The following is a 56,832-nucleotide window of genomic DNA, read 5'->3' on the forward strand; positions in this document are numbered from 1 at the left end:
CATCACCGGGGGTGTCCTGCCGGACGCTGTCGGCCGCCACGCGGATCACGTCGATCTCGGGACACGCCGCAGCCAGCGCATCGGCAAAACTGGTGCGCCCGAACAGCCACGCGCGCGCCCCCAGCCACGGCGCCAGCGCGCGCGCCAGCAGCGCCTGCACGCGGTCGGGCAACGAAGTCCCGCCATCGGCCCAGCGCGCCGGCGTGCGGCCGATCAAGACCTTGGTCAGGTTGTGCCGCCGCACATAGCCGGCCACCGCCGCCACCATGTCGCTGCCGGCCAGCGTTTCGGTACGCGCGCCCAGCGCCTCGGCCAGCCGCATGGCTTCGTCGAGCTGCTCGCGCTGGGCGTCGGGCACGGGTGCCAGGCGCGGTACTGACACCGTCACCACATGGCAGTCGCAATCGAGCTGCCCGGCCAGCCGGCGCGCGCTGCGCACCACCTGCGCAGCATCGCTGCCGTGGCCGATGCAGGCCAGCACCGTTTCACGCGTGCGCCAGACCGGCTCGATCGAGGCTTCCTGCCGGTAGGCACGCACGTCGTCGTCGACGCGGTCGGCAGTGCGGCGCAGCGCCAGCTCGCGCAGCGCAATCAGGTTGCCCTTGCGGAAGAAGTTCTGCACCGCATGGCGGGCCTGCTCGGGCACGTACACGCGCCCTTCGCGCAGGCGGCGCAGCAGTTCGTCGGCGGGCAGGTCGACCAGCACCACCTCGCCGGCATCGTCGAAGACCGCGTCGGGCACGGTCTCGCGCACGTGGATGCCGGTGATGCCGGCCACCGCCTCGTTCAGGCTGTCCAGGTGCTGGACGTTGACCGTGGTCCAGACATCGATGCCGGCCGACAGCAGTTCGGCGATGTCCTGCCAGCGCTTGGGGTGGCGGCTGCCGGGCGCGTTGCTGTGCGCCAGCTCATCCACCACGATCAGTGCAGGCCGGCGTGCCAGGGCGGCATCGAGATCGAATTCCTGCAGCGTGCGGCCGCGGTAGTCCACGCGGCGCAGCGGCACGCGCTCGATGCCTTCGGCCAGTGCCTCGGTCTCGGCACGGCCATGGGTTTCGACCACGCCCACCGCCACGTCGCTGCCATGCTCGCGCTGCGCGCGCGCCGCGGCCAGCATGGCGAAGGTCTTGCCGACACCGGCCGAAGCGCCGAAATAGATGCGCAGGCGCCCGCGCGCGGCGCGTTCGCCGGCGGCCTGCATGCGCTGCAGCAGGTGGTCGGGGTCGGGGCGAAGGTCGTCGGGTTGGCGCGGCTCAGGCATGGTGGGCACTCTTGCCTCGCAGCGGCGGGAGCGCAGCCAGATTGTGCCACGCAGGCGGCGGCATAAAGTGCGCCAAAGTCGACTAACGGCGAATTCCGACGCTGCGCCCCGCGCGAGCATTGCACTACATTCTTGACAGTGCCGTCGTATACATGCCATAGTTACGGGCGTATAGCATTCATGGAAACCGGTACTGTCAGGCTCCAGTTGTATAGGACCTGGCGCTATCACCCCTGACACTGGTTGCACGGACTGAAACGTCCACATCTTTCAGGTTCGCGGGGGCGCACCAGGGCATTAGCCCGGCGTGCAATACCAGTCGCTCCGGCGACCGCAGTTTCCCCCCGTGTGAACCAGCCGCTCCTTGCGGCAATCCCCTAAAGGACTGAATTGACTAAGATCGTCTTGAAACCCGGTGAGCCCGTTGAAGTTGCGATGCGGCGTTTCCGTCGCGCCATTCTGCAGACTGGCCTGATCGTTGAACTCAAGAGCCGCACCGCTTACGAGAAGCCGACGACCGAGCGCAAGCGCAAGAAGAAGGCCGCCGAAGCACGTCTGCGCAAGCGCCTGCGCATGCAGATGCTGCCGAAGAAGATGTACTGATCCAGTACGCTTCGCCGCCTGGCACCGCCGGGCAAGAAAAACCGCCAGTTCGCTGGCGGTTTTTTTTATGCCCGCGCGCCAGGCCAGCCCCGCTGCTCCTTGCGGCCGCGGCTTTTGCTGCACTGCGCCACCTGAGCGTTGCGCCGATGACCGGCATAATGGCGGATATTGCGCCCGTGCGGCGCCACACCGGACCCTGCCTTGACTGCCATCCTAGAGTTGCGCAAGGTGCGCAAGCAATACGGCGACACGGTCGTGGTCGATGACCTCGATCTCCAGGTATTTCGCGGCCAGTGCTTCGGCCTGCTGGGCCCCAACGGCGCCGGCAAGACCACCACGCTGCGCCTGCTGCTGGGCCTGACCACGCCCATGGCCGGCACGCTCACGCTGTGCGGCGAGCCCATCCCCGAGCGTGCCCCGCAGGCGCGCATGCGCGTGGGCGTGGTGCCGCAGTTCGACAACCTCGACCCGGATTTCTCGGTGATCGAGAACCTGCGCATCTTCGGGCGCTACTTCGGGCTGTCGTCGGCCGAGATCGAGCGGCGCGTGCCGATGCTGCTGGAATTCGCCCGGCTGGAGAACCGCGCCGATGCCCAGGTGCGCGACCTCTCCGGCGGCATGCGCCGGCGCTTGACGGTGGCACGCGCGCTGATCAACGACCCTGACCTGCTGGTGATGGACGAGCCCACCACCGGCCTGGATCCGCAGGCGCGCCACCTGATCTGGGAGCGCCTGAAGTCGCTGATGGCCAGCGGCAAGACCATCCTGCTGACCACGCACTTCATGGAAGAGGCCGAACGGCTGTGCAACTACCTGTGCGTGATCGACGGCGGCCGCAAGATTGCCGAAGGCAAGCCCCACGAACTGATCGACAGCCAGATCGGCTGCGACGTGGTCGAGGTCTATGGCGATGAACTGGACACGCTGCGCGGCAGCCTGACGCCGCTGGCGCAACGTACTGAAATGAGCGGCGAGACGCTGTTCTGCTATGTGCGCGAGCCGGCCCCGCTGCTGGCGGCGCTGCACGGCAGGAGCGGCGTGCGCTACCTGCACCGCCCGGCCAACCTGGAGGACGTGTTCCTCAAGCTGACCGGCCGCGAGATGCGGGACTGAACCGAGGGACTGACATGAGCGAACAGGATCCCCGCGCGGATACCACCACTGCCCCCGCGGCCGCCGGCGGCCACGCCGCCGCCGCACCGCGCCAGCGCTATCCGCAGCCGCTGCTGCCGCGCAACCTGCGCAACTGGATGATGGTCTGGTACCGCAACTACATGGTGTGGAAGAAGCTGGCCATCCCGTCAATGATCGGCAACCTCGCCGACCCCATGATCTACCTGTTCGGCCTCGGCCTCGGCCTGGGGCTGATGGTGGGCCAGGTCAACGGCGTGTCGTATATCGCCTTCCTGGCCGCCGGCACCACCGCGTCCAGCGTGATGATGTCGGCCAGCTTCGAGTCGATGTATTCCGCGTTCTCGCGCATGCACGTGCAGCGCACCTGGGAGGCGATCATGCATGCCCCGCTGACGCTGGGCGACGTGGTGCTGGGCGAGATCGCCTGGGCCGCCAGCAAGGCGGTGCTGTCCGGGCTGGCCATCATGCTGGTGGCGGGCGCGCTCGGCTATGCGAAGATGCCCGGCGCGCTGCTGGCGCTGCCGGTGATCGTGCTGGCCGGCATTGCCTTTGCCGCGCTGGCGATGATCGTCACCGCGCTGGCACCCAGCTACGACTTCTTCATGTTCTACCAGACCCTGGTGATGACGCCGATGCTACTGCTGTCCGGCGTGTTCTTCCCGCTGGAACAGTTGCCCGAAGGCGTGCAGGCAGCCACCAAGGTACTGCCGCTGGCGCATGCAGTGGCGCTGATCCGGCCGCTGATGCTGGGCCGTCCGTCGGAGGATGTCGGCCTGCACCTGGCGGTGCTGGGCGCCTATGCAGTGGTGGCGCTGGTGGTGTGCCTCGTGCTGCTGCGCCGCCGGCTGCTGCGCTAAGACTGCCGCGTGTGGGGGCTTCAGGCGCTGCCCACCAGCTTGAGCCCGGCAATCCCGCACACGATCAGGCCGATGCAGGCCAGCCGCGCCGCGGTGGCGGGCTCATTGAAGAGTATGATGCGGAGGATCGCGGTGCCGACTGCGCCAATGCCGGTCCAGACCGCATAGCCGGTCCCGACCGGGATATGCCGCAGCGCCAGCGCCAGCCGCGTAAAACCTTCGGTGTTACTTCAGCCCGATCGCCCACACCACCTCGAACAGCCCTGCCAGGGCCAGCAGTGTCCATGCCATTTCGATTTCTCGGATTGCGTCGTAACGTGCGCAACGATAGCGGAGATTCCGCCACCTTGCGGCGCACCGTCCTGGCGCTGGCGGCCGCATGCGCCACGGCGTCACTGGCCGGTTGCATGGTGATGGCCGTGGGCAGTGCCGCGGTGTCGACGGTGGCTACCGTCGGATCAGCCGCCGTCAGCGTGGCGACGACCGCGGTCAGCACCACCTACGACGTCACGGCCGCAGGCGTGAAGGCCGTGGCCGGCAGCGACGAACCCGCGCCGCCCCCGTCGCCACAAGCAGCACAGCCGGCGCAGTAAGCCCTCAGTCGCCCAGGCCGCGCAGCAGGTCAGCCTTCAGGTCCTCGACCGACTCCAGCCCCACCGCCAGGCGGATCAGCCCTTCGCCCACGCCCGCGGCCGCCTTGGCCTCCGGGCTCACGCGCGCGTGCGTGGTGGTGTACGGGTGCGTGATGGTGGTGCGGGTGTCGCCAAGGTTGCCGGTGATCGAGCACAGCCGGGTGTTGTCGATCACGCGCCAGGCATTGGCGCGCTGCTGCTCGGGCGTGGCGCCCTTCAACTCGAACGACACGATCGCGCCGCCGCCGCTTTGCTGGCGCATGGCGATCTCGTGCTGCGGGTGCGACTTCAGCGCGGGGTGGAACACGCGCGCCACCGCCGGATGCGATTCCAGGAACTGCGCCAGGGCCAGCGCGCTGGCCGAATGGCGCTCCATGCGGATCGCCAGCGTCTCCATGCCCTTGAGCAGCACCCAGGCGTTGAAGGCCGACAGCGTCGGGCCGGCGGTGCGAACGAACGGGAACACCTTGCCCATGATGAAGTCGTGCGTGCCCAGCACCGCGCCGCCCAGCACCCGGCCCTGGCCGTCGATATGCTTGGTGGCCGAATGCACCACGATATCTGCGCCGAACTTCATCGGCTGCTGCAGCGCCGGCGAACAGAAGCAGTTGTCGACCACCAGCAGCGCGCCGGCGTCGTGGGCGATGTCGGCCACGGCGGCAATGTCGGCCACTTCGGTCAGCGGGTTCGACGGCGTTTCCAGGAAGAACAGCTTCGTGTTCGGGCGCACCGCGGCGCGCCATGCGTTCAGGTCGCTCGGGTCGACGAAGGTGGTTTCGACGCCGAACTTCGAGAAGATATTGCCGAACAGCGTCATGGTCGAGCCGAAGATCGCGCGCGAGCTGACCAGGTGGTCGCCCGCCTGCATCGACGACAGCACCACCGACAGGATCGCGCTCATGCCCGAGGCTGTCGCCATGCAGGCTTGCGCGCCTTCCAGCGCAGCCAGGCGCGACTGGAACATCGACACGGTCGGGTTGGTGAAGCGCGAGTAGGTGAAGCCCTCTTCCGAGTTGGCGAAGCGTTCCGCGGCCTCGGCGGCGCTGTTGAAGCAGAAGCTCGAGGTCAGATACATGGCCTCGGAGTGCTCCATGAATTCGCTGCGCAGCGTGCCGGCGCGCACGCCAAGGGTGTCGATGCCGAGCGATTCGGGGTTGAGCGGTTCGTTCATGCTGGTGGCGCGGTCGTACCCGCGCGAATGCAATGGTTTCGACAAGCGGCCGCCTGTGCGGTGGACAAGCGGCGCGCCATGAAAAAAGCCCGTGCGATCGGGTAGTCGGATCGACGGGCTTGCTGTTCTGCGGAGGCCTTCGGCAGGCTGTGGTGGTTGGCCGGCCCAGTGCGCAGGCACTGCGCAAACCGGCAAACATTGCTGACCACCATCTCTTTAGCTGTTTCGGGCTGGACCCGCGTCCGCAAGCTGACTATCAAATCGACGCCCGGCCATGTTACGGCCGGGCTCCGCATTCGTCAACGCGCGGACAGCGGCGGCGCGGCTTACTCGTTGCCGCCGGAGCGCTGCAGGTGCAGTTGCGAGCGCTCGGTGTCGCCACCATTGGTGCCGTCGCGGTCGGCCTGGCTGCGCGCCGTTTCCAGGCGGTTCAGGTAGGCCTCGTCGATATCGCCGGTGATGTAGCGGCCATCGAAGCACGAAGCATCGAAGTCCTTCAGCGCCGGGTTGATGTCGCGCACGGCCTGCTTCATCGCTTCCACGTCCTGGTACACCAGCTTGTCCGCGCCGATGATCTTCGCGATCTCTTCGTGGGTGCGGTTATGGGCCACCAGCTCGCTGCGGGTCGGCATGTCGATGCCGTACACGTTGGGGTACTTCACCGGCGGCGCGGCCGAGGCGAAGATCACCTTGTTGGCGCCGGCGTCGCGCGCCATCTGCACGATCTCGAACGAGGTGGTACCGCGCACGATCGAGTCATCCACGATCAGCACGTTCTTGCCCTTGAACTCTACGCCCATGGCGTTGAGCTTCTGGCGCACCGACTTCTTGCGCACCGCCTGGCCAGGCATGATGAAGGTGCGGCCGACGTAGCGGTTCTTGAAGAAGCCTTCGCGGTAGTTCACGCCCAGGCGGTTGGCCACCTGCATCGCGGCCGGACGGCTGGAATCGGGAATCGGCATGACCACGTCGATGTCGCCGGCGGACACTTCCTGGCGGATCTTCTCGGCCAGGTAGTCGCCCATGCGCAGGCGCGCGTCATAGACCGGCACGCCGTCGATGCACGAATCCGGGCGGGCCAGGTAGACGTACTCGAAAATGCACGGCGTCAGCACCGCGTTCTCGGCGCACAGCTTGGTGTAGAGCTTGCCGTCCAGATCGATGAAGATGGCCTCGCCCGGCGCCACGTCGCGCTCGAGCTTGTAGCCGATGCCTTCCAGCGCCACGGACTCGGATGCCACCATCCATTCCTTGCCGGTCGGGGTCTCGACACTGCCCAGGCACAGCGGGCGGATGCCGAATGGGTCGCGCACGGCCAGCATGCCGTAGCCGGCGATCTGCGCGGCGATGGCATAAGAGCCGCGCACGCGGCGGTGCAGGCCGCTGACCGCCGTGAAGATGGTGTCCGGGTCCAGCGCCATGCCGTTGCTGGCGCGCTGCAGCTCGTCGGCCAGCACGTTCAGCAGCACTTCGGTGTCCGAATGCGTGTTGATGTGGCGGCGGTCGCGGCGGAACATCTCCTCGCGCAGCTGCTCCCAGTTGGTCAGGTTGCCGTTATGCGCCAGGATCACGCCATAGGGCGCGTTCACGTAGAACGGCTGCGCTTCTTCCTCGCTGGATGCCGAGCCGGCGGTCGGATAGCGCACCTGGCCGATACCAGCGGCGCCAGGCAGGCTGCGCATGTTGCGGGTGCGGAAGACATCGCGCACCAGGCCGTTGGCCTTGTGCATGTGGAAAGTACTGCCGTTGGCGGTGGCGATGCCGGCAGCATCCTGTCCGCGATGTTGCAACAACAGCAGGCTGTCGTAAATCAATTGGTTGACAGGCGTGGCTGAAACCACACCGACGATACCGCACATTGCCAAGCTCCCAGGAAAGGCTTTGAATCAGGGGGCGCAGCCTGGTCCGGAAATCCCCCGGACCCAAAGGCCTGCGTACTACCGACCGGGCACCATGCCCGGCTTCATGTCTTGACGTACTTCGCCAGCTCCGGCGGCAGCCATGGCTTCACCGATTCCATGGCCTGCATCACATAAGGGCGGCTCACCGCGTCACGCCAGAATGGCTCTTCCGGCAATTTCGTCAGGCTGGCCAGCGTGACCATCACCATCACCAGCAGCACGCCGCGCAGCAAGCCGAACACCAGTCCCAGCCCGCGGTCGGCGGGCTTGAGCCCGGTGCTCTCCAGCAGCTGCCCGACCACCATGCCGGCCAGCGAGGCGCCCAGCACGGTGCCGATCAGCAGCACCACGAAGCCCAGCGCATGGCGCGCCAGCTCGCCGCCAGGCATCGATTCAGGCATCCAGCCCGCGGCCACCGCGCCATAGCGGAACGCCACCCAGAACGCCACCACCCAGCCGATCAGCGAGAGCACCTCGCGCACCAGGCCGCGCAGCACGCCGAGCACGCCCGAGGCCAGCAGGATGAAGACCACAGCATAGTCGAAGAAAGTCGGCTGCATCGTTGCTTGCGGCCGGGCACAGGCGCCGGCCGTGCTTGCCCCTTACTGTTCCACGACCTTCGAGGTCAACCCCACCGCGCGCACACGCTTGTCGGCGGCGTCGGCGGCATCACGGTCGCTGAAGGGGCCGGCACGCAGCAGGATGCGCTCGCCATCGGCCAGCATTTTCTTTTCGACATAGGCCGGGACCTTGCTCGCCTTGAGCTTGGCCAGCCAGCCCTTCGCGCGCTCTTCAGAAGAGAAGGCGCCGATCAGGATCAGGTACTTGCCACTGCCCGGCTTGGCTTCGGGCTTGGCTTCAGCCCGTTGCGCGGGCTTGTCCGCGGCGGCTGCGGCGGTGGCCGCAGGCTTGGGCGCGCTGACGATTTCCTCGCCGGCGTCCAGGGCCTCGGCATCATTGCGCGCCGCCGGCGTGGGCGGCAGCGGGTCGGCCTTGCGCGGTTCGACGCGGGGCTTCTGCGCCCCCTGCGCGCCCGTGACCCCGTTTGCGACCTTTACCGAGACGTCCTCGGACACCGGCCGCGGCTTGGTCTCGAACACGATCGGCAGCACGATCACGGCGGCCACCATCAGCACCACGGCGCCGATCAGGCGGCGGCGCGCGCGCTGCTTCTGCGGGAATTCGGGGTCGAGCGTATCGTCGGCATAGTCATCGGCCAGGCGGCGCGACGAGGCGATGCCTGCACCCGTGTCGGTGCGCTGGCGCCGCGCACGCTCGGGTGCCGGGTCGTTGCCCTTGCGGGAAGAAAACAGCGAAAGCAGGCCCATAGATTGGTTCGGTGATACGGCCACGTGGGCCGCTCGTTGCGTTTGCCGCTCATTGATCGGCCAAGGCCGCCGGGGTTACCAGGTCAGCGGGCGCCGGGGCGCCTGCTTCAGTTAGCCTGCGTGGCACGATAGGCCATCACGCCGGCGACGGTATAGAACGATCCGAAGACCAGAATTCTATCATTCTCGGTGGCTCGCTCGATGGCATCGCGGAATGCCGCCTCGGGGCTGGAAAAGCAGGCCGCGGTGGCATCCGGCCCGGGGCGGAATCCGCCCGCCTCCAGCTTGGCCAACAGGTCCGCGGCACTGGCGGCGCGTTCGGTCGGCAGGTCGCACAGGCACCAGTGGTCGACCTTGTCGGCCAAGTGCTGCAGCACCCCGGCGATGTCCTTGTCCTGCATCGCGCCGAACACCGCATAGGTGTAGCGGAAGAACCCCATGTTCTCCAGGTTCTGCCCCAGCGTGGCCGCCGCATGCGGATTGTGCGCCACGTCCAGGATCACGGCCGGGCGGCCCGGCAGCACCTGGAAGCGGCCCGGCAGCTCGACAAAGGCCAGCCCGTTGCGGACTTCCTGTGCGCTGACTGGCAGGCGCGGGCGCATGGCCTGCAGCGCGGCCAGCGCCGCCGCCGCGTTGAGCAGCTGGTTGGCCCCGCGCAGCGCCGGGTAGCCCAGGCCGTTAAGCTTGCGCCCGCCGCCGCTCCAGTCCCATTGCTGGCGCTCCTGACCCTTGGCGGCGTGGAAATGGTAATCGCGCCCCACCAGCCACAACTCGGCGCCGACCGCCTCGGCGTGCGCCACCAGCGACTTGGGCGGCATCGGGTCGCCACAGATCGCGGGCACGCCCGGGCGGAAGATGCCGGCCTTCTCGAAGCCGATTTCCTCGCGCGTATGGCCCAGGTACTGGGTATGGTCGATATCGACACTGGTGACGATGGCGCAGTCGGTATCGATCACGTTGACCGCGTCCAGCCGCCCACCCAGGCCTACTTCCAGGATGATCGCGTCCAGCCCGGCCGCGGCGAAGGCATGGATGATCGCCAGCGTGGTGAATTCGAAGTACGTCAGGCTGACCGGGTCGGCAAAGCTGTTGCGCGCGCGCTCGACCGCCTCGAAATGCGGCAGCAGCTGCGCATCGGTGACTATCGCGCCATTGATGCGGGCGCGCTCGTTGAACGAGATCAGGTGCGGCGAGGTATGGCAGCCCACCTTGTAGCCGGCTTCAAGCAGGATGCGCTCCAGCATCGCGCAGGTAGAGCCCTTGCCGTTGGTGCCGCCCACCGTGAACACCACGGCGTCGATGCGCAGCCCGAGGGCCTCCTTCACGCGCGTGATGCGCGCCAGGCCCATGTCGATGCCCACGGGATGGGCGGTTTCGAGATGGGCAAGCCATTCGGGGAGCGTATGGAAGACAGGCATGTGGGGTGCGAGGAAAAGCTGTTGCTACCAGATTTGGCCAGCCAGCGGCAAAGTCAAGGCCAGGCTTGCGCCCGGCCCCGAGATAGCGGCCGGGGCGGCCAAGAAAAGCGAAAGGCGCGTCAACCACCCGCGCCCTTGATCTGCCATGCAGACGTTGTTATGCCACCGCGTCGGCCGGCTGCTTCTGCAGCAGCGCCAGCAGCTGCGCCAGTTCCGCGCGCATCTTGCGGCGGTCGACGATCATGTCGATGGCGCCCTTGGTCAGCAGGAACTCCGAACGCTGGAAGCCTTCCGGCAGCTTCTCGCGCACGGTCTGCTCGATCACGCGCGGGCCGGCAAAGCCGATCAGCGCCTTGGGCTCGGCGATCACCACGTCGCCCAGGAAGGCGAAACTGGCCGACACGCCGCCCATGGTCGGGTCGGTCAGCACGCTGATGAACGGCAGCTTGGCCGCAGTCAGCTGGTTCAGCATCGCGGTGGTCTTGGCCATCTGCAGCAGCGACAGCAGGCTTTCCTGCATGCGCGCGCCGCCGGTGGCGGTAAAGCAGATGAACGGCACCTTCTGCTCCAGCGCGGCCTGCGCGCCGCGCACGAAGCGCTCACCCACCACCGAGCCCATCGAACCGCCCATGAACTCGAACTCGAAGCAGCTCACCACCACCGGGATGGTGTGGATGGCACCGCCCATCACCACCATGGCATCGGTCTCGCCGGTGTCGTCCATGGCGGCCTTGATGCGGTCCGGGTACTTCTTGGAATCCTTGAACTTGAGGGCGTCGACCGGCACGATCTCCTGGCCGATCTCATAGCGGCCTTCGGCGTCCAGCAGCCCGTCCAGGCGCGCCCGCGCGCCGATGCGCATATGGTGGTCGCACTTGGGGCAGACGTGCAGGTTGGCCTCGACGTCGGTCCGGTACAGGGTGGACTCGCACGACGGGCACTTGACCCACAACCCCTCAGGGATGCCCTTGCGGGTGCTGGGGTCGGTCTGTTGAATCTTGGGGGGCAGGAGTTTATCCAACCAGCTCATGAAAGCTCCTTTCGGATGACTGCGGTCCGCCGGCAAGCCCGGTGTCGGGACGCCTGTTGGCGGATGGCAGGGAATCAACCCGCGAATTTACCATGCCGGCCCGCTGACCTCGAAGCGCAACGCGCGATTTGCGCACAACACATCACCCCTCAAGGTCTGCCGGGCCGGCATTACATCACTTCAGCTGTCCAGCGCCTGGCGGATCTCGGCAATAAACGCCTGCAGCGTCGCCACCGCCTGTTCGCGCGGCGTGTCCTCCAGCAACTGCACCAGGCGGCTGCCGATCACCACGGCATCGGCCACGCTGCCGATCGCGCGCGCGGTCTGCGCGTCGCGGATGCCGAAGCCCACGCCCACCGGCAGGTTGGCATGCTGCTTGATCAGCGGCAGGCGCGCCGCGACGCTGTCCAGATCGATCGCGGCCGAGCCGGTCACGCCCTTGAGCGACACGTAGTACAGGTAGCCGCTGGCCACGCGCGCCACGGCCTCGATGCGGGCATCGGTCGAAGTCGGCGCCAGCAGGAAGATCGGGTCCATGCCGTTGTCGCGCATCAGCGTTGCGAACGACTCGCACTCCTCTGGCGGATAGTCGACCACCAGCACGCCGTCGACGCCGGCTTCGCGCGCGGCGGTGGCAAAGACCTGCTCGCCCATGCACTCGATCGGATTGGCGTAGCCCATCAGCACCACCGGGGTGTCGGCATTGGTCTGGCGAAACTCGCGCACCCACTGCAGCACCTGGGTCAGCGACACGCCCTGCGCCAGCGCGCGCTCGGAGGCGCGCTGGATCACCGGGCCGTCGGCCATCGGGTCCGAGAACGGCACGCCCAGTTCGATCACGTCGGCGCCGCCCGCCACCAGCGCGTGCATCAGCGCCACGGTCAGGCCGGGCTCGGGATCGCCGGCGGTGATGAACGGAATCAGGCCCTTCTTCTGCTGCGCGGCCAGCGCCGCGAACGTCTTCTGGATACGGGACATATCAGGGAATCAGGTGAGGCCGCGGCGCCGGCGAGACATCGTCGTTGGCGGCGGCCAAGGTTGGGGTGGCGGCAGGCTCGGCAGCCGCGTTCGTGACGGCAAGGGCAGCGGCGGCGGCAGACACGCGATCGCATGCGACCTGCACATACTCCGGATTGATCTCGAAGCCGGCAAAGCGCCGTCCGTGGCGCAGGCAGGCCACCGCGGTGGTGCCGCTGCCGGCGAACGGATCCAGCACCAGGCCGCCCGGCGGACAGCTTGACAGCACCATGCGCTCGACGATCTCCAGCGGCTTCTGCGTCGGGTGGTTGGCGCGCTCCGGGTCCTGGCGATGGATGCGCGAGACGCTCCACAGGTCCTTCGGGTTGTAGCCCACCTCCAGCCACTTCTTGCCTTCGAAACGCGGGCGGCTGCGTGCCTTCTTGGTTTCGGGGTCGTAGGGAATGCGGACCGGGTCGAGATCGAAGTAATAGTCGCGCGCGCGCGCAAAGAAGCCGATGTTGTCGTGCACCGACGAGAACTTGCGCGTGGTGCCGCCCATGCTGGGCACGCGGCGGTCCCAGATGATCTCGTTGATCATGGTCAGGCGCCGCTTGAGCATCACGAACAGCTCGGGCGAATACTGCCAGGTGCAGAACAGGTAGAGCGTGCCCCTGGGCGCGAGCTTGGGCACGACCGCGTCCATCCAGCGCTCGGACCAGTCGAGATACTCCTGGCCCGACAGCAGGTCGGAATCGTTGCCGTAGTCCTTGCCCAGCCCGTAGGGCGGATCGGCGACGATCAGGTCGACCGAGCCGTCCGGCAGGCGGGCAATGCCCTCGAACATGTCTTCCTGGAACAGGCGCAACTGGGCCGAATCGGGTGCACCGGACGCATCCGGCGCGCCCGCGCCGCCCACGGCAAGTCCGGTCGGAGCCAGCGCGCGCATCAGAGCTTGAGCCCCGCGCGCTCGGCCACGGTGTGCATGTCCTTGTCGCCGCGGCCGGACAGGTTCACCAGCAGCAGCTTGTCCTTGGGCAGCGTCGGCGCCAGCTTGCAGGCATAGGCGATGGCGTGGCTCGATTCCAGCGCCGGGATGATGCCTTCGATACGGCAGCAGTCGTGGAAGGCCTTGAGCGCTTCCTCATCCGTGATCGGCACGTACTGCGCGCGGCCACTGTCCTTGAGCCAGGCATGCTCGGGGCCCACGCCCGGGTAGTCCAGGCCGGCCGACACCGAATGGGTCTCGATGATCTGGCCGTTGGCGTCCTGCAGCAGGTAGGTGCGGTTGCCGTGCAGCACGCCCGGCGTGCCGCCGGTCAGCGAGGCTGCGTGGCGGCCGGTGTCCAGGCCGTCGCCGGCGGCTTCCACGCCGATCAGCTGTACGTCCTGATGCTCGATATACGGGTAGAAGATGCCCATGGCATTGGAGCCGCCGCCGACGCAGGCGATCACGGCATCTGGCTGGCGGCCCGTCATCTCCGGCATCTGCACTTTGGATTCCTCGCCGATCACGCACTGGAAGTCGCGCACCATCATCGGGTACGGGTGCGGGCCGGCCACGGTGCCGATGATGTAGAAGGTGTTCTCGACGTTGGTGACCCAGTCGCGCATGGCCTCATTGAGCGCGTCCTTGAGCGTGCGCGAGCCGCTTTCCACCGGCACCACGGTGGCACCCAGCAGCTTCATGCGGTAGACGTTGGCGGCCTGGCGCTTGACGTCCTCGGCCCCCATGTAGACCACGCACTCCATGCCGAAGCGCGCGGCGATGGTGGCCGTGGCCACGCCGTGCTGCCCTGCCCCGGTCTCGGCGATCACGCGCGGCTTGCCCATGCGCTTGGCCAGCAGCGCCTGGCCGATCACGTTGTTGATCTTGTGCGCGCCGGTGTGGTTCAGGTCTTCGCGCTTGAAGTAGATCTGCGCGCCGCCGAGCGTCTCGCTCCAGCGCTGTGCGTGGTAGATCGGCGACGGGCGGCCGACAAAGTGCTTGAGTTCGCGGCGGTATTCGGCATCGAACTCCGGATCCTTCTGGTAGTGCGCATAGGCCTCGCGCAGCTCATCGAGCGCGTGGACCAGCGTTTCGGACACGAAGGTGCCGCCATAGGGGCCGAAATGGCCACGGGAATCGGGCAAGTCGTACATGTCTTGACTCTTCGGAACAGCGGCCTTGCCTCATCCGGCAAGGGCGCATGGTTGACTGCGATGCGTGTGCGCGCATGCGGCAGGCCACGGGCGGCATAGGAAAAGACGCGGGAGAGGGCCCGGCTCATCCTGCCTCGGCACTGCGCACAGCACGCACGAACGCGGCGATGCGGGCGTGGTCCTTCACGCCCTTGGCGGCCTCTACCCCGCTGCTGACGTCCACAGCGTAGGGCCGCACGCGTTCAATCGCGCCAGCGACGTTTTGCGCGTTCAACCCACCACTCAAAACGATGCGAGGAGCGCCGCTTGCGTTCGGGTTGCCGGTAGCTGGTACCGGGGGAGTAGGCGGAAGCCATGCCGGGGGAATCAGGGTCCAGTCGAAGACGTGGCCGCCACCGCCGTAGCCTTCGACGAAGGCATCGAGCAGCAAGGCAGCGGCATCACGGTATTGATCGGCAAATTCTACCAAATCGAGGCCCTGGCGCACACGGGCGGCGCGTAGGAACGGCAGCCGGCAGCGTTGCGACGCCTGCGAGCAGAACTGCGGGGTCTCGTCGCCGTGCAGCTGCAGCAGCGTCAGCGGCACGCGCTCGGCCACATGGGCGATGTCTTCCAGGTCGGCATTGACGAACAGCCCAGTGACCGCCACGAACGGTCCGGCGGCCTCGGCCAGCGCCGCGGCGCGCGCCACGTCGACGTAGCGCGGGCTGTTCGGGTAGAACACCAGCCCGATGGCGTCGGCGCCGGCGTCCACGGCGGCGCGCACGTCGTCCTCGCGCGTCAGGCCGCAGATCTTGATGCGGGTGCGGGGCGGCATGTGCACTGTGCTGCCCGCCGTGCTACCTTCGGCGGCCTCAGGCTGCGTCATCGAACACTCCATGGAACAGGCTCGCGGACGGATCGGCCGCGGGTATCTGGTAAGGATCAGGATACTTGACGCCGACCAGGTAGAGGCCGTCCGGCATGAAGGTCGGCGCCGCCAGCTTGCGGTCGCGCCCGGCCAGCACCTGCGCCAGCCACTGCGCGGGGTAGCGTCCGCGCCCCACCGCCACCAGGCAGCCCATCAGGTTGCGCACCATGTGGTGCAGGAAGGCGCTGGCGCGAAAGCGCAGGAACACCCAGTTGCCGTCGTCCTTGATGGTGACGTCGTACATGGTCTTGAGCGGCGACTTGGCCTGGCATTCGGCGGCGCGGAAGGCGGAGAAATCATGCTCGCCGAGCAGGCACGCGGCGGCCTCGCGCATGGCGTCGACATCCAGCCGCTGGCCCGGCGGCAGCATCTGGTAGCCGGCGCGGCCGTGCACCAGCGGCACGCGGTGCGGCCCGGTGTAGAGCGCGTAGTAATACATGCGCTCGAACGCCAGGAAACGGGCGTGGAAGCCCTGGTCCACCGGCAGCGCCCATTGCAGCGCGATCGACGGCGGCAGGAAGGCGTTGACGCCGCGCACCCAGGAAAATGGCTCGCGCTCCAGCGCCGTGTCCAGGTGGATGACCTGGCCGAGCGCATGCACGCCGGTATCGGTGCGCCCCGCCACGGTGGTCAGCAGGCGCACCCCGGCAAAGCGCTCGATGGCGTTTTCCAGGTGATCCTGCACGGTATTGCGGTGCGGCTGCGACTGCCAGCCGGAAAAGGCGGCGCCGTCGTAGTGCAGGCCAAGAGCGATGCGGTTCATGTCAGGGGATCGGGCAAGGCGGCGGGTACGTCCGGGCGCAGTGGTTCACGCCAGGTCCGCCGAAAAAGCAAATGCGCCGGAAGGGACGCTTCCGGCGCATCGCTTCAGGCTGCGGCAGCGCGTGCCGCGGCCGGACCGTCAATGATAGCTCAGGCCACTTCCTGCAGCAGCGAACGGGCCTCCGCCTGCAGCGGGTCCTGCGACTGCTCGACCACTTCCTGCAGCAGTTCGCGCGCACCTTCCTTGTCGCCGATCTCGATATAGGCACGAGCCAGGTCAAGCTTGATCTGCATGTCCCGCCCGCCGTCCACGCCGTCGACCGACAGCGTGCTCGGCGAACCCCCGTGCGTGAGGTCTCCGCCAGTTTCAGGCGCCACACGCGACAGGTCGATCGGCTCGGCCAGCTTGCCGTCGCGCAGCATGGTGGTGGCGGGCAGCGGCATGGTGGCCTCGTCCAGCACATCCTTGCCGGGGGAGTCGGCGGCTTGCGCGGCGCTGCCCAGGTCAAGCGACAGCCCCGACATGTCGAACTCCAGCGGACGGCTGCGGGTCGGCGTGTCAAGGGTGGGCACGTCGTCGGCAAGCGGGTCGGCGCCGGTGCCCGGCAGGCCGAGATCCAGCCGCACCGGCTCGCCGGCGTCGTGCGCGTCAGCGCCAAACACCATCGCCGCGGAAGCAGGCGCCACGATCGGCTCGCCGGCCGCCGGGGCCGGGAAGGCGTCCAGCGGCAGCGCCAGGTCACCCAGCGACGGCTCCAGCCGCGCGATCGAGGCCGGATTCTGCGACGGGTCCTGGGTGCGCCACTGGTCGGTCGCCGGCGATGTCGTATCCGGCCCCGCCGCTTCGGGCGTCACCGCCAGGAAGAGCGCGTTGCCCGGCTCGAGCGCGCGCCCCATTTCTGCTGCCTTCAGCCATTCCGCCCCGTGTCCGCCGGTCTGGGCGAACATTTCTTCTGCAATCACGCGGAAACCTTCCACATCCTGTCTGTTGCTGTAAATCTCCAGGAGCTTGAGCCGCACCGGCTGCTGCTCCGGGTTCTTCTCCAGGGCTTCGCGCAGGATTTCCTCCGCCTGCACATCGCGCCCATAGGCGATATAGACCTCGGCCTCGGCGATCGGATCGACCTCGTTGGCTTCCGGCGTGTTGTTGCCGATGCGGAAGTCCGCGCCAAACACGCTGTGCTGCGAGGTGTCGACGCTCTGCCCCCCGGCCGTGCCGAACAGCGAATTGGCACCGGCCATCACCGTGCTTTCCTGCGACAGGATGCTGTCGCCGAAGCCGGTCGCCTCGCCCGCCTTCTGCTGCTGGCGGCGGCGATAGATCGCATAAACGCCGAGCAGCGCCACCAGCAGGCCACCGCCGGGCAGCAGCATGGGGTTGGCCAGCAGGCCATCGATGAACGACGGTTCGGGCACCGGCTCGGGCTGGGCCGCCACCACCGGCGGGCGCTTGGCCGCGGGGGCCGACGCGGCGGCTTCGGCCTGCGCTGCGTTGGCAGGGACGGCGGCAGCCGGCTGCGAGGCTGGGACGGCTGCCACGGCGGAGGCTGCTGCGGGCGCCACGGCGTCCGCGGCGCTGGCGCCGGCCGCTGCCGGGGCGCTGGCCGCGGTCGCTGCGGTTGCGGCTGCCGTCGCGGCGGCCGCAACCGGGGCCGGGGCCACGGCATCGGCCTTCGGCGGCTGGGCCGCCACCACGGTCGGCGCCGCCGCGGCCTTGGCCGCGGCGTCAGCCTTTTCCTTCTCGGCCAGCACCGCCTGGTTGGCCTGGCTCAGCTTGGCGATCTCGGCGTTCTTCAGCTCGAGCAGCTTCTGCATGTCCCCGACGTTCTTTGCCAGCTGCGCCAGGCGGGCTTGCGCCTCCTTGAGCTCACGCTCGCGCGCGACGCCGGCTTCGGCCTTGGCCGCAGCATCGGCCTGCGCGCCACGCGCGGCCTTGCTGAGCTTCAGTTCGTCGCGCGGGCCATCGGTCGGGGCGGCCTGCTCCTGCACCCGGGCGGTCACGTTGCCGGACTGCTGGCGGCCGCTGTCGGGCTCGACCGACTTGGCCGCGGCAGCGCTGGCCAGCCGGCTGCGGTAGGCATTGAAGCCCTGCGTGCGCGCCACCACCTCGCGGCGGGCGGCCTTGGGTGCGACGGCTTGCGCCTGCTGCTGGGTCGGGACCTGCAGCACCGCGCCGCTGCGCAGCCGGTTCATGTTGCCGCCGATAAAGGCGTTGGGATTGTTGCGGTAGAGCGCCACCAGCATCTGGTCCAGCGAGACCGATTCCTGGCCTTGCACGGCCTCGCCTGCGATGGCGTAGAGCGTGTCGCCGCGCTGCACGGTGTAGCCGCCGCCGGGTGCCATTTCGGTGCTGCCGCTGGCGGCCGGTGCCGGCGCTCGCTTTGCGCTCTGGCGGGCCGGGCGCGCGGGCGCGGCTGGCTTGACTGCCTCGGCAGCCGCGGCGGGCGCAGCTTCCTTGGCCGGCGCAGGCTGCGGCGCGGCGGCAGGTGCCGGCGGCGCATCCGGCGTCGCCGCCTGCATCACCGTCGCCGGCGAGAAGGTCTGGTTCGAAGGCTTGGCCCCGGCAGGGTCAAGCAGGAAGGTATAGGCGCGCGAGACCTTGCCGCTGGCCCAGCTCATGTCGACCAGGATGTCGACAAAGGGCTCGCTGATCGGCTGGTTGGAGCGGACCCGGGCCACATAGCTGCCGTTCGGGCGGCGCTCCACCTCCAGGCGCAGGCTGCTGACAGCCGGCAGGTAGGTCAGCCCGGCCGCGGCATACGCCGCTGGCGACGCCAGCTTGACATTAAGCCCGGCGGCCTCTTCGGCACTGACCCCACTGATGTCGATCTCAGCCTGCAGCGGCTGCCCCAGATTCGACTGAACCCGCAATTGCCCGAACCCCGCGGCATATGCGGCCGGCTGCGCAAGCAGCAGGCCCAGTGCCGTGACGGCCAGCGTTGACCAGCGCTGACGGGCAGTAGGCGCATCTTTCCGGCGATGTTGGCTCACACTCACCTTGTGCTCCGTTATGTTTTAGTAGCGATATGAATCGACAAACCGACCCCATAAACCAGGTCCGCCCGGCTGGCGGGACATTCTGAACGGCCCCTTTGCCAGCCCGCGCGAGAGGCGCCGGCAGCTGCCGGCGCGAGGCGCATGCCGGCGTATTGTGACGCATCGCCCGGGGAAATAGGCGCCCGGATACAACAACGCCGCGCATGGGCGCGGCGTTGTCGGCAAAGCGGTCCATTCTGTTGCCTGGCTGCAACGGACACAACCAGGCAACAGGCGGGAGCACCGGATCAGGACTCGATCAGGATACGCAGCATGCGGCGCAGCGGCTCGGCCGCACCCCACAGCAGCTGGTCACCCACGGTGAAGGCCGACAGGTACTCGCCGCCCATCTGCATCTTGCGCAGGCGGCCGACCGGGATGGTCAGCGTGCCGGTCACGGCAGCGGGCGTCAGGTCGGTCATGCTGGCCTCACGCGTATTCGGCACCACCTTGGCCCACGGGTTGTGGGCAGCGAGCATGCCTTCGATCTCATCCAGGGGCACATCCTTGCGCAGCTTGATGGTCAGCGCCTGCGAGTGGCAGCGCATGGCGCCGATGCGCACGCACAGGCCGTCCACGGCGATCGGCGTGGCGCCGGTCGCACCGAGGAAGCCTTCGCCGCGGCCCAGGATCTTGTTGGTCTCGGCGCCGCCCTTCCATTCTTCCTTGGACTGGCCGTTGCCCAGGTCCTTGTCGATCCAGGGGATCAGGTTGCCGGCCAGCGGCACGCCGAACTGCTTGGTTTCTTCGGCCGACAGACCGTGCTGGGTCGCCAGGATGGTGCGGTCGATTTCCAGGATGGCCGAGGCCGGGTTGTCCAGCAGCGGCTTGACCGAGGCGTTCAGCGTGCCGAACTGGGTCAGCAGCTCGCGCATGTGCTGCGCGCCGCCGCCCGATGCGGCCTGGTACGTCATCGAGGTCATCCACTCGATCAGGTCGGCCTCGAACAGGCCACCCAGGCCCATCAGCATGCAGCTGACCGTGCAGTTGCCGCCGATGAAATTCTTCACGCCCTTGGAAAGCGCGTCCTTGATCACGCCCAGGTTGACCGGATCCAGCACGATGATGGCATCGTCCTTCATGCGCAGCGAGGACGCCGCGTCGATCCAGTAGCCCTTCCAGCCGGCCGCGCGCAGCTTGGGGAAAACCTCGTTGGTGTAGTCGCCGCCCTGGGCGGTCACGACCACGTCGCACTTCTTCAGCGCTTCGATGTCATTGGCATCTTTCAGCGTGGTTTCGTTCTTCGCCATGGCGGGCGCCTTGCCGCCGGCATTGGACGTGCTGAAGAAGACGGGCTCGATATGGTCGAAATCACGCTCTTCCTGCATGCGCTGCATCAGGACGCTGCCGACCATTCCCCGCCAACCGACGAGACCTACAATCATGACTTACCTCGATGTGATTTTAACTTCCCCGCCATTTTCCTCGCCCGGCGTGGCTGCGCGGGGAAGACGGGCAGGCACGACGAACGGATCTAGGCGATCGCGGTTTTAATAGTGGTTTTAATCGTCGTTGCAGATTGGCCGAGCGAAATCGTGCCGACCGGGCCGCGGGTAGCGGTCAGGGCAACAGCAGCAGTCAGGGTGGACTGGGAAAATCGGGCCATCCGCGAAGTCTACACGATTTTGCGGCGCTGCCGCAGCGTGGAAATAAGGGACAAATAAAACAAGGGCACCGCGTCTGCGGTGCCCTTTGACATGTGACTTACAGTGCCGCCAGCACCGCGTCACCCATCTCGCGGGTGCCGACCTGCTTGCAACCCGGCGTCAGGATGTCGCCGGTGCGGTAGCCCTGGGCCAGCACCTGCTTGACGGCGTTCTCGATGCGATCAGCCTGCTCGGCCTTGTTCAGCGAGTAGCGCAGCATCATCGCCGCCGACAGGATGGTGGCCAGCGGATTGGCCACGCCCTTGCCGGCGATGTCAGGCGCCGAGCCGTGCGACGGCTCGTACAGGCCCTTGTTGTTGGCATCCAGCGACGCCGACGGCAGCATGCCGATCGAGCCGGTCAGCATGGCGGCCTCGTCCGACAGGATGTCGCCGAACATATTGCCGGTGACGATCACGTCGAAGCTCTTGGGCGCCTTGATCAGCTGCATGGCCGCGTTGTCGACGTACATGTGCGACAGCTCGACCTCCGGGTACTCCTTGCTGACCTCGATCACGATGTCCTTCCAGAACTGGAAGGTCTCGAGCACGTTGGCCTTGTCGACGCTGCACAGCTTCTTGCCGCGCTTGGCCGCAGCCTGGAATGCCACATGGGCGATGCGGCGGATTTCCGGCTCGCTGTAGCGCATGGTGTCGAAGCCTTCGCGCGCGCCCTTGAACAGGCCGTCCGGCGCTTCGCGCACGCCGCGCGGCTGGCCGAAGTAGATGTCGCCGTTCAGTTCGCGCACGATCAGGATGTCCAGGCCAGCCACCAACTCGGGCTTCAGGCTGGAGGCGCCAGTCAGTTCCGGATAGCAGATCGCCGGACGGAAGTTGGCGAACAGCTGCAGGTGCTTGCGCAGGCCCAGGATGGCCTGCTCCGGACGCAGCGGGCGCTCCAGGCTGTCGTACTTCCAGTCGCCGACGGCGCCGAACAGGATGGCGTCGGCTTCCTTGGCCAGCTTCAGGGTGTTCTCCGGCAGCGGATGGCCTTCGGCCTCGTAGCCGGCGCCGCCCACCGGGGCGGTTTCCAGTTCGAACTTCTCGTCGAGCGCGTTCAGGACCTTGACGGCCTCCGCGATGATTTCAGGACCGATGCCGTCACCCGGCAGGACTGCGATCTTCATTGTTGTCTTTCCTCGTTGAGTCTTATCCGACCAGGCGGTTGTTCAGCCACGGCATCCTGGCCACGCGCTCGGCCTCATAGGCCTTGATCTTGTCGGCGTGGCGCAGGGTCAGGCCGATATCGTCGAAGCCATTCAGCATGCAGTACTTGCGGAACGGGGCGATATCGAACTCATACGCCTGGCCGCCCGCCGTGAGCACCACCTGCTTGTCCAGGTCGATGGTCAGCTTATAGCCGTTGAAGGCGTTGGTCTCGTTGAACAGGTGGTCGACCTGCTGTTCGGTCAGCACCACCGGCAACAGGCCGTTCTTGTAGCAGTTGTTGAAGAAGATGTCGGCAAAGCTGGGCGCGATCACGGCGCGGAAGCCGTATTGCGTCAGCGCCCACGGTGCGTGTTCGCGCGAGCTGCCGCAGCCGAAGTTGCGGCGCGCCAGCAGGATCGACGCGCCCTGGTAGCGCGGCTGGTTCAGCACGAAGTCCGGGTTCAGCGGACGCTTGCTGTTGTCCATGCCGGGCTGGCCGACGTCCTTGTAGCGCCACTCGTCGAACAGGTTGGGGCCAAAGCCGGTGCGCTGGATTGATTTCAGGAACTGCTTCGGGATGATGGCGTCGGTATCGACGTTCTCGCGGTCGAGCGGCGCCACGAGGCCACTGTGTACGGTGAACTTGTCCATGTTCTCTTTCCTTGCTTCTTCAGCCCAGCTTGCGGATATCGACGAAATGGCCTTCGATGGCGGCGGCCGCGGCCATCGCCGGGCTCACCAGATGCGTGCGCCCGCCCGCGCCCTGGCGGCCTTCGAAGTTGCGGTTCGAGGTCGAGGCGCAGCGCTCGCCCGGATCGAGGCGGTCGGCATTCATGGCCAGGCACATCGAGCAGCCCGGCTCGCGCCACTCGAAGCCGGCGGCCTTGAAGATCTTGTCCAGCCCTTCGCGCTCGGCCTGTTCCTTGACCAGGCCCGAACCCGGCACCACCATCGCCAGCTTCACGTTGGCAGCAACCTTGCGGCCCAGCTTCTGCACCACCCATGCGGCGGCGCGCATGTCTTCGATGCGGCTGTTGGTGCAGGAACCGATGAAGACCTTGTCGATATTGATGCTCTCGACCGGCACGTTGGGCTGCAGGCCCATGTACTCCAGCGCGCGCTCCATCGCGTTGCGCTTGTTCTGGTCCTTTTCCTTCTCGGGATCCGGCACGCGGTCTTCGATGCTGATCACCATTTCCGGCGAGGTGCCCCAGGTCACCTGCGGGCGGACGTCTTCGGCGCGCAGCTCGACCACCTGGTCGAACTTGGCCCCGGCATCCGAATGCAGCGTGCGCCAGTAGGCCACGGCCTGCTCCCACTCCACGCCCTGCGGCGCGTAGGGGCGGCCCTTCACGTACTCGAGCGTGACGTCGTCCACGGCCACCAGGCCGGCACGCGCGCCCGCTTCGATGGCCATGTTGCAGACCGTCATGCGGCCTTCCATGGTCAGGTCGCGGATGGCCGAGCCGGCGAATTCGATGGTGTAGCCGGTGCCGCCCGCGGTGCCGATCTTGCCGATCACGGCCAGCACGATGTCCTTGGCGGTGCAGCCGCGCGGCAGCTTGCCTTCCACCTTGACCAGCATGTTCCTGGCCTTCTTGCCCAGCAGCGTCTGCGTGGCCAGCACATGCTCCACCTCGGAGGTGCCGATGCCGTGCGCGAGCGCGCCGAAAGCGCCATGCGTGCTGGTATGCGAGTCGCCGCACACCACCGTCATGCCCGGCAGCGTGGCGCCCTGCTCCGGCCCGATCACGTGCACGATGCCCTGGCGGTGGTCGTTCATCTTGAACTGGGTGATGCCGTAGCTGTCGCAGTTGGCGTCCAGCGTATCGACCTGGAGCTTCGATACCGGATCGGCAATGCCCTGGCTGCGGTCGGTGGTCGGCACGTTGTGGTCCGACACGGCCAGGTTGGCGCTGATGCGCCATACCGGACGCTCCGCCAGCTTCAGCCCTTCGAACGCCTGCGGGCTGGTCACTTCATGCAGCAGGTGGCGGTCGATATAGAGCAGCGTGGTGCCGTCTTCCTCGACGTGGACGGTGTGGTCATCCCAGAGTTTGTCGTAGAGCGTCTTGGCCATGATGCGATGGCGGGCCGGAGGACCAGTCCTTTGCAGGAGAAGTCCGCGGTGACCGCGCAGTAGTTTGCAGGGGTTTTTGTTCGCTTCGGTCGCGGTGGCGAACACGGGTGACGATAGCGATGATCGCGCCGGAAGCCGCCTGAAGCGAGCGTTATTTCAAGCGTTGCGGCAATGCTTGACTTGGCAATCGATTATGCCACAGGGGGTGCGGCACTCAGCCCCCTGCCCGGCCCGGGCGGCGGCTGCGATGTAATGTGATTGGCGAAAGGGGGATTTCGCGGATCGCGAAAAGGAAAAGGCCGCCGCCCCGCCCGGGGGGGCGGCTCAGGCGGCGGCCTCTCGGGATCAGCCGCCCAGGTAGGCGGCCTTGATCCGGTCGTTGGCCAGCAGGTTGGCGCCGGTATCGGCCAGCACCACCTTGCCGGTTTCGAGCACATAGCCGCGGTCCGCCACCTGCAGCGCCTTGTTGGCGTTCTGCTCGACCAGGAACACAGTGACGCCTTCGTCACGAATGGTGCGGATGATGTCGAAGATCTGCGCGATGATCAGCGGCGCCAGCCCAAGCGTGGGCTCGTCCAGCAGCAGCAGGCGCGGCCGGCTCATCAGCGCGCGGCCGATCGCCAGCATCTGCTGCTCGCCGCCGGACATGGTGCCGGCGCGCTGCCCCGAGCGCTGGTTCAGGCGCGGGAACAGCTTGAAGACGTGTTCGATGCCCGCCTCGATCTCGTCGCGCCTGGCGAAGAAAGCACCCATCTTCAGGTTCTCCAGCACCGTCAGGCTCGGGAACACGCGCCGGCCCTCGGGCGAGATCGCCATGCCCAAGCGCATGATCTCGTGCGTGGACCGGTTGGTGATGTCCTGCCCTTCGAACGTCACGCGCCCACTGGACGCGCGCGGCGTGCCGCACACGGTCATCATCAGCGTCGTCTTGCCGGCGCCGTTGCTGCCGATCAGGGTGACGATCTCCCCCTTGTTGACTTCGATCGATACGCCCGACAGCGCCTCGACGGCGCCGTAATGGGTATGGACCTGTTCCAGCTTCAGCATCAGTCCTCTCCCAGGTAGGCCTTGATCACGCGCGGGTCGTTGCGCACTGCTTCCGGCTTGCCGATCACGATCGGCTTGCCGTGCTCCATCACCAGGATGCGGTCGGACACGCCCATCACCAGGCGCATGTCGTGCTCGATCAGCAGCACCGAGATGCCGAACTCGCGCCGCAGCTGGTCGATCAGCTGCTGCAGCTCGATCTTCTCCTGCGGGTTCAGGCCGGCGGCGGGCTCGTCCAGCATCAGCAGGCGCGGCTTGGTGATCATGCAGCGCGCGATCTCCAGCCGACGCTGGTGGCCGTACGACAGCGTGCCGGCCTCGCGGTTGGCGACCTTGGTCAGGCCCATGCGCTCCAGCCAGACCGCAGCGCGCTCCAGCGCCTCGCGCTCGGCGCGCCGGTAGGCCGGCGTGGCGAACAGGCCGCGCAGGATACCGGACTGCACCTGCAGGTGCTGCGCGACCAGCAGGTTTTCCACTACCGTCAGCGACTTGAACAGGCGGATATTCTGGAAGGTCCGCACCAGGCCCTGGCGCGCCACCTTGTGGCTGGGCAGGCCGGCAATGTCGCGGCCGTCGAGCGTGACATCGCCCGCGGTCGGCTTGTAGAAGCCGCCCACGCAGTTGAACACCGTGGTCTTGCCGGCGCCGTTGGGGCCGATGATGGCGAAGACCTCATCCTTGCGAACATCGAAATCGATGCCATCGACGGCCAGCAGGCCGCCAAAGCGCATCTGCAGCCCGGAGACTTTCAGCAGCTCGGCTGGTTGCACCGCTTGTTGCACATTAGTCATCGCGGCAACTCCACGTGGGGACGGCTCGCGGGCAGCAGGCCCTGCGGACGCCACATCATCATCAGCACCATCACCAGGCCGAAGATCAGCATGCGGTATTCGGCAAAGCCGCGCGCCACTTCGGGCAGCGCCGTCAGCAGGATCGCCGCCAGGATCACGCCCAGCTGCGAGCCCATGCCGCCCAGCACCACCACGGCGAGGATCAGCGCCGACTCGATAAAGGTGAACGATTCCGGATTGACCAGCCCCTGGCGCGCCGCGAAGAACGCGCCGCCGATGCCGGCGAACGATGCGCCCAGCGTGAACGCCGACAGCTTGATGCGGGTCGGGTTCATGCCCAGCGAGCGGCACGCGATCTCGTCGTCGCGCAGCGCTTCCCAGGCGCGGCCCATCGGCATGCGGATCAGGCGGCTGGTGACGAACAGCGTGAAGCCGACCAGCAGCAGCGCCAGCAGGTACAGGAAGATCACCATGTGCTGGCCGCTGTAGTCCAGGCCGATCAGGTCATGGAAAGTCCTGGTGCCCTCCACGCTCGCACTGCGCGCCATCTCGATGCCGAACACGGTCGGCTTCGGGATGCCCGAGACGCCGTCCGGGCCGCCGGTCAGGCTGGTCAGATTGTTGGCCAGCAGGCGGATGATCTCGCCGAAGCCCAGCGTCACGATGGCCAGGTAGTCGCCGCGCAACCGCAGCACCGGGAAGCCAAGGATAAAGCCGAAGGTCGCCGACATTGCCGCGGCAATCGGCAGGCATTCCCAGAAGCCCAGCCCGAAGTACTGGTTCAGCAACGCATAGGTATAGCCGCCGATCGCGTAGAAGCCGACATAGCCCAGGTCGAGCAGGCCGGCATAGCCCACCACGATATTCAGGCCCAGCCCCAGGATCACGTAGATCAGCGCCAGCGTGGCCACGTCCACCGCGCCGCGCGAGCCGAAAAACGGCCACACCAGCCCGATCGCCAGCAGCACCCATACCGCCACGCGCTGCTGGCGCGCCCCGAGCTGCGGCACCGACGGCAGGCGCACGGCGCTGCCGGTACGCGACAGCAGCGGCTTGAACAACTGGAACAGGAACACCGCCGCCACGGCGATCCACACCGGCCGCCAGTGCGGCTCGAGCACTACCTTGTAGCCCTCCAGCTTGAGCTGCAGGCCCAGGATGGGAATGGTGAGAATGGCCGTCATCACGGCCGCGAAGATCGCGTTCTTCAGCGATTGCCCGGGCGCGGCCGCGCGGGCGGCTTGCCCCGCGGGTATCGCGCTAATTTTGTTGGTCATGGTCTCGTCCTCCCTCAGACCTTTTCGACGTCGGGCTTGCCCAGCAGCCCGGTCGGACGGAACAGCAGCACCAGCACCAGCAGGCTGAACGCAACCACGTCCTTGTACTCGGCCGGCATATAGCCCGAGGCGAAGGTCTCCGCCAGGCCCAGCAGCACGCCGCCGAGCATCGCGCCCGGGATGCTGCCGATGCCGCCCAGCACCGCCGCGGTAAAGGCCTTGATGCCGGCGATAAAGCCGATAAAGGGATTGAGCTTGCCGATGGTCAGCCCGATCAGCACGCCGCCCACCGCCGCCAGCATCGCACCCAGCACGAAGGTGAAGGAAATCACCTTATTGGTGTCGATGCCCAGCAGGTTGGCCATGCGCATGTCTTCGGCGCAGGCGCGGCAGGCACGGCCCATGCGCGAGCGGCCGATAAACAGCGTCAGCGCGATCATCAGCACCAGCGTCACGCCGACGATCAGCAGGCGCGAGTACGGCACCGTCACGGTGAAGTCACTGCCCATCTGGAACTCGATGGCGCCCGAGATCAGCACCGGCACGGACACGTCGCGCGCGCCCTGCCCGATCTGGACATAGTTCTGCAGGAAGATCGACATGCCGATGGCCGAGATCAGCGGCACCAGCCGCGGTCCGCCCCGCAAGGGCCGGTATGCCACCCGCTCGACCGCATAGCCGTAGACGCCGGTGACCAGCACCGAGACCAGCAAGGCGGCGCCCAGCACCAGCGGCAGGGGGTAGCCTGCCTGGGCGCCGATCGCGGTGAGCGTGACCAGGCCGACATAGGCACCGATCATGTAAATCTCGCCGTGCGCGAAATTGATCATGCCGATGATGCCGTAGACCATTGTGTAGCCGATGGCGATCAGCGCATAGATCGCACCCAGCGTCAGGCCATTGACCAGCTGCTGGGTGAACTGTGGAAGGAATTCATTCATTGGGGAAGCCTCAGGAACTTGAAGGCCGATACCAGAACGCCCCGCCCAGGGTCCGGGCGGGGCGTGTGCGTGGGAAAGCGCCGGCTTAGTTGGCGGCCGTCTTGCTGGCGTCCTTGTGCCAGGTGTAGACCACGAACTTGAAGGACTTCAGGTCGCCCTTGTCGTCGTACTCGACCTTGCCGATCGGGGTGGTGAAGGCGTTCTTGTGCATGTACGCCGCAACCTTGGCCGGGTCGGTGCTCTTGGCGCCGGCAATGGCGTCGCCAATGATCTTGACGGCGGCATAGGCCGGCATCTGGAACGGACCGTTGGCGTCACGCTTCTTGTCGGCAAAGGCCTTCACCAGCGCGGCGTTGGCCGGATCGGCCGAGAAGTCGGCCGGCAGCGTCACCAGCATGCCCTCCGACGACGGGCCGGCAATCGCGGTCACGTCCTTGTTGCCCACGCCCTCGGGGCCCATGAACGCGGCCTTGACGCCCTGCTCGCGCGCCTGGCGCAGCAGCAGGCCCATTTCCGGGTGGTAGCCGCCGAAGTAGACAAAGTCCACGCCCTGCGACTTGAGCTTGGTGATGACGGCGGAGTAATCCGAATCGCCGGCGTTGATGCCTTCGAACACTGCCACCGGGATCTTGGCGGCTTCCAGGTCCTTCTTCACCGAGCTGGCGATGCCCTGGCCGTACGACTGCTTGTCGTGCAGCACCGCAACCTTCTTCGGTTTGACCTTGCTGATGATGTACTGGGCAGCGGCCGGGCCCTGCTGGTCATCGCGGCCGATGGTGCGGAAGATGAACTTGCGCTTCTTGGTCTCGGTCAGCTGCGGCGCGGTGGCCGACGGCGTCACCATCACGATGCCTTCATTCTCGTAGATGTCCGAAGCCGGGATGGTCGAACCCGAGCAGACGTGGCCGATCACGTACTTGATGTTCTGGCTGACGATCTTGTTGGCAACCGCCACGGCCTGCTTCGGCTCGCAGGCGTCGTCCATCATCACCACTTCGAACTTGTTGCCGCCGGCGCCGCCAGCTGCATTGATCTGTTCGATGGCGGTCAGCGCACCGGCCTTGACCATGTCGCCATACTGCGCCACCGAGCCACTCATCGGGCCGGCAATGGCGATCTTCACGGTTTCGGCGTTGGCAGCGACGCCAAAGGTAGCCAGCATGGTGGCCAGCGAGATGGACGTAAGACGGGACAGCGTCATCAGGAGCTCCTCGATTTATGTTTGGGTCAACCGGGCAGAAACGGTGTGACCTGCGCAATCGAACAACACCCGCGGGCTACGAATAAAGACGCCCGAGACGCGGAAGACGGGCCTGCAAGGGAGAGACAGCGTATGCGGGGCCCGGCATGTGTCAGTCCCGCTGGGGTGTCGGGACCAAGGTTCGGAAAGACAACGTTTGATGCGTTCTCTATTGCGCAAGCGATTCGCCTGCCCCGCTTGCCGCACTGCATGCCGGAAGGGTGGCCCGGCTGCCGTCGGCAAAGCAGCCCGCATTATAGGGTCAAATTTCCTGCCACAGGCGAAAATCGCACAACAAATGCGGAACTGAATTGACAGACCGAGACACAATTCTCCGCAAATTGCCGTTCTCACCACTTATCCGGCAATTTCCTGCTCCCTGCCCTGCTGCGACGCACAAGGCTCTCCGGCCCAGAAACACAAACGCCCCGGCGGGCCGGGGCGTTTGTGATTGCTGCATCGCGCAGCCGGATGAAAAGCCAGCGATCAGCGCTTGGCAACGTCCGGCACGTCGCGGGTAGCTGCGCCAACAAACAGCTGACGCGGACGACCGATCTTGTATTCCGGATCGGTAATCATTTCTTCCCACTGCGAGATCCAGCCCGGGGTGCGGGCCAGCGCGAAGATGCAGGTGAACAGCGACGTCGGAATGCCCAGCGCGCGCTGGACGATGCCCGAGTAGAAGTCCACGTTCGGGTACAGCTTGCGGCTGACGAAGTATTCGTCTTCCAGCGCGATCTTTTCCAGCTCCATGGCCAGCTTGAACAGCGGGTCGTTGTGCAGGCCCAGCTCTTCCAGCACTTCGTGGCAGGTTTCGCGCATCAGCTTGGCGCGCGGATCGTAGTTCTTGTACACGCGGTGGCCAAAGCCCATCAGGCGCACGCCCGAGTTCTTGTCCTTCACCTGCTTGATGAACTCGCCGATGTTGTCGACGCTGCCGATCTCTTCCAGCATCTTCAGCGCGGCTTCATTGGCGCCGCCGTGGGCCGGGCCCCACAGGCAGGCCACGCCGGCGGCGATGGCTGCGAACGGGTTGGTGCCCGACGAACCGGCCAGGCGCACGGTCGAGGTCGACGCGTTCTGCTCGTGGTCGGCGTGCAGGATGAAGATGCGGTCCAGCGCGCGCTCAAGCACCGGGTTCACGGTGTACGGGGCGCACGGCGTGCCGAACAGCATGCGCAGGAAGTTGCCCGAGTAGGACAGGTCGTTCTGCGGATAGATGTACGGCTGGCCGATGTTGTACTTGTACGCCATGGCGACCATCGTCGGCATCTTGGCGATCAGGCGGATGGCCGAGATCTCGCGCTGGTGCGGATCATCGATGTCCATGGCGTCGTGGTAGAACGCGCTCATGGCACCCACCAGGCCGGTCAGCACGGCCATCGGATGGGCATCGCGGCGGAAGCCGCGCATGAAGAACTGCAGCTGCTCGTGGACCATGGTGTGGTTCATCACGTGGCCGACGAACTCTTCCTTCTGCTTGGCGTTGGGCAGCTCGCCCTTCAGCAGCAGGTAACAGGTTTCAAGGTGGTCGCACTTCTGCGCCAGCTGCTCAATCGGGTAGCCGCGGTACAGCAGTTCGCCCTTGTCACCGTCGATATAGGTGATCTTGGAATTGCACGAAGCCGTCGACATGAAACCGGGGTCGTAAGTGAACTTACCGGTCTGTCCGTACAGCTTGCGAATGTCGATTACGTCCGGGCCAACGGTACCCGTGTAGATCGGCAGCTCAACGCTGGGGGAACCATCGGAGAACGATAGCGTGGCTTTCACATCGGACGGCGTCATGTCGGATCCTTCAAATGCTGTGAATAATAATGTTGACCAAAACTCAGACCGTACGCAGCAGGGTGATCACCCGCTGCATCGGGGGCGTGTCGAGCTCACCGTCCAGTTCCTTGCGGGCAAGGAGCAGGTCCATCAACTCGTTGTCGCTGAGTTCGAACAGCACGCTCAGCGAAGCCACGTCCTCGTCGGACAGGCTCTCCTCGTAACGGTTGAAAAAACGTTCGACGATGATGTCGTTCTCCAGGAGGCCGCGGCGGGCGCGCCAGCGCAGGCGGGCGCGCTTGTGCGGATCGGCCTGATGGGAGAAAGTGGTGGCAGGACTCTCAGTCATGGCTTCCTACTTCCGGCACGCCAACCCGATATAGCCGCTCGGGCTGACGTGCCGCTTACAACTACTGCAGACAGCCGCAGGGTCAGACCGCGCGGCGGACCATCAGCTCCTTGATCTTGCCAATGGCCTTGGTCGGGTTCAGACCCTTCGGGCACACATCGACGCAGTTCATGATGCTGTGGCAACGGAACAGGCGGTACGGGTCGTTCAGGTTGTCCAGACGCTCGCTGGTGGCCTGGTCGCGGCTGTCCGCGATGAAGCGGTAAGCCTGCAGCAGGCCGGCGGGGCCGACGAACTTGTCCGGGTTCCACCAGAACGACGGGCACGACGTCGAGCAGCTGGCGCAGAGAATGCACTCATACAGGCCGTCCAGCTCGTCACGCTCTTCCGGCGACTGCAGGCGCTCTTTCTCGGGCGGCGGCTCGTCGTTGATCAGGAACGGCTTGATCGAGTTGTACTGCTTGAAGAAGTTCGTCATGTCGACGATCAGGTCGCGCACCACCGGCAGGCCGGGCAGCGGACGCAGCACGATGCGGTCCGGCAGCTCGCGCATATTGGTCAGGCACGCCAGGCCGTTCTTGCCGTTGATGTTCATCGCGTCCGAGCCGCACACGCCTTCGCGGCACGAACGGCGGAACGAGATGGTCTCGTCCAGCTTCTTCAGCTTGACCAGCGCGTCCAGCAGCATGCGCTCGTGACCGTCCAGCTCGACCTCGTAGGTCTGCATGCGCGGTGCCGCATCCTTGTCCGGATCGTAGCGGTAGACTTCGAAAATACGCTTCATTTCTGTGGGTCCTGTTATCTCTACGATACGGTGCTCAGAAGGTACGGGCCTTCGGCGGCACGCTTTCCACCGTCAGCGGTTCCATCTTCACCGGCTTGTAGTCGAGGCGGTTGCCTTCGCTGTAGAACAGCGTGTGCTTGAGCCAGTTCTGGTCATCGCGATTCGGGAAGTCGCTGTGCGCGTGGGCACCGCGCGATTCCTTGCGAGCCGCCGCCGAGATCATGGTGGCCTTGGCCACTTCCACCAGGTTGGCCACTTCCAGGGCTTCCACCAGCGCGGTGTTGAAGACCTTGGACTTGTCCTTCAGGTGGATGTTGTTGGCGCGCTCGGAGACTTCCAGGATGCGCTCGACGCCTTCGTCCATCAGCTTCTGCGTACGGAACACGCCCGCATGCGACTGCATGTTCTTGCGGATGTCGTTGGCGACGTCCTGGGTGTATTCGCCCGAGGTCGTCCCTTGCAGCTTGGCCAGGCGCGACATCGCGAGATCGGCGGCATCGGCCGGCAGCGGCTTGTGTTCCTTCTGCTTCAGGTTCTGCGCGATGATGTGGTTGCCGGCGGCGCGGCCGAACACCACAAGGTCGAGCAGCGAGTTGGTGCCCAGGCGGTTAGCGCCGTGCACCGACACGCACGAGCACTCGCCGATCGCGTAGAAACCGTTCAGGACTTCGTTCGGGTTGCCGTTCTTCGGCACCACGACCTGGCCGTGATAGTTGGTAGGAATGCCACCCATCTGGTAGTGGATGGTCGGGACCACCGGGATCGGTTCCTTGATCGCGTCGACGTTGGCGAACTTCATGCCGATTTCGCGGATCGACGGCAGGCGCTTCATGATGGTCTCGGCACCGACGTGGGTCAGGTCGAGCAGCACGTAGTCGCCGTTCGGGCCGCAGCCGCGGCCTTCCTTGATTTCCTGGTCCATCGAGCGCGAAACGAAGTCACGCGGCGCCAGGTCCTTCAGCGTCGGGGCATAGCGCTCCATGAAGCGCTCGCCGTCCTTGTTGCGCAGGATACCGCCTTCGCCGCGCACGCCTTCGGTGATCAGCACGCCCGCGCCGGCCACGCCGGTCGGGTGGAACTGCCAGAATTCCATGTCTTCCAGCGGCACGCCTGCGCGCGCAGCCATGCCCAGGCCGTCACCGGTGTTGATGAAGGCATTGGTGGAAGCGGCATAGATACGGCCGGCACCGCCGGTCGCGAACAGCGTGGTCTTGGCCTCGAGGATATAGACCTCGCCGGTTTCCATTTCCAGCGCGGTCACGCCCAGCACGTCGCCGTCCTGGTCGCGGATCAGGTCCAGCGCCATCCACTCGACAAAGAAATGGGTCTTGGCGCGCACGTTGCGCTGGTACAGCGTGTGCAGCAGTGCGTGGCCGGTACGGTCAGCCGCGGCGCAGGCGCGCTGCACCGGCTTTTCACCGTAGTTGGCGGTGTGGCCGCCGAACGGACGCTGGTAGATGGTGCCGTCGGGGTTGCGGTCGAACGGCATGCCGAAGTGTTCGAGCTCGTACACGACCTTCGGGGCTTCACGGCACATGAACTCGATGGCGTCCTGGTCACCCAGCCAGTCCGAGCCCTTGATGGTGTCGTAGAAGTGGTAGTGCCAGTTGTCTTCGCTCATGTTCCCCAGCGAAGCGCCGATGCCGCCCTGCGCCGCCACCGTGTGCGAGCGCGTCGGGAACACCTTGGACAGCACGGCCACGTTCAGGCCGGCTTCCGCGAGCTGGAGGGATGCGCGCATCCCGGCGCCGCCAGCACCGACGATGACCACGTCGAAACGGCGACGCGGCAATCCAGTCTTGACTGCGACCATTTATTACACCCTCCAGAGAATCTGAGCAGCGTAGCCCGCGCAACCGACGAGCCACAGAATCGTAAGAACTTGCAGCACGAGGCGCACGGCCATCGGACGCACATAGTCCATCCAGATGTCGCGCACGCCGATCCAGGCGTGATACAGCAGCGACAGGATGGTCAGGAACGTGATGATCTTCATCCACTGGTTGGAGAAGAGCCCTGCCCACGCTTCATACGAAGCGCCGTTCGACAGCAGGAAGGCAATGGCCAGGACCACGGTGAAGACCACCATGATCACGGCCGTGACGCGCTGCGCCAGCCAGTCTTTCAGGCCGTAGTGCGCACCGACGACAAGACGCTTGGGACCGATATTGTTGTTTGCCACCTTGATTCTCCTCAGAACAGGCCGAACAGCTTCAGGCCGAAAATCAGGGTAAGCAGCAGGCTCACAACCAGCACGCCGATGGCAGACTTGGCCGAGGCCGGCTTGGAAACGCCGACGTGCACGTCCAGCAGCAGGAAACGGATACCCGCGCAGAAGTGATGCAGATAACCCCAGATCAGGACCAGCAGAACCAGCTTGACGAAGCCGCCGGACAGAAGCGCCGAGAACTTTGCGAAGCTCAGTTCCGAAGTGATGCTCTGCTCAAACAGATACAGGACGAAGGGAAGGAGGAGGAACATCAGTGCACCGCTCGCGCGATGCAGGATGGATACCTTGCCGGCCCAGGGCAACCGATAGCGCGCAATCTGCGCGATACCGATATTCCGGTACTCCGGCCTGGCTTGTTTGACGGCTTCAGCCATGCGAGACCCCATTTTGCGGTAAACAAAAAACGAAACTGCCATTGCCCTGCATGCAACGGGATGCATTAGGGCAAATCCATGAGATTTTAGCGCCTTTGTTGCGCGCTGCACCAATAATTTTCAGCTATCAGGCACCAACACGTGCCGCCCGACAATCGCACACTAATCACATCCGGCCGGCAATCTGGCGCAACCTTCACCCGCGCTGCGCAACAGCCCGCACCGTCATGACGAAAGCCACAATAATCAACGCCAGCGGGCGCATCATGCCATGCGCCGGCGTCAGCTCAGGTCGTTCTGGTAATAGTGCCGCGTAGTCACGTACAGGCCGCGGCGCACTTCGACGGGGCGGTCGCCATAGGTGTACGACACCCGCTCGACTGACAGCAGCGGCGAGCCTACCGGGACGGACAGCAACTCGGCCGCCGTTTCATCGGCGGGCACGGCACGGATCTTCTCCGAGGCGCGGATCATGCGCGTGCCGAATTCGGCCTCGAACAATGCATACATGGGGCCCTTCCACTCGGTCAGCTTTTCAGCGGTGAGGCCCTTGAAGTTGGCGCCGAGCAGCCAGATTTCGTCCAGCACGGTCGACTCGCCCGAGAAATTCAGCACGCGGCGGATCTGCACCACGCTGTCGCCGGTGCGGATGTCGAGCAGCCGGGCAATTTCGGCGGGGGCGCGCAGGCGCTTGCATTCCAGCACGCGGCTGGCGCCATAATGGGGTTCGCCTTCGTCGGGGACGAGGCGCAGGAAGCGGAACTTGACCACGTCTTCATGGTGCGTGGTCACGAAAGTGCCCTTGCCCTGCCGGCGCGCCACCAGGTTCTCGGCGGCAAGTTCGTCGATGGCTTTGCGCACCGTGCCCTGGCTGACCTTGTAGCGGGAGGCCAGCTCCATTTCGCTGGGGATCATCTCGCCGGGCTTCCATTCGCCGGATTGCAGGCTGCGCGTGATCAGCGCCTTGATCTGCTGGTAAAGCGGGCTGAAGGTGGGCGACGGCACGGACTGCAGACCAGAGGTGGGGCCAGATTGCGGGGCCGCCTGCGGCACAGGCGCGGGCGGCGAAGAAGGCGGCTGCGTCCCGGCGCCAGGCGTGGCGGCGCCAGATTCCGGCGCGCCGGGTGCGGCTGCGCCGGTCAGGGACGTAGGCAGGGAGGACATAGCGGGATTTCACCACAAAAGGGCAAGATACGTCCAGCCTTACGTTAATTGTCTTATGTCTTATATAAGACATATGAATTGACATCACGGGAGGCCCGGCCTACACTCGCGCTGGTCCACGCCCGCGATGGCCCTCCCAGGCCCGCCAGCAGCAGCTGGGATACCGGACGGCAGTGCCCCGGTCTGGAAATGGCGCCACGCTTCGCAGTAGACTAACGCTTTGTTGCATCACCATGACCCGTTGTGGCTCTCCCTCACCGGCTCCGCCCCGTGGCCCCGCCACCTGGCTCCGGCGGACGGCCGCTCCCCGCTGTGGCGACAACCAGCACCCGGTGACCCGCCGCGCCCCCTGTTACGGCAACGGCATGCCACCGACCGGCTTTCCCCCTTCTATCGTTTGGAGATTTACTCATGGCTAAAGCCCCAATGCGCGTCGCAGTGACCGGCGCCGCTGGCCAGATCGGCTACTCCCTGCTGTTCCGCATCGCCAATGGTGACATGCTGGGCAAAGACCAGCCGGTCATCCTCCAACTGCTCGACCTCCCGCAAGCCCAGCAAGCCGTCAAGGGCGTGGTGATGGAACTGGAAGACTGCGCGTTCCCGCTGCTGGCCGGCGTGGTCATCACCGACGACCCCAAGGTTGCCTTCAAGGACGCCGACGTGGCCCTGCTGGTTGGCGCCCGCCCGCGCAGCAAGGGCATGGAGCGCAAGGACCTGCTCGAAGCCAACGCCCAGATCTTCACGGTGCAGGGCAAGGCGCTGGACGAAGTCGCCAGCCGTAACGTCAAGGTGCTGGTGGTCGGCAACCCGGCCAACACCAACGCCTACATCGCCATGAAGTCGGCCCCGAACCTGCCGCGCGAGAACTTCACCGCGATGCTGCGCCTGGACCACAACCGTGCCCTGTCGCAAATCGCCGCCAAGACCGGCAAGCCGGTGTCGTCGATCGAGAAGCTGTTCGTGTGGGGCAACCACAGCCCGACCATGTACGCCGACTACCGCTATGCCACCGTCGACGGCAAGAGCGTCAAGGACCTGATCAACGACCCGGTTTGGAACAACGACGTGTTCCTGCCGACCGTCGGCAAGCGCGGCGCCGCCATCATCGAAGCGCGTGGCCTGTCGTCGGCCGCTTCGGCTGCCAACGCCGCCATCGACCACGTGCGCGACTGGGTGCTGGGCACCAACGGCCGCGTCGTCACCATGGGCATCCCGTCGAACGGTGAGTACGGCATCCCGGCCGACACCATGTTCGGCTACCCGGTGACCACCGCCAACGGCAAGTACGAAATCGTCAAGGGTCTGGAGATCGACGCCTACAGCCAGGAAAAGATCAATATCACCCTGAACGAACTGGAAGAAGAAAAGGCCGGCGTGCAGCACCTGCTGGGCTGATCCTCTGATCGCTCGAGGAAAGACCGGGGTTCCGCAACGATTCACGAATCAGCGCGGACCCCGGTTTTTTTAATATTCAGGGGCTACGATGGCCCCTGCTCTCCCCCGTCAACCCAAACCGATCCGAATCAACGTGCATCCTTCCGAGGTCTTGTTCCAGGGCGAAGCCATCCCGGTCCAGTTGCCGGTGTGTGACCACTACGCGGGCAGCGAAAAGCTGATGCGCAAATCGCTTGCCCTGCAACAAGAGCTTGGCCCCGTCTTCGACATCACCTTCGATTGCGAGGACGGTGCCGCCGTCGGCCGTGAGCGCGAGCATGCCGAGCTGTGCGCGCAACTGGTCAACAGCCCGCTCAATGCCCACAACCGCGTCGGCGTGCGCATCCATGACCCGGCCCACCCGAACTGGCGCGAGGACGTCGACGTGCTGGTGCGCGCCGCCGGCGCGCGCCTGGCCTATGTGGTGGTGCCCAAGGTCACCGACGTGGTCGAGGTCGCGCGCGTGACCGATCACGTCAACCAGGTGGCGCGCAATGCCGGAATCGCCCGGCATATCCCGATCCATGTGCTGGTCGAGACCCACGCCGCGCTGGAACAGGCCTTCGATATTGCCGCGCTGGTGCAGGTGGAATGCCTGAGCTTCGGCCTGATGGACTTTGTCTCGGCCCACCATGGCGCCATCCCGGGCGAAGCCATGCGCTCGCCGCAGCAGTTCGAACACCCGCTGATCCGCCGCGCCATGCTGGAGATCTCCGCCGCCTGCCACCGCCACGGCAAGGTGCCGTCGCACAACGTCAGCACCGACGTGCAGGCGCCGCAGCGTGCCGGCGACGATGCGCTGCGCGCACGCAGCGAGTTCGGCTACCTGCGCAAGTGGAGCATCCATCCGGGCCAGATCGCACCGATCGTGGCGGCGTTCCGCCCGGGTGCCGAAGAAATCGGCGCGGCCAGCCAGATCCTGCTGGCGGCGCACGAGAACAACTGGGCGCCGATCCGCCACGACGGCCAGTTGCACGACCGCGCCAGCTACCGCTACTACTGGTCGCTGCTGCAGCGCGCGCAGGCCACCGGCACGCCGCTGCCGGCCAATGTGGAAGCGCTGTTCTTCGCCTGAAGCGATACCCATACCAAAAACCAATCAGGGCAGCGCCCAAGGAGACACGGATGTCCGCCTCGAAGTTCGCCGCACCCGACGTCACGGCCAGCGAGCCGGCCGCGCCCCGGGTCAAGAAATCCGTCGCCCTGTCGGGCGTGACCGCCGGCAATACCGCGCTGTGCACCGTCGGCCGCACCGGCAACGACCTGCACTACCGCGGCTACGACATCCTCGACATCGCCGAGACCTGCGAGTTCGAGGAAATCGCCCACCTGCTGGTGCACGGCAAGCTGCCGACCAGATCCGAACTGGCCGCCTACAAGGCCAAGCTCAAGAGCCTGCGCGGCCTGCCCGCCAATGTGAAGGCCGCGCTTGAATGGGTGCCCGCCAGCGCCCACCCGATGGACGTGATGCGCACCGGCGTGTCGGTGCTGGGCACCGTGCTGCCGGAGAAGGAAGACCACAACACCCCGGGCGCGCGCGACATTGCCGACCGCCTGATGGCCAGCCTCGGCTCGATGCTGCTGTACTGGTATCACTACAGCCACAACGGCAAGCGCATCGAAGTCGAAACCGACGATGACTCCATCGGCGGCCACTTCCTGCACCTGCTGCACGGCGAGAAGCCGTCGGCGCTGTGGGAGCGCGCCATGAACACCTCGCTCAACCTGTACGCCGAGCACGAGTTCAACGCCTCGACCTTCACCGCGCGCGTGATCGCCGGCACGGGTTCGGACATGTATTCGTCAATCAGCGGCGCGATCGGCGCGCTGCGCGGCCCCAAGCACGGCGGCGCCAACGAGGTCGCGTTCGAGATCCAGAAGCGCTACGACAACCCGGACGAGGCCCAGGCCGACATCACCCGCCGCGTCGAGAACAAGGAAGTCGTGATCGGCTTCGGCCACCCGGTGTACACCACCGGCGACCCGCGCAACCAGGTGATCAAGGAAGTGGCGAAGAAGCTGTCGAAGGATGCCGGTTCGATGAAGATGTTCGACATCGCCGAGCGCCTGGAAACGGTGATGTGGGACATCAAGAAGATGTTCCCGAACCTGGACTGGTTCAGCGCGGTGAGCTACCACATGATGGGCGTGCCGACGGCGATGTTCACGCCGCTGTTCGTGATCGCGCGTACCTCGGGCTGGGCCGCGCACATTATCGAGCAACGCATCGACAACAAGATCATCCGCCCGAGCGCCAACTACACCGGCCCGGAGAACCTGAAGTTCGTGCCAATTGGCAAGCGCAAGTGAAGCCGGGCCAACTAGCCCCCTTCGATAATGTAACCAAAGACCAGAGCACTACGCCGCCCTGGGCAAATCGTAGAGAATAGCGGCGGAAATTGTCCCGGCGCCGCCCATTTTGAAGGCGGCGAATGAAACATAAATCGATTTCAGTATCCAAAAGGCACTCACAAAATGAAACATCTTGTCCTTGCCGCCTGCATCGGCGCATTCAGCCTGACCACCGCCACCGCCGTGATGGCACAGGAACCTGCCAAGAAGACCACCACCAAGAAGGCTTCGACCAAGAAGAAGGCAGCTGCCGGGACCGCCGCGGCGGCAGGCGCTGCTGCCGCGGCCACGCCGAACGGCGAAAAATGGCAGTGTGAACTGGGCAACAACCTGTATATCGCTGGCGACATGCTGCGCGACGAGGTCCTGACCGTGCACTGGCAAGGCCGCGACTACAAGCTGCCGCGCCAGTCCACGGTGACCGGCGCCGACCGCTACTATGACGCCCGCACCGGCCTGGACCTGGTGGTGATCCCGAGCAAGGCCATGCTGTTTAACAAGAACCTGGGCCAGCGCCTGGCCGACGACTGCCAGACCGCTGCCATGCAGGCCGGCGCCGCAGCCCCGACCCAGGCCGGCGGCCTGCGCGCCCCGGCCACCACCCCGCTGCTGGTCACGCCCCCGGGCGGCCCGACGCAGGTGCCGGAAGGCGCCCAGCAATCCGCAGCGCCCAAGCAGTAAGTCCGTACCGGGGCGCTGGCGGCCGCTGAATTCCGGCCGCCAGCGCCCTTTTTTGCCTTGCCGGGCGGTCAATCCCCGGCAGGCATGCTGTCGGGCCGTTGTCGTTGCGGCCTGCGGGATGCCGAGCCGGGTGGCGTCAAAGCCGTGCGGCGGTTAGAGTATGCAGTTGCAGTGCGCTGCCGGCCTCGGACCGCGGTCAAATGCCGCGGCAGCGCACCGGGGTCTTGATTCAGGTCCGAGCCAAATGCCATCGCATCATCCTTCGATCGGAGTACGGCAATGCCCCACAACCTCAAGAACACGCTAAAAGAATTCAAGATCGGCTCTTCCGGCAAGGGCCAGTATTACTCCCTGCCCCAGTTGGGCGAGGAGCTGGACGTGGCAATCGGGCGCCTGCCGGTGTCGATCCGCGTGGTGCTGGAATCGGTGCTGCGCAACTGCGACGGCAAGAAAGTCACGGAAGAGCACGTCAGGCAACTGGCCAACTGGAAACCGAACGCCGAGCGCGTCGACGAGATTCCCTTCGTGGTGGCCCGGGTGGTCTTGCAGGACTTTACCGGCGTGCCGCTGCTGGCCGACCTGGCCGCGATGCGCAACGTCGCCGAGAAGATGGGCAAGAACCCCAAGAAGATCGAGCCGCTGGTGCCGGTGGACCTGGTGGTCGACCACTCGGTGCAGGTCGACCATTTCCGCGAAAAGAAGGCGCTGGACCTGAACATGCAGCTGGAATTCCAGCGCAACAACGAGCGCTACCAGTTCATGAAGTGGGGCATGCAGGCCTTCGATACCTTCGGCGTGGTGCAGCCGGGCTTCGGCATCGTGCACCAGGTCAACTTGGAATACCTGGCCCGTGGCGTGCACAAGAAAGACGGCGTCTACTACCCGGACACCCTGGTCGGCACTGACTCGCACACCACCATGATCAACGGCATCGGCGTGGTGGGCTGGGGCGTCGGCGGTATCGAGGCCGAGGCCGGCATGCTGGGCCAGCCGGTCTATTTCCTGACGCCGGACGTGGTTGGCGTGGAACTGAAGGGCCGCCTGCGCGAAGGCGTCACCGCCACCGACCTGGTGCTGACCATCACCGAGATGCTGCGCAAGGAAAAGGTCGTCGGCAAGTTCGTCGAGTTCTTCGGCGAAGGCACCGCCAGCCTGGCCCTGCCCGACCGCGCCACCATCGGCAACATGGCGCCGGAATACGGCGCCACCATGGGCTTCTTCCCGGTGGACGAGAAGACCATCGACTACTTCAAGGGCACCGGCCGCACCGAAGAGGAAATCGCCGCGTTCGAGGGCTATTTCCGCGCACAGAAGATGTTCGGCATTCCCAAGGCCGGCGAGATCGACTACAGCAAGGTGGTGACGCTGGACCTGGGCACGGTGGCGCCGTCGCTGGCGGGCCCGAAGCGTCCGCAGGACCGCATCGAGATTGGCAACGTCAAGAGCACCTTCGCCTCGCTGTTCAGCAAGCCGGTGGCCGAGAACGGCTTCAACAAGGAGGCGGCCGACCTGGACCGCGCCTACACCACCACCGACGGCCTCGAGGTGAAGAACGGCGACGTGCTGATCGCCGCGATCACGTCCTGCACCAACACCTCCAACCCGAGCGTGCTGCTGGGCGCCGGCCTGCTGGCCAAGAAGGCGGTGGAAGCCGGCCTGACGGTGGCGCCGCATATCAAGACCTCGCTGGCCCCGGGCAGCCGCGTGGTGACGGAATACCTGACGGCCGCCGGCCTGCTGCCCTACCTTGAAAAGCTGGGCTTCGGCGTGACCGCCTATGGCTGCACCACCTGCATCGGCAACGCCGGCGACCTGACGCCCGAGCTGAACGAGGCCATCACCAAGAACGACCTCGTGGCCGCTGCCGTGCTGTCGGGCAACCGCAATTTCGAGGCCCGCATCCACCCGAACATCCGCGCCAACTTCCTGGCCTCGCCGCCGCTGGTGGTGGCCTACGCCATCGCCGGCAATGTCACGCGCGACCTGATGACCGAGCCCGTGGGCAAGGGCAAGAAGGGCCGCGACATCTACCTGGGCGATATCTGGCCGACCTCTGAAGAAATCCACGCACTGATGAAGTACGCGATGGATGCCAAGACCTTCAAGGGCAACTACGAACAGGTCAAGAAGCCGAGCAAGCTGTGGGCCGGCATCAAGGGCACCAAAGGCCAGGTGTACGACTGGCCCAAGTCGACGTACATCGCCGAGCCGCCCTTCTTCCAGGACTTCAGCATGCAGCCCGCCGCCACCAGCGCCAGCGTGCGCGGCGCGCGTGCGTTGGGCATCTTCGGCGACTCGGTGACGACCGACCACATCTCGCCGGCCGGATCGATCAAGGACACCTCGCCCGCGGGCAAGTACCTGCTGTCGCACGGCGTGCTGAAGGCCGACTTCAACAGCTACGGTTCGCGCCGCGGCAACCATGAAGTCATGATGCGCGGCACCTTCGCCAACGTGCGCATCAAGAACCTGATGATTGCGCCCCGCGCCGACGGTTCACGCGTGGAAGGCGGCATCACGCTGCACCAGCCCACTGGCGACGAAATGTCGATCTACGATGCCGCCATGAAGTACGTGGCCGAGGGCACGCCCACGGTGGTGTTCGGCGGCGAAGAGTACGGCACCGGCTCGTCGCGCGACTGGGCCGCCAAGGGCACGCAGCTGCTGGGCGTGAAGGCCGTGGTGGCACGCAGCTTCGAGCGCATCCACCGCTCCAACCTGGTCGGCATGGGCGTGCTGCCGCTGCAGTTCAAGGGCAACGACAGTGCGCAGACGCTGGACATCACCGGCAACGAGACCTTCGATATTGAAGGGATCGAGGGCGACCTGAAGCCGCAGCAGGACGTGGTGCTGGTGATCCACCGCGCCAACGGCGACGCGCAGCGCGTGCCGGTGCTGCTGCGCATCGATACGCCGATCGAGGTCGACTACTACAACCACGGCGGCATCCTGCCGTTCGTGCTGCGCCAGCTGCTGGCCGCCTGAGCTCCACCTGAGGCGCCCGCAGCCTGCCAAGGCTGACGCCGCCTGCCTGCCCCCCTTGCGGGGCCCAGGCAGGCGGCGTTTTTCATTGGTGCCCTGCGCCCCTTGCATCACCCCGGACGAAGCCGGGCGCGTGTAAGTTCCACGCAAGCCAGTGCTGCCACACTGTGTCCCACAAGAACAGCGGTCGCACGACCGGAAGCCGGGTCCGCCCGGCATCATCCAGAATCAGGAGACACCATGGTTAAGATCCTTATCGCATTCGTCGTGGTTGCCGGCGCGGCCCTCTACCTGCTGACCAAGGGCGGCAGCGACGTTTCCATGTCCGGCGAGTCGCACAGCGTCGAGAGCCACGCGCCCGCGGCCCCTGCCGCCGCTCCGGCCCAGAAATAAGCCGCACGCCCGGGCGCGTCCGCACAGGCTGCACGCATATTGCGGCCTGCGTGTCAACGCAACGAGTAGAATACCGTTTTACGCATAAACGGACGGTTTCTTTCTATGGCAGGTTTTCGCCCCAAGGCTTCCCCACGACTCTCCCCTGACGCCGAGCGTCTGGTGGCCGATGCGCTCGCCCTCGACGCTTCGGGCAGCCGCATGGAGGACGCGTACTGGGAACGGCGGCTCTCGCAGCGCCTGGGCCGCCTGCTGAAGAACGGGAGCCAGACCGCGCTCGACGCGGCGCTGGAACACCTGTTCAAGCACAATGCAGACGCCTCCGACGTACTGGCCGAGCAGGCCGAGACGCTCGCCGAATCCGCCACCATCGAGGTCGACGGCCAGCGCTATGACGCGCTGCTGATCGCCGCCCCGATCCTGGCGCACACGCGCTACGCCATTCCCTCCGGCTCGCTCAAGCCGGAGCTGGCGCAGACGCTGGCGGTGCACCTGCAGGCACATGTGCTGGCCACCGGCACCAGGGTCTCGCTGTCGCCCTACCTCTACAGCATCGACCAGCTGCCGCGCACGCACAGCGACACCTTTGCGCTGACGCACAAGCTGGCCGCGGCCGCCCTGGCCGGCACGGTACCCAAGGTCGACCTGCGCGACCTGCCCGAGACCGCGCCGATCCTGGCCGATCCGCGCTACCTGCTGGCCGTGGTGGTGGCCCCGCACGAGCAGGCGCTGTTCCGCTGGCAGGAAGACGCCAAGGAGCACCACGCCGAGCGCTCGACCTGCCTCGACCAATGGCGCACCCAGGTGCAGCCGTCGGTGGCGCTGCTGCTGCCGGGCTGCGAGTTCGAACTGCTGCTGCCCGACGCCTTCTTCCTGTCCTGCCGCGAGTCCGACAAGAGCATCCGCCCGCTGACCGTGCGCGCCGCGGTCAACTACCTGTGCGGCACGCTCGACATCTCCGCCGGCCAGCTGGCCGCGGTGGTGGCTGCCTTCGGCGAGGAAGTGGTCGAAGAATACCGCGTGGGCTTCACCATGCGCGGCGAGAAGGATGTGATCTACGGCATTGTGTGGCCGGTCTACGGCCGCGAAGCCGGCGAGGTCGATGCCGACGAAAAGGGCAACCCGCTCGAGCAGATCTGCGAGGAACTGCGCAACGCCGGCGTGGAAGACATCTTCCGCCACGCCGCGCTGTTCGATCCGGAATACTGCGAGGACTGCGGCACGCCGCTGTACGCGGACCGCAACGGCGAGATCGTGCACGCCGAACTGCCCGAGGACGCGCCGACGCAGCAGCCGCTGTTCCACTGACGCGCCCGGCTGCGCCAGGCAAAAAGATGGCCCGCATGCGCGGGCCGTTTCTCATTGGCGAGCCGCTCAGGCGGGCTTGCGCTCGCTGACGCAGCGCCACAAGCCATGGCCCGATGCGCCGTACTTGCGCTCGAACGGCGTCATCGGCTGCGCCGGCGCCCACGCCTCCACCTGCGCCGGGCGCCCGACCAGTGCCAGCGCCTGGGCAAACTCATCGATATAGACGCGCCAGTTGCTGCGGCACTCCAGGTAGTCGCCGCAGGCAGCCAGCGCCGGGAACACCGCATGCCCGTGCCAGCGCCGCCCCAGATGGCCGATCTTGGGCCACGGATTCGGGTACAGCACGTAGTGGCGCGCCACCGGCACGGCCTCGGCCTGCAGCAGGCGCCAAGCATCGACCAGGTCGGCCCGCGCCCAGCAGAAGTTGGCGGGCATCGGCGCCTCGCCCCACCAGTCCTTGCCGGCGGCCAGGCGCTTCTCGGACTGGTCGATGCCGATCACGAAGTGGTCCGGGAACGCCGTCGCCAGCCGCAGCGTGCTTTCGCCCACGCCGCAGCCCGCATCCAGGATCAGCGGCGCGCCGCCGGCCTGCTGCCAGCTTTGCAGCGCCGCGCCGAGCTCGCGCCGGCTGGCTTCGCCAATGGGCTTGCGGAACGGCTCGGCCAGGTGGCGCGCGACGCGCGCGGCCAGGTGTTCGTGGACATCGGCCTGGGCCGAGACAATGGTGCGGGAATTGGCAAACATGGGCGCCATTCTAACGGCGCCGCCCCGCATCGGCTTGGCAGCCCGCGCCAAAGGCTGCAACCAAGCCACTTTAGCGGCACAATGCGGGACAAACCCGCCTGAGAACCCGGCCGCGCCCGCGCGGACCCGTACGAGGAGCCAGCCAGATGACACCGACCCACGCCCTGCCGCCGCAACGTCCGCCCCGCCGCCCTGCCCGCCGCGCCGTGCTCCATGCCGCCACCGCGCTAGTGCTGGGCAGCGCCGCCTTCACGCTGCTGCCGGCGGGTGCCGCCCACGCCGAAGACCTGCGCATCGGCCTGGCGGCCGACGTGACCTCGATGGACCCGCACTGGAACAACTCGGGCCCCAACAACGCCATCGCGCTGCATGTGTTCGAGTCGCTGGTGTTCATGGACAAGAACGCGCGCTACATCCCCGGCCTGGCGTTGTCCTGGAAGCCGGTCAACGCCATCACCTGGGAGATCAAGCTGCGCCCCAACGTGAAGTGGCACGACGGCTCGCCCTTTACCAGCGAGGACGTCAAGGCCTCGCTGGAGCGCCCGGAGAAGCTGGTCAACAGCCCGGGCTCGTTCACCAGCTATACCAAGCCGATCGCGCGCATCGACACTCCCGACCCGCTGACGGTGCGCCTGACCATGAGCGTGCCCAACTACGCCAACCTGGCCAATGACCTGAACAGCGTGCCGATCATGCCGAAGAAGGTCGCCGCCACGCTGACGCAGGCGGACTTCGACTCAGGCAAGGCGATGATAGGCACCGGCCCGTTCAAGTTCGTGCGCTTTGCGCGCGGGCAGGAAATCGTGATGGAGCGCAACCCCAACTACTGGGGCCCCAAGCCCGAGTGGGACCGCGCCATCTTCCGCATCATCACCGACAACGGCGCGCGTTCGTCCGCGCTGCTGGCGGGCGATGTCGACGTGATCGAGAGCGTGCCGTCGGCCGACGTCGCCAAGCTGAAGCAGAACCCGAAGTTCAAGATCGAGCAGCAGGTGTCATGGCGCACCATCTTCTGGCAGATGGACCAGTCGCGCGACAACCCGCCCTTTGTCACCGACAAGGCCGGCAAGCCGCTGGGCAAGAACCCGTTCAAGGACGCACGCGTGCGCGCCGCAATCAGCAAGTCGCTGAACCGCGATGCCATCGTCAGCCGCATCATGGAAGGACTGGCGGTGCCGGCATCGTCGATCGTGTCGCCGCAGATCTTCGGGCATCCGGGCACCAAGCCTGAAGCCTATGACCCGGAAGGCGCGAAAAAGCTGCTGGCCGCCGCAGGCTACCCCGACGGCTTCGGCCTGACGCTGCACGCCACCAACAACCGCTACCTGAACGACGCCGCGGTGGCGCAGGCCACCGCCAGCATGCTGACGCGCATCGGCATCCAGACCAAGGTGGAGACGTTGCCGGTGGCGGCCTACTTCACGCGCGCACGCCAGGGCGAGTTCGCCTTCCAGATGCTGGGCTGGGGTTCGGCCGCGGCCGACGTGGCACTGCGCTCGATCACCGGCACGCCCAACCCCAAGACCGGCTATGGCACCTGGAACTGGGGCAAGTACAGCAACCCGCAACTGGACCAGCTGATCGAGAAGTCGCTGACCACTGTCAGCAGCGACAAGGCGCGTGAAGAGAATGCCCGCATCGCGGCCAAATTTGCGCTGGCCGACCACGCGATCATTCCGTCGCACAGCCAGCTGGCGATGTGGGCGATGAAGAAGGGACTGAAGTACGAGGCGCGCACCGACGAGTGGTCACTGGCGCAGTTCTTCCACAAGGAGTGAGCGCGGAGCTGCCTGCAGCCGCTCTCCCGCGCAGCGGGAGAGCGGCAGTTCCTCAGATCTTCAACCGCTCTTCCTGCCGCACATTCGCCGCGCGCAGTTTCTGCACCCAGTCGCGCGCCGGCAGGCCGGTGGCCTTTTCCACCACCTCGGCACGCCCCTCCAGCGCTTCCCACGACACATCGATATCCGGTCCGTTGAAGGCCATCGCGATGATGTTGCCGTCATGCACTTCCGGGAACACCAGCACGCGGTTGTCGAAGGCATCGCAGATGCGTTCGATATTCTTCGGAAAGCTGTCGTGGTCGCCGAACAGGTTGATGGTCATCACCCCGGGTGCCTTCAGCGTGCGACGGCAGGCGCGGTAGAACGCGGTGGTGTCCAGCACCGGGCCGCGTGCGGTGGCGTCGTACAGGTCCACCTGCAGCACGTCGATAGCGCCGGCGTGGGTGCCGTCCATGACGTAGTCCCAGGCATCCTGCTCGCGCACGGTCAGGCGCGCATCGTCCTCGCGCAGGCCGAACATGCTGCGCCCGGCGATGATCACCGCGGGGTTCAGCTCCACCGCGGTCACGCGCGCGCGGCTGAACTGGCGGTGGCAGAACTTGGTCAGCGCCGCGGCCCCCAGGCCAAGCTGCACCACGTGGAATTCTTCAACGGATGGCGACAGGAACAGCAGCCAGGCCATCATCTGCTGCGCGTATTCCAGCTCTATCGCATCGGGCTTGCGCAGGCGCATCGCGCCCTGCACCCACTCGGTGCCAAAGTGCAGGTAGCGCACCCCTTCCATTTCCGAGAAGGTCACCGGTGCGAAGCGCGGCGTCATGCGCTTTTCTTCGCGTGCCGGCGCCGCGCCACGGGTGCGGGTGCCACGTGCCGGACGGCGCGAGGCCACGGCTTCAATCGATTTGCGTTTCAGTAGGGTCATGTTGTCGAGAAAGGCGTTCAGCACCCGTTCCAGCATGGATGGGGAGAAACGCGGATTCCTTGCCCAGCGCCGACTGCGCGCGCTGCAGCCATTCGCGGTTGTGATCGCGGGCGTGGCGCGGCCAGTGGCGGGCGTCGTGGACGATATCGGCATAGAGCTGCTGCGCGCGTTCGCGGTCGGCGGCGTCGGGCTGCGCCGCCAGCCAGTCGGCAAAGAGGCAGCGCGGCGCGGCATCGCTGGCGCTGGTCAGCGCCTGCTCGAACGCGGCCCGCGTGCCGGATGCACCGGTGGCCGCCAGCGCGCGCGCAAACAGCAGGGCCGGATCGGGCTGCTGGCGCGACTGCGGATTGGCGGCGAACAGCTTCTCCAGCGTTGCCAGCGCGCCGGCGGCATCGTTGGTGGCGAACTGCGCCTGTGCCAGTCCCTGCAGCAGCGCCGGATCGGTCGCAAACGGTCCGTTGGCCGCTGCCTGGTAGTGCTGCAGGGCTTCCGACGGCTCCCCGGCTGCCAGCAGTGCGGCGCCCAGGCGCATGCGGTGCGCCACCGTCGGGGCGCGGTCAAAGTCTGAGCGGGCCTCGCGCACCGCGCGGTTCGGATCGACCAGTTGCGTGATGGCACGCGTGGCCGCACGCGCGCCGCGCGACTGGCGCAACCCGGGCAGGTAGATCGCGAAGAAATACACCACGCTGCCCAGCCCCGGGAACAGGAACAGGATCAGCAGCCAGTACATGTTCTGGTGCGTGCGCACCGCGTGCACCGCAAAGAACAGTGCGACGATGATATGGATGCTGATGCCGAAGATACGCATAGGGTATTCACCTTTAGATCAATGGCCGGCGCGCCGGCCGCCGGCATTGTGACAGAAAGGCACGGCGACGGGTTTCAGCCGCCCGCCGGAATGCCGGCGCCGGCCGACTGCAGCCCCGCCACCGCCTGCGGCGTCAGCACGGCCTCGCCATTGACCGCGCGCGCCACCAGCGCATCGGCCGCCTCGATGGCAATGCCCTGCGCGGAGTACCAGGCATCGTCGTAATAGGTGTTGCCGTAGCGTTCGCCGCTGTCGCACAGCAGGCTGACGATGGCGCCGCCCTCACCCGCCGCGTGCATCTGCTGGGCCAGGTACAGCACGCCGACGAAATTGGTGCCGGTGGACCCGCCCACGCGGCGCCCGAAGCGCCCGGCGAGGTAGCGCATGGCCGCGAACGAGAGCCCGTCCGGCACCTTCAGCATGGCGTCGATGCAGGTCGGGATGAATGAATGCTCCACGCGCGGCCGGCCGATGCCTTCAATGCGCGAGCCCTCCGCCAGGGACAGGTCCGGCTGCGGCTTGCCCTCCAGGCAGCTGCGGAAGTAGTCGAAGAACACCGAGTTCTCCGGGTCCGCGCACAGCACGCGGGTCTGGTGGCGGCGATAGGCCACATAGCGCCCCAGCGTGGCGATGGTGCCGCCGGTGCCGCCGCTCGATACCAGCCAGGCCGGCACCGCATGCTCTTCCTGCGCCATCTGCTTGAAGATCGACTCGGCGATATTGTTGTTGGCACGCCAGTCGGTGGCGCGCTCGGCGTAGGTGAACTGGTCCATGAAATGCCCACCCGTCTCCTGCGCGATGCGGCGCGAGGCCGCGTAGATCTCGGACGGGCTGTCCACCAGGTGGCAGTGCCCGCCGTAGAACTCGATCGCCTCGATCTTGGCGCGCGAAGTGCCTGCCGGGATCACCGCCACGAACGGCAGCCCGAGCAGCCGCGCAAAGTAAGCCTCGGAGATCGCCGTCGAGCCGCTGGACGCCTCCACCACCGTGCTGCCCTCATGCAGCCAGCCGTTGCACAGCGCGTACAGGAACAGCGACCGCGCCAGCCGGTGCTTGAGGCTGCCGGTCGGATGGCTGGACTCGTCCTTGAAATAGACGCGGATGTCAGGGTAGCCCGGCAGGTCCAGCGGGATCAGGTGGGTGTCGGCGGACCGGTTGAAATCCGCATCGATCTTGCGGATGGCCTCATGGGTCCAGTCGGAAAGGGGCATGGCAGTGTTCCGGGCAGGCCGGACATCAGGACAGACCGTCAGGATGCCAGAAGCGCACGCCACAAATCCAGTTTCCGGGATGGACCGGCAGCCTGGCACAGCCCGCAAAGGGCGGCTTCTCCACACCCGCGGCATCGGGCATGGCATTTCCTGCCCGGATGCAGCCACCGGCGCGGGCGCTGGGATATGATAATAGGATTAACATCATATGTGACTGCAACAGATGTCCCCGATGTCCGCGATACCCGGGAGCGCCACCCGCCATCTTGCCCGCCCCAGCCAGCCGACCGGTCCCGCCCTCCGGGCCCTGCATTGCGCAAGGCTGCCGTGATCGAGGCCACCCTCAACATCGCCGCCGGCAAGGGTTTCCAGGGACGTGGCTCGGCGCGCGTGAGCCTGGTGGCCAGCCGCTTTGCCAGCCGCATCGTGCTGGTCACGGACTCCGGCTCGGCCGATGCGCACGACGTGATGGCCGTCATGCGCCTGCGCACGCCGCCTGGCACGGTGCTGCGCATCCAGGCCGACGGCCCGGACGAAGTCGCCGCGGTCAGGGCCATCGCACGACTGCTCGGACCAGGGAACGGCCAGCCATGAACGAACGCAAGCCGGGCGCCGGTACCGGCATCGCCGCGGATAGCGGCCGCACGTCTTTTGAGTCGTATATGCGGTTCCTGGCCGAGGCCCCACGCGACGGCACGCCCGTGGTGCTGGAGACCGAGACTGCCCTGTCGCTGCACTTCGACGTGCTGGCTACGCAGAGCTTCATGTCGCGGCGCGATCCCGACCGGCTGGTGCTGGGCTACACGCGCACCATGATGGGATTCCTGCTGCTGCATCCGTCGCCGGCACGGATTTCAGTGATCGGGCTCGGCGGAGGCTCGCTGGTCAAGTATTGCTACCGGCACCTGCCTGCCACGCGGGTGGTCGCTGTCGAGATCGACCCCGCGGTGATCGCACTGCGCGAGCGCTTCCGCATTCCGCCCGACGATGCCCGCCTGCAGGTGGTCTGCGCCGATGGCGCCGAGTACGTCAAGGGCCGTGAAGCGCGCCCCGAGGTCATCCTCGTCGACGGCTTCCTGGCTGATGGCATGCCGCTGCAGCTTGGCTCTGCCGGCTTCTACGCGGCCTGCCACGCGCGGCTGGCCGACGACGGCGTGCTGGTCGCCAACTTGCTTGCAAGCGACCACGGCATGCCGCACTACCTGGGCGCGGTGCGCGCCGTGTTCGGGGCCTCGATGTCGGTCGCGCGCGCCGAGGACAGCTGCAACTACACGTTGTTTGCCTGGAAAGGCCCGCCCCGGCTGCCGTCGCTGCAGACGCTGCTGGCACGCGCACGGGTGCTGGAAGCCATGCATGCGCTGAAGCTGACACCGACTGCCCGCCGCATGAAGCGTGGCGAGCAGGTTGCCGCCGACCCCGACGCCTGGCACGCCCTTGCCCGGCCCCGGAACAGCCGGTAGCGGCAACGCAGGTCCTTCGCCTCCCTTCCCAATCCGCCAGACGCCGCCCATCGCCATGCCGATCCTGTACCTGCGCAAACTGACCGGGAAGCGGCGCAGCCCCCACGCCAACCGGCACCTGGCCGGCTACCTGTGCTTTGCCGCAGGCGCCATCAATGCCGGCGGCTTCCTGGCCGTGCAGCAATACACCTCGCATATGTCCGGCGTGGTCTCAGCCATGGCCGACAACCTGGCACTGGGCAGCTTCGCGCTGGTGCTGGACGGAGTCGGGGCGCTGCTGTCGTTTCTCGGCGGCGCCGCGTGCTCGGCGGTGCTGGTCAACTGGGGGCGGCGCGAGCGGCTGCACAGTGAATATGCACTACCGCTGGCGCTGGAGGCGGGGCTGCTGCTGTGCTTTGGCCTGATCGGCGGCAACCTTGGGCAGCACCAGTGGCTGTTCGTGCCAGCCACGGTGATGCTGCTGTGCTTCATCATGGGGCTGCAGAATGCCATGATCACCAAGCTCTCGAACGCCGAGATCCGCACCACCCACCTCACTGGCATGGTCACCGATATCGGCATCGAGCTGGGTAAGCTGTGCTACTGGAATGCAGCCGCGCCGGCGCGCACGCCATCACGCACACAAGCGCGCCCTCCGCCGCGCGTGCTCGCCAACCGGCGCAAGCTGCGCCTGCTGGTGGTGCTGGTCACGCTGTTCTTTGCCGGCGGCGTCACCGGCGCGCTGGGATTCAAGCGCCTGGGTTTCAGCGCCACGCTGCCGCTGGCCGCGCTGCTGCTGGCGCTGATCGCGGTGCCGCTGACCGACGACCTGCGCAGCCGCTGGCGCACAGGCTCACTGCCGCGCCTGGCGGCGCGGATGCGACAACGCGTGCAGGCGGGCGCGCTGCGCCGGCGGCGCTAGGCGCCCGCCTACCGGTAGACCAGCACCGGAATCTTGCTGTGGGTCAGCACCTTCAGGGTTTCGCTGCCGATCAGCATGCCCTGGACCCCGCGCCGCCCGTGTGAGGCCATCACGATCAGGTCGCAGCCCTTTTCCTCGGCCGTCTTGATGATGGCCTCGTAGGGATGGTCATTGACGACGTATGCCGTTTCACAGGGCACGCCCGCGGCGCCGGCCTCGTCGGCCAGTCCGCGCAGGTAGCGGGTTGCGTCTTCCCTAGCTTGCTTCACGTAGGTTTCGCGCGTGTCCTCCAGCATCTCGACCTGGTAGGTCAGGACATGGTAGTTCGGACAAACCCGCACCGCGGTGGTACGCGCCCCCATGTCCCGCGCCAGCATCAGGGCCTTGCGGAACGCCGCTTCAGACAGGTCGGAGCCATCGACCGCCAGCAGGAGATGCTTGAACATGATTGCCTCCTTGCCTGCATAGTTGCCGGCTAAGGCGCTCACTTCCGATGCGTCATCGCCATGCGTCCGAAAGTGCGAGCCCGCAAGGCGCACAAAGAGCGACCGATACCTCCGGTTTCGAATGATTCGTCACTCGACTCCAGTATAGGTGCGCCATGGCCCACGGCAATCCGGCATGCGTCACATGCGCACGGGTGGATTCAATACCGGCGATTTGCGAAACCGTTGGCTGGCCGCGGGCCGCGTCAGGGCCGACCAGGGTCGCGCCGGATCGCTGCGGAATCCTTCGTCAGCCATGCGGCAATAGCGTCGGCCACCGCTTGCGGCGCTTCCATGGTGATCATGTACCCCGCATCCTCTATCACTTCAAGCCGCGCCGCCGGGATCCGCCCGCGCATGTCCACGTGGCTGTCCAGGGGGTTCCAGTGATCCTGGCGGCCGCACAGCAGCAGCGTCGGGCAGGTAATGGCCGGCAGCAGCGCCGATGCGTCCGGAGGCCCGAGCAACGCCCGCACCTGCGCGGCAAACTGTGTGGGGGTGCTGCGCCCGATCATGTCGGGAATCTCATCGAACAGCAGCGAGCCGACGCGATCGGGATGCACCATGCCCAACCGTGCCGGAGGTAGCCAGCAAACCCACCGTGCTGCCCGCGCCATAGCGGCGGACGATGTCATCCACGATCGCAATGCGGCTCAGGCTGCCACGCCGGCGGCCTCGCCGGATTCGCCAGCATGGCTGCCCGGGCGCCACGTGAGCGCCACCGCCAGCGCGCCCAGGGCGGATACCAGCAGTGCCGCGTAGGGCAGCACGTAGGAGCCGGGCACCACGTCCATCAGCACGCCGATCAGCGCCGGCGAAATCGCCGCTGCGAGCTGGCCGCCAAAGTTGATGATGCCGGCGGCCGAGCCCACCGATTCATCCGGAATATGCTTGAGCGGGATGGCAAAGACCGTGCCATACACCACCGTGTAGCCCATCAGCGCAAGCGTCCACAGCGTGAGCATCGCCGGCAGCGATTCGGCATAGGCCGTCAGCGCGATGAAGACGGCCATGGCGGTGGCGCCGACGGCCATGAACACGCGTTCGCGCCCCTGGCCGACCTTGTCGAGCAGCCAGCCCACCACGAGCAGGCAGCCCACCACGAGCAGGCAGGCAAAGGCCACCACATAGGGCACCGCCGAGGCGATGCCGAACAGCACGCGGACCACGAACAGCATGGCAAAGGTGGTGGCCATGCCCGTGGCCCCGGTGAAGACCGACCAGCACGCCACCGAGAACACCAGGATGACCGCGCGCACCGAAGCGATCGCCCAGCCAGCCAGCGGCAAGCTGCATGAGCGCGTAGCTCACATAGAAGGCGCTCAGCAGCAGGCCGGCCGAACGCGCGTCGAGCCAGTGGCGCGCTCACGGCGATCACTTCGTCGGCCGTGGCGGCGCGAGCCGGTGGATAGTAGAGGCCCGTCGACATGCCGATGGCACCCGCCTCCAGTGCCTCGGCCAGGTCCTGCGCCATGCGGTCGGCTTCGCGCCCAGTGGCCGCCCGGTCGAGCCTGCCCATATGGCGCACGCGCAATGTCGAATGGCCGACCAGGCAGGCCGCGTTGAGCGCCGGCCCCACGGCCTCCAGTGCGTCGAGGTAGCTGGCAAAACGCTCGAAGCGCCAGGCGTCGTCGCCCAGCAGGTCCAGCGGTGCCGGCGGGTTATCGGTCAGCAGCGGAGATGCCCCGCTCCGTCCTGCTCACCGACATACTGACCCTGATCGGCGACGCCGACGACTGGACGCCCGCCGCGCGCTGCGAACGCTGGCGCGATATCGTGATGAAGCACGGCCATACGGTCGAGATTATCGTCTACCACGGCGCCGTACATGGCTTTGACACGAGCCGTCCGCCCCGTGCCTTCGCCGGGCACATCGTCGGTCAGGATCCCGCTGCCGCCGAGGATGCCATCGCGCGGACGCAAGCCTTTTTCCGGCAGCGCCTGATGGGCGCCATAGCCAATTGCTCCGGGAGCAACCAGCGTGATCTATGGCATAGATATTGCGTAGAGGACACACGGGCCAACGGCGGCCTTGAAACAAGCTGGCAAGTCGCGATGACATGCTCCGAAAAGGAGCATCCCGGGCAACGACGCCCCGAAGCGAATGGACCACGAACCGGACAACCGGTTCGCAGGCATCTCGCTTCGGGGCGCTTTTGCTTTGCCGGTCAGCGCGGTTTGCGTCTGCGTCGACACTACTTGCAAGGCATGGCATGAACGCTCTCTCTACTCAGTCACCCGAGACCGAAGTGTCCGCCGAAACCATCGGCGCATTGATCAACCTTTCCGGAAGGCAGCGCATGCTGTCGCAACGGATCGTCCTCCAGTTGTTGCTCGCTTCGCGGGGGGACGCTGCGGCGCTCGATATCGCACGCAAGTGCCTGTCAATGTTCGAGTCGGCGCATTCGGATCTCGTGACGGGCAATGAGCGTTTCCCCGGCACATTCTCCGGCGCCTTGCAGCAACTGTACTTTGGCAGTGCGCGCGCTGACGCGCGTATCCGTGAATTCATCGCCCGGGTCAGAACAGCGATAGACGCACCCCAGGCCGACACCAGCCGGCAAGCGTCATCCCTCGATGTGCTTGTGACGCAGGCCACGCCAATACTTGAACTGCTGCAGACCGTCACGCAGGCCTACCAGGAGGAAATGCACCGTTGCGAAGTCGCTGTGCGCAAACGCCAGACCGACCTCGCCGATCGCCTCAGCGGTATTTCGATGCAGGCGAACATCGTCGCAATGAATGCGCGCATCTCGGCGGCGCGGGCGGGAGAGTACGGCAGGGAGTTCTCGGTGATCACGCAGGTGCTTGCGAACATCATCAAGGAAATGGATCAGCTGATCCGCCACGTCGTCGGCTCGAACGATGCGCCCAAAGGATCAACCAGAGTTTGATGCGGAGACGCCCTTGAAACGTTACCTCTGTTCCTTCTGCCTGATTGTCTGCAGCGTCCTGGCGCTGGCCCTGGCCGGGACCGCTGCCGCCGAAACGCTGACGATCAACGCGGCGATCAACAAAGCGGGCCGCCAGCGCATGCTGTCTCAGCGCATGGCCAAGGCTTACTGCCAGGTTGGCCTTGGCGTTGAAGTCGAACGTTCGAAGAAGATTCTCGAGCAGTCCGCGGCGCTCTTCGACAAGCAGCTCATGGAGCTGAAGGCGTTCGCGCCCACGCCGGAGATCAAGGACACCTACGCCAGGCTCGAGCAGACATGGATTCCCTATAAACAGTTGCTGTCCGGCGGCAATCCGAATCCCGATAGCGCGAAAACCATCGCTAAAATGAGCGAGGACGTGCTGAAGCTTGCGCAACAGGGAACCCTCCTGCTCGAGAAACATACCGGCACCGCGACGGGTAAGCTGATCAACGTTGCCGGCCGCCAGCGGATG

Annotated in this window: 51 protein-coding genes and 4 pseudogenes (1 of these 55 only partly in view); 18 read left to right on the top strand and 37 right to left on the bottom strand. The window is 66.3% G+C overall.

Going from position 1 to position 56,832, the window contains the following annotated elements; all coding sequences use genetic code 11:
- Positions 1 to 13: 13 nt before the first annotated feature.
- Positions 14 to 1,261, bottom strand: a pseudogene (locus RS901_RS00005) (two-component sensor histidine kinase); the annotation flags it as partial.
- Positions 1,262 to 1,651: 390 nt separating this feature from the next.
- Here RS901_RS00005 and rpsU point away from each other — a divergent pair.
- The 3 genes from rpsU to RS901_RS00020 all read left to right on the top strand — a co-directional run bounded on the left by rpsU (position 1,652) and on the right by RS901_RS00020 (position 3,855).
- Positions 1,652 to 1,864 (top strand): 30S ribosomal protein S21, encoded by a 213-nt coding sequence (rpsU, locus tag RS901_RS00010; protein WP_010814647.1) that lies wholly within the window; start codon positions 1,652 to 1,654, stop codon positions 1,862 to 1,864.
- A gap of 201 nt (positions 1,865 to 2,065) precedes the next feature.
- Complete coding sequence (gene nodI / locus RS901_RS00015) at positions 2,066 to 2,977, top strand: nodulation factor ABC transporter ATP-binding protein NodI (protein WP_022535960.1); 912 nt, start codon at positions 2,066 to 2,068, stop codon at positions 2,975 to 2,977.
- Between the two features lie 14 nt (positions 2,978 to 2,991).
- Positions 2,992 to 3,855: an ABC transporter permease gene (locus tag RS901_RS00020; protein ID WP_316150769.1), complete on the top strand. Its 864-nt coding sequence runs from the start codon at positions 2,992 to 2,994 to the stop codon at positions 3,853 to 3,855.
- A 20-nt stretch (positions 3,856 to 3,875) separates the two neighbouring features.
- Here RS901_RS00020 and RS901_RS00025 read toward each other — a convergent pair.
- Positions 3,876 to 4,146: pseudogene (locus RS901_RS00025) on the bottom strand (DMT family transporter).
- Between RS901_RS00025 and RS901_RS00030 the strand changes: the two are divergent.
- Complete coding sequence (locus RS901_RS00030; protein WP_316150770.1) at positions 4,140 to 4,448, top strand: hypothetical protein; 309 nt, start codon at positions 4,140 to 4,142, stop codon at positions 4,446 to 4,448. The pseudogene RS901_RS00025 and the gene RS901_RS00030 sit on opposite strands and share 7 nt — an antisense overlap.
- Positions 4,449 to 4,452: 4 nt before the next feature.
- On the opposite strand, the gene RS901_RS00035 is transcribed toward RS901_RS00030, so the two are convergent.
- From RS901_RS00035 to RS901_RS00170, 28 genes are all read right to left on the bottom strand, one after another.
- Positions 4,453 to 5,658: an O-succinylhomoserine sulfhydrylase gene (locus RS901_RS00035; protein WP_316150771.1), complete on the bottom strand. Its 1,206-nt coding sequence runs from the start codon at positions 5,656 to 5,658 to the stop codon at positions 4,453 to 4,455.
- 326 nt (positions 5,659 to 5,984) lie between these two features.
- Positions 5,985 to 7,517 (bottom strand): amidophosphoribosyltransferase, encoded by a 1,533-nt coding sequence (gene purF / locus RS901_RS00040; protein ID WP_114132418.1) that lies wholly within the window; start codon positions 7,515 to 7,517, stop codon positions 5,985 to 5,987.
- A 104-nt stretch (positions 7,518 to 7,621) separates the two neighbouring features.
- Complete coding sequence (locus RS901_RS00045; protein WP_013957404.1) at positions 7,622 to 8,119, bottom strand: CvpA family protein; 498 nt, start codon at positions 8,117 to 8,119, stop codon at positions 7,622 to 7,624.
- A 42-nt stretch (positions 8,120 to 8,161) separates the two neighbouring features.
- Complete coding sequence (locus RS901_RS00050) at positions 8,162 to 8,887, bottom strand: SPOR domain-containing protein (RefSeq protein ID WP_316150772.1); 726 nt, start codon at positions 8,885 to 8,887, stop codon at positions 8,162 to 8,164.
- Between the two features lie 107 nt (positions 8,888 to 8,994).
- Positions 8,995 to 10,305: a bifunctional tetrahydrofolate synthase/dihydrofolate synthase gene (gene folC, locus RS901_RS00055; protein WP_316150773.1), complete on the bottom strand. Its 1,311-nt coding sequence runs from the start codon at positions 10,303 to 10,305 to the stop codon at positions 8,995 to 8,997.
- A 157-nt stretch (positions 10,306 to 10,462) separates the two neighbouring features.
- The gene (accD, locus tag RS901_RS00060; protein ID WP_114132416.1) at positions 10,463 to 11,335 is read right to left on the bottom strand and encodes an acetyl-CoA carboxylase, carboxyltransferase subunit beta; all 873 of its coding nucleotides are present in this window, start codon (positions 11,333 to 11,335) and stop codon (positions 10,463 to 10,465) included.
- 180 nt (positions 11,336 to 11,515) lie between these two features.
- Complete coding sequence (trpA, locus tag RS901_RS00065) at positions 11,516 to 12,313, bottom strand: tryptophan synthase subunit alpha (RefSeq protein WP_013957408.1); 798 nt, start codon at positions 12,311 to 12,313, stop codon at positions 11,516 to 11,518.
- A 1-nt stretch (position 12,314) separates the two neighbouring features.
- Complete coding sequence (locus RS901_RS00070) at positions 12,315 to 13,241, bottom strand: site-specific DNA-methyltransferase (RefSeq protein WP_316150774.1); 927 nt, start codon at positions 13,239 to 13,241, stop codon at positions 12,315 to 12,317.
- Positions 13,241 to 14,434, bottom strand: a complete 1,194-nt coding sequence (gene trpB, locus RS901_RS00075; protein ID WP_035818475.1) for a tryptophan synthase subunit beta — start codon at positions 14,432 to 14,434, stop codon at positions 13,241 to 13,243. The genes RS901_RS00070 and trpB overlap by 1 nt, the downstream gene beginning before the upstream one ends.
- A gap of 124 nt (positions 14,435 to 14,558) precedes the next feature.
- Positions 14,559 to 15,302, bottom strand: coding sequence for a phosphoribosylanthranilate isomerase (locus RS901_RS00080; protein ID WP_316150775.1), 744 nt, complete (start codon positions 15,300 to 15,302; stop codon positions 14,559 to 14,561).
- The gene (gene truA, locus RS901_RS00085) at positions 15,289 to 16,107 is read right to left on the bottom strand and encodes a tRNA pseudouridine(38-40) synthase TruA (protein ID WP_316150776.1); all 819 of its coding nucleotides are present in this window, start codon (positions 16,105 to 16,107) and stop codon (positions 15,289 to 15,291) included. The genes RS901_RS00080 and truA overlap by 14 nt, the downstream gene beginning before the upstream one ends.
- A gap of 149 nt (positions 16,108 to 16,256) precedes the next feature.
- The gene (locus RS901_RS00090) at positions 16,257 to 19,103 is read right to left on the bottom strand and encodes a FimV/HubP family polar landmark protein (RefSeq protein ID WP_316150777.1); all 2,847 of its coding nucleotides are present in this window, start codon (positions 19,101 to 19,103) and stop codon (positions 16,257 to 16,259) included.
- A gap of 287 nt (positions 19,104 to 19,390) precedes the next feature.
- Positions 19,391 to 20,527 (bottom strand): aspartate-semialdehyde dehydrogenase, encoded by a 1,137-nt coding sequence (gene asd, locus RS901_RS00095; protein WP_316150778.1) that lies wholly within the window; start codon positions 20,525 to 20,527, stop codon positions 19,391 to 19,393.
- 319 nt (positions 20,528 to 20,846) lie between these two features.
- A complete protein-coding gene (gene leuB, locus RS901_RS00100; protein ID WP_316150779.1) occupies positions 20,847 to 21,914 on the bottom strand; it encodes a 3-isopropylmalate dehydrogenase in 1,068 nt (355 codons plus the stop codon).
- 22 nt (positions 21,915 to 21,936) lie between these two features.
- Entirely contained in the window at positions 21,937 to 22,587 is a 651-nt protein-coding gene (leuD, locus tag RS901_RS00105) for a 3-isopropylmalate dehydratase small subunit (protein ID WP_316150781.1), read from the bottom strand.
- 19 nt (positions 22,588 to 22,606) lie between these two features.
- Entirely contained in the window at positions 22,607 to 24,016 is a 1,410-nt protein-coding gene (gene leuC / locus RS901_RS00110; RefSeq protein WP_316150783.1) for a 3-isopropylmalate dehydratase large subunit, read from the bottom strand.
- A 345-nt stretch (positions 24,017 to 24,361) separates the two neighbouring features.
- A complete protein-coding gene (locus tag RS901_RS00115) occupies positions 24,362 to 25,063 on the bottom strand; it encodes an ABC transporter ATP-binding protein (protein WP_316150786.1) in 702 nt (233 codons plus the stop codon).
- Positions 25,063 to 25,854, bottom strand: coding sequence for a high-affinity branched-chain amino acid ABC transporter ATP-binding protein LivG (livG, locus tag RS901_RS00120; protein WP_316150787.1), 792 nt, complete (start codon positions 25,852 to 25,854; stop codon positions 25,063 to 25,065). The genes RS901_RS00115 and livG overlap by 1 nt, the downstream gene beginning before the upstream one ends.
- Positions 25,851 to 27,131, bottom strand: coding sequence for a high-affinity branched-chain amino acid ABC transporter permease LivM (locus RS901_RS00125; protein WP_316150788.1), 1,281 nt, complete (start codon positions 27,129 to 27,131; stop codon positions 25,851 to 25,853). Before RS901_RS00125 ends, livG begins: the two co-directional genes overlap by 4 nt.
- 14 nt (positions 27,132 to 27,145) lie before the next feature.
- Entirely contained in the window at positions 27,146 to 28,072 is a 927-nt protein-coding gene (livH, locus tag RS901_RS00130; protein WP_010814623.1) for a high-affinity branched-chain amino acid ABC transporter permease LivH, read from the bottom strand.
- An 85-nt stretch (positions 28,073 to 28,157) separates the two neighbouring features.
- Positions 28,158 to 29,273, bottom strand: coding sequence for a branched-chain amino acid ABC transporter substrate-binding protein (locus tag RS901_RS00135; RefSeq protein WP_114132407.1), 1,116 nt, complete (start codon positions 29,271 to 29,273; stop codon positions 28,158 to 28,160).
- A gap of 525 nt (positions 29,274 to 29,798) precedes the next feature.
- On the bottom strand, positions 29,799 to 31,100 hold the full coding sequence (gltA, locus tag RS901_RS00140; RefSeq protein ID WP_316150789.1) for a citrate synthase: 1,302 nt from the start codon (positions 31,098 to 31,100) through the stop codon (positions 29,799 to 29,801).
- A 43-nt stretch (positions 31,101 to 31,143) separates the two neighbouring features.
- On the bottom strand, positions 31,144 to 31,431 hold the full coding sequence (locus RS901_RS00145) for a succinate dehydrogenase assembly factor 2 (protein ID WP_013957423.1): 288 nt from the start codon (positions 31,429 to 31,431) through the stop codon (positions 31,144 to 31,146).
- Positions 31,432 to 31,513: 82 nt separating this feature from the next.
- A complete protein-coding gene (locus RS901_RS00150; protein ID WP_011298473.1) occupies positions 31,514 to 32,215 on the bottom strand; it encodes a succinate dehydrogenase iron-sulfur subunit in 702 nt (233 codons plus the stop codon).
- Between the two features lie 34 nt (positions 32,216 to 32,249).
- Entirely contained in the window at positions 32,250 to 34,028 is a 1,779-nt protein-coding gene (gene sdhA / locus RS901_RS00155) for a succinate dehydrogenase flavoprotein subunit (protein WP_013957424.1), read from the bottom strand.
- Between the two features lie 3 nt (positions 34,029 to 34,031).
- Positions 34,032 to 34,397, bottom strand: coding sequence for a succinate dehydrogenase, hydrophobic membrane anchor protein (gene sdhD / locus RS901_RS00160; RefSeq protein ID WP_010814617.1), 366 nt, complete (start codon positions 34,395 to 34,397; stop codon positions 34,032 to 34,034).
- 11 nt (positions 34,398 to 34,408) lie between these two features.
- Positions 34,409 to 34,819 (bottom strand): succinate dehydrogenase, cytochrome b556 subunit, encoded by a 411-nt coding sequence (gene sdhC, locus RS901_RS00165; protein WP_114132405.1) that lies wholly within the window; start codon positions 34,817 to 34,819, stop codon positions 34,409 to 34,411.
- Between the two features lie 282 nt (positions 34,820 to 35,101).
- Positions 35,102 to 35,983, bottom strand: coding sequence for a GntR family transcriptional regulator (locus tag RS901_RS00170; RefSeq protein ID WP_316150793.1), 882 nt, complete (start codon positions 35,981 to 35,983; stop codon positions 35,102 to 35,104).
- A 411-nt stretch (positions 35,984 to 36,394) separates the two neighbouring features.
- Between RS901_RS00170 and RS901_RS00175 the strand changes: the two genes are divergently transcribed.
- From RS901_RS00175 to RS901_RS00205, 7 genes are all read left to right on the top strand, one after another.
- Positions 36,395 to 37,378, top strand: coding sequence for a malate dehydrogenase (locus RS901_RS00175; protein ID WP_316150795.1), 984 nt, complete (start codon positions 36,395 to 36,397; stop codon positions 37,376 to 37,378).
- 133 nt (positions 37,379 to 37,511) lie between these two features.
- Positions 37,512 to 38,492: an HpcH/HpaI aldolase/citrate lyase family protein gene (locus RS901_RS00180; protein ID WP_316150796.1), complete on the top strand. Its 981-nt coding sequence runs from the start codon at positions 37,512 to 37,514 to the stop codon at positions 38,490 to 38,492.
- A 50-nt stretch (positions 38,493 to 38,542) separates the two neighbouring features.
- Entirely contained in the window at positions 38,543 to 39,727 is a 1,185-nt protein-coding gene (gene prpC / locus RS901_RS00185; protein WP_316150798.1) for a bifunctional 2-methylcitrate synthase/citrate synthase, read from the top strand.
- Positions 39,728 to 39,892: 165 nt separating this feature from the next.
- Positions 39,893 to 40,450 carry a hypothetical protein gene (locus RS901_RS00190; RefSeq protein ID WP_316150799.1) on the top strand — a complete coding sequence of 186 codons (558 nt, stop codon included), beginning with the start codon at positions 39,893 to 39,895 and terminating at the stop codon, positions 40,448 to 40,450.
- A 279-nt stretch (positions 40,451 to 40,729) separates the two neighbouring features.
- Positions 40,730 to 43,435: an aconitate hydratase AcnA gene (acnA, locus tag RS901_RS00195; RefSeq protein WP_316150800.1), complete on the top strand. Its 2,706-nt coding sequence runs from the start codon at positions 40,730 to 40,732 to the stop codon at positions 43,433 to 43,435.
- Positions 43,436 to 43,672: 237 nt separating this feature from the next.
- Positions 43,673 to 43,825: a hypothetical protein gene (locus RS901_RS00200; protein WP_189374245.1), complete on the top strand. Its 153-nt coding sequence runs from the start codon at positions 43,673 to 43,675 to the stop codon at positions 43,823 to 43,825.
- A 105-nt stretch (positions 43,826 to 43,930) separates the two neighbouring features.
- Positions 43,931 to 45,133, top strand: a complete 1,203-nt coding sequence (locus RS901_RS00205; RefSeq protein WP_316150801.1) for a DUF2863 family protein — start codon at positions 43,931 to 43,933, stop codon at positions 45,131 to 45,133.
- 66 nt (positions 45,134 to 45,199) lie between these two features.
- On the opposite strand, the gene trmB is transcribed toward RS901_RS00205, so the two are convergent.
- The gene (gene trmB / locus RS901_RS00210; protein ID WP_316150802.1) at positions 45,200 to 45,886 is read right to left on the bottom strand and encodes a tRNA (guanine(46)-N(7))-methyltransferase TrmB; all 687 of its coding nucleotides are present in this window, start codon (positions 45,884 to 45,886) and stop codon (positions 45,200 to 45,202) included.
- 137 nt (positions 45,887 to 46,023) lie between these two features.
- Between trmB and RS901_RS00215 the strand changes: the two genes are divergently transcribed.
- Complete coding sequence (locus RS901_RS00215) at positions 46,024 to 47,655, top strand: ABC transporter substrate-binding protein (protein ID WP_316150803.1); 1,632 nt, start codon at positions 46,024 to 46,026, stop codon at positions 47,653 to 47,655.
- A gap of 52 nt (positions 47,656 to 47,707) precedes the next feature.
- Here the strand turns inward: RS901_RS00215 and RS901_RS00220 are convergent, their stop codons facing one another.
- From RS901_RS00220 to RS901_RS00230, 3 genes and pseudogenes are all read right to left on the bottom strand, one after another.
- Positions 47,708 to 48,580, bottom strand: coding sequence for a spermidine synthase (locus RS901_RS00220; protein WP_316150805.1), 873 nt, complete (start codon positions 48,578 to 48,580; stop codon positions 47,708 to 47,710).
- Between the two features lie 58 nt (positions 48,581 to 48,638).
- A pseudogene (locus RS901_RS00225) lies at positions 48,639 to 49,388 on the bottom strand (tetratricopeptide repeat protein); the annotation flags it as partial.
- A gap of 74 nt (positions 49,389 to 49,462) precedes the next feature.
- Positions 49,463 to 50,599 carry a PLP-dependent cysteine synthase family protein gene (locus tag RS901_RS00230; protein ID WP_316150806.1) on the bottom strand — a complete coding sequence of 379 codons (1,137 nt, stop codon included), beginning with the start codon at positions 50,597 to 50,599 and terminating at the stop codon, positions 49,463 to 49,465.
- 327 nt (positions 50,600 to 50,926) lie between these two features.
- Here RS901_RS00230 and RS901_RS00235 point away from each other — a divergent pair, with 327 nt between their 5' ends.
- The 3 genes and pseudogenes from RS901_RS00235 to RS901_RS00245 form a co-directional block, all read left to right on the top strand.
- Positions 50,927 to 51,193: an HPr family phosphocarrier protein gene (locus tag RS901_RS00235; protein ID WP_316150807.1), complete on the top strand. Its 267-nt coding sequence runs from the start codon at positions 50,927 to 50,929 to the stop codon at positions 51,191 to 51,193.
- Positions 51,190 to 52,059, top strand: a complete 870-nt coding sequence (locus RS901_RS00240; protein WP_316150808.1) for a fused MFS/spermidine synthase — start codon at positions 51,190 to 51,192, stop codon at positions 52,057 to 52,059. Before RS901_RS00235 ends, RS901_RS00240 begins: the two co-directional genes overlap by 4 nt.
- A gap of 55 nt (positions 52,060 to 52,114) precedes the next feature.
- Positions 52,115 to 52,924, top strand: a pseudogene (locus RS901_RS00245) (YoaK family protein); the annotation flags it as partial.
- A gap of 44 nt (positions 52,925 to 52,968) precedes the next feature.
- Here the strand turns inward: RS901_RS00245 and RS901_RS00250 are convergent.
- From RS901_RS00250 to RS901_RS00260, 3 genes are all read right to left on the bottom strand, one after another.
- Entirely contained in the window at positions 52,969 to 53,406 is a 438-nt protein-coding gene (locus RS901_RS00250; protein ID WP_316150809.1) for a universal stress protein, read from the bottom strand.
- Positions 53,407 to 53,651: 245 nt separating this feature from the next.
- Positions 53,652 to 54,011 (bottom strand): alpha/beta fold hydrolase, encoded by a 360-nt coding sequence (locus tag RS901_RS00255; protein WP_410054139.1) that lies wholly within the window; start codon positions 54,009 to 54,011, stop codon positions 53,652 to 53,654.
- An 87-nt stretch (positions 54,012 to 54,098) separates the two neighbouring features.
- The gene (locus tag RS901_RS00260; protein WP_316150812.1) at positions 54,099 to 54,734 is read right to left on the bottom strand and encodes an MFS transporter; all 636 of its coding nucleotides are present in this window, start codon (positions 54,732 to 54,734) and stop codon (positions 54,099 to 54,101) included.
- Positions 54,735 to 55,125: 391 nt separating this feature from the next.
- Between RS901_RS00260 and RS901_RS00265 the strand changes: the two genes are divergently transcribed.
- The 3 genes in view from RS901_RS00265 to RS901_RS00275 are tightly spaced (at most 13 nt apart) and all read left to right on the top strand, a layout consistent with a single transcriptional unit that may run on beyond the window.
- Positions 55,126 to 55,662 (top strand): dienelactone hydrolase family protein, encoded by a 537-nt coding sequence (locus RS901_RS00265; RefSeq protein WP_316150813.1) that lies wholly within the window; start codon positions 55,126 to 55,128, stop codon positions 55,660 to 55,662.
- Positions 55,659 to 56,339, top strand: coding sequence for a methyl-accepting chemotaxis protein (locus RS901_RS00270; protein ID WP_316150814.1), 681 nt, complete (start codon positions 55,659 to 55,661; stop codon positions 56,337 to 56,339). The genes RS901_RS00265 and RS901_RS00270 overlap by 4 nt, the downstream gene beginning before the upstream one ends.
- 13 nt (positions 56,340 to 56,352) lie before the next feature.
- Positions 56,353 to 56,832, top strand: the 5' portion of a protein-coding gene (locus RS901_RS00275; protein ID WP_316150815.1) for a type IV pili methyl-accepting chemotaxis transducer N-terminal domain-containing protein. The gene runs 315 nt beyond the window's last position; the window shows 480 of its 795 coding nt (coding positions 1-480); the start codon lies at positions 56,353 to 56,355; its stop codon lies beyond the right edge, outside the window.

This window comes from Cupriavidus sp. BIC8F, assembly GCF_032465815.1.
In the GTDB taxonomy this organism is placed as follows: domain Bacteria; phylum Pseudomonadota; class Gammaproteobacteria; order Burkholderiales; family Burkholderiaceae; genus Cupriavidus; species Cupriavidus necator.

Bases quoted from the DNA above. Each gene is read 5' to 3' on its own strand.
- RS901_RS00125 (WP_316150788.1), bottom strand. From the start codon at position 27,131: ATGACCAACAAAATTAGCGCGATACCCGCGGGGCAAGCCGCCCGCGCG.
- trmB (WP_316150802.1), bottom strand. From the start codon at position 45,886: ATGGCGCCCATGTTTGCCAATTCCCGCACCATTGTCTCGGCCCAGGCC.
- sdhA (WP_013957424.1), bottom strand. From the start codon at position 34,028: ATGGTCGCAGTCAAGACTGGATTGCCGCGTCGCCGTTTCGACGTGGTC.
- RS901_RS00175 (WP_316150795.1), top strand. From the start codon at position 36,395: ATGGCTAAAGCCCCAATGCGCGTCGCAGTGACCGGCGCCGCTGGCCAG.
- RS901_RS00035 (WP_316150771.1), bottom strand. From the start codon at position 5,658: ATGAACGAACCGCTCAACCCCGAATCGCTCGGCATCGACACCCTTGGC.
- RS901_RS00190 (WP_316150799.1), top strand. From the start codon at position 39,893: ATGAAACATCTTGTCCTTGCCGCCTGCATCGGCGCATTCAGCCTGACC.
- folC (WP_316150773.1), bottom strand. From the start codon at position 10,305: ATGCCTGTCTTCCATACGCTCCCCGAATGGCTTGCCCATCTCGAAACC.
- asd (WP_316150778.1), bottom strand. From the start codon at position 20,527: ATGATTGTAGGTCTCGTCGGTTGGCGGGGAATGGTCGGCAGCGTCCTG.
- trpB (WP_035818475.1), bottom strand. From the start codon at position 14,434: ATGTACGACTTGCCCGATTCCCGTGGCCATTTCGGCCCCTATGGCGGC.
- RS901_RS00115 (WP_316150786.1), bottom strand. From the start codon at position 25,063: ATGCTGAAGCTGGAACAGGTCCATACCCATTACGGCGCCGTCGAGGCG.
- RS901_RS00205 (WP_316150801.1), top strand. From the start codon at position 43,931: ATGGCAGGTTTTCGCCCCAAGGCTTCCCCACGACTCTCCCCTGACGCC.
- prpC (WP_316150798.1), top strand. From the start codon at position 38,543: ATGTCCGCCTCGAAGTTCGCCGCACCCGACGTCACGGCCAGCGAGCCG.
- leuC (WP_316150783.1), bottom strand. From the start codon at position 24,016: ATGGCCAAGACGCTCTACGACAAACTCTGGGATGACCACACCGTCCAC.
- truA (WP_316150776.1), bottom strand. From the start codon at position 16,107: ATGAACCGCATCGCTCTTGGCCTGCACTACGACGGCGCCGCCTTTTCC.
- RS901_RS00240 (WP_316150808.1), top strand. From the start codon at position 51,190: ATGAACGAACGCAAGCCGGGCGCCGGTACCGGCATCGCCGCGGATAGC.
- RS901_RS00270 (WP_316150814.1), top strand. From the start codon at position 55,659: ATGAACGCTCTCTCTACTCAGTCACCCGAGACCGAAGTGTCCGCCGAA.
- leuD (WP_316150781.1), bottom strand. From the start codon at position 22,587: ATGGACAAGTTCACCGTACACAGTGGCCTCGTGGCGCCGCTCGACCGC.
- accD (WP_114132416.1), bottom strand. From the start codon at position 11,335: ATGAGCTGGTTGGATAAACTCCTGCCCCCCAAGATTCAACAGACCGAC.
- livG (WP_316150787.1), bottom strand. From the start codon at position 25,854: ATGACTAATGTGCAACAAGCGGTGCAACCAGCCGAGCTGCTGAAAGTC.
- RS901_RS00255 (WP_410054139.1), bottom strand. From the start codon at position 54,011: ATGGTGCATCCCGATCGCGTCGGCTCGCTGCTGTTCGATGAGATTCCC.
- RS901_RS00250 (WP_316150809.1), bottom strand. From the start codon at position 53,406: ATGTTCAAGCATCTCCTGCTGGCGGTCGATGGCTCCGACCTGTCTGAA.
- RS901_RS00080 (WP_316150775.1), bottom strand. From the start codon at position 15,302: ATGACGCAGCCTGAGGCCGCCGAAGGTAGCACGGCGGGCAGCACAGTG.
- acnA (WP_316150800.1), top strand. From the start codon at position 40,730: ATGCCCCACAACCTCAAGAACACGCTAAAAGAATTCAAGATCGGCTCT.
- RS901_RS00150 (WP_011298473.1), bottom strand. From the start codon at position 32,215: ATGAAGCGTATTTTCGAAGTCTACCGCTACGATCCGGACAAGGATGCG.
- RS901_RS00200 (WP_189374245.1), top strand. From the start codon at position 43,673: ATGGTTAAGATCCTTATCGCATTCGTCGTGGTTGCCGGCGCGGCCCTC.
- sdhC (WP_114132405.1), bottom strand. From the start codon at position 34,819: ATGGCTGAAGCCGTCAAACAAGCCAGGCCGGAGTACCGGAATATCGGT.
- RS901_RS00135 (WP_114132407.1), bottom strand. From the start codon at position 29,273: ATGACGCTGTCCCGTCTTACGTCCATCTCGCTGGCCACCATGCTGGCT.
- RS901_RS00020 (WP_316150769.1), top strand. From the start codon at position 2,992: ATGAGCGAACAGGATCCCCGCGCGGATACCACCACTGCCCCCGCGGCC.
- RS901_RS00050 (WP_316150772.1), bottom strand. From the start codon at position 8,887: ATGGGCCTGCTTTCGCTGTTTTCTTCCCGCAAGGGCAACGACCCGGCA.
- RS901_RS00215 (WP_316150803.1), top strand. From the start codon at position 46,024: ATGACACCGACCCACGCCCTGCCGCCGCAACGTCCGCCCCGCCGCCCT.
- leuB (WP_316150779.1), bottom strand. From the start codon at position 21,914: ATGAAGATCGCAGTCCTGCCGGGTGACGGCATCGGTCCTGAAATCATC.
- RS901_RS00170 (WP_316150793.1), bottom strand. From the start codon at position 35,983: ATGTCCTCCCTGCCTACGTCCCTGACCGGCGCAGCCGCACCCGGCGCG.
- RS901_RS00230 (WP_316150806.1), bottom strand. From the start codon at position 50,599: ATGCCCCTTTCCGACTGGACCCATGAGGCCATCCGCAAGATCGATGCG.
- RS901_RS00030 (WP_316150770.1), top strand. From the start codon at position 4,140: ATGCCATTTCGATTTCTCGGATTGCGTCGTAACGTGCGCAACGATAGC.
- RS901_RS00220 (WP_316150805.1), bottom strand. From the start codon at position 48,580: ATGACCCTACTGAAACGCAAATCGATTGAAGCCGTGGCCTCGCGCCGT.
- RS901_RS00265 (WP_316150813.1), top strand. From the start codon at position 55,126: ATGCCCCGCTCCGTCCTGCTCACCGACATACTGACCCTGATCGGCGAC.
- livH (WP_010814623.1), bottom strand. From the start codon at position 28,072: ATGAATGAATTCCTTCCACAGTTCACCCAGCAGCTGGTCAATGGCCTG.
- RS901_RS00070 (WP_316150774.1), bottom strand. From the start codon at position 13,241: ATGCGCGCGCTGGCTCCGACCGGACTTGCCGTGGGCGGCGCGGGCGCG.
- RS901_RS00145 (WP_013957423.1), bottom strand. From the start codon at position 31,431: ATGACTGAGAGTCCTGCCACCACTTTCTCCCATCAGGCCGATCCGCAC.
- gltA (WP_316150789.1), bottom strand. From the start codon at position 31,100: ATGACGCCGTCCGATGTGAAAGCCACGCTATCGTTCTCCGATGGTTCC.
- RS901_RS00045 (WP_013957404.1), bottom strand. From the start codon at position 8,119: ATGCAGCCGACTTTCTTCGACTATGCTGTGGTCTTCATCCTGCTGGCC.
- trpA (WP_013957408.1), bottom strand. From the start codon at position 12,313: ATGTCCCGTATCCAGAAGACGTTCGCGGCGCTGGCCGCGCAGCAGAAG.
- purF (WP_114132418.1), bottom strand. From the start codon at position 7,517: ATGTGCGGTATCGTCGGTGTGGTTTCAGCCACGCCTGTCAACCAATTG.